50 protein-coding genes, 2 tRNA genes and 5 pseudogenes (1 of these 57 running past the window's edge) are annotated in these 57,671 nt (G+C 52.0%); 25 read left to right on the forward strand and 32 right to left on the reverse strand.

The window, feature by feature from the left end:
• Positions 1–94 precede the first annotated feature (94 nt).
• Positions 95–769 carry a hypothetical protein gene (locus EH228_RS00205; protein ID WP_420841437.1) on the forward strand — a complete coding sequence of 225 codons (675 nt, stop codon included), beginning with the start codon at positions 95–97 and terminating at the stop codon, positions 767–769.
• Positions 770–898: 129 nt separating this feature from the next.
• Here EH228_RS00205 and EH228_RS00210 read toward each other — a convergent pair whose 3' ends face one another.
• Positions 899–1,321, reverse strand: a complete 423-nt coding sequence (locus tag EH228_RS00210) for a transposase (RefSeq protein ID WP_152319697.1) — start codon at positions 1,319–1,321, stop codon at positions 899–901.
• 79 nt (positions 1,322–1,400) lie between these two features.
• Between EH228_RS00210 and EH228_RS20765 the strand changes: the two are divergent.
• Positions 1,401–1,637: pseudogene (locus EH228_RS20765) on the forward strand (conjugal transfer protein TraD); the annotation flags it as partial.
• A gap of 116 nt (positions 1,638–1,753) precedes the next feature.
• Here the strand turns inward: EH228_RS20765 and EH228_RS00220 are convergent.
• From EH228_RS00220 to EH228_RS00245, 5 genes and pseudogenes are all read right to left on the reverse strand, one after another.
• Positions 1,754–2,689 carry an HNH endonuclease gene (locus EH228_RS00220; RefSeq protein WP_152319698.1) on the reverse strand — a complete coding sequence of 312 codons (936 nt, stop codon included), beginning with the start codon at positions 2,687–2,689 and terminating at the stop codon, positions 1,754–1,756.
• Positions 2,690–2,842: 153 nt separating this feature from the next.
• A pseudogene (gene ltrA, locus EH228_RS00225) lies at positions 2,843–4,218 on the reverse strand (group II intron reverse transcriptase/maturase); the annotation flags it as partial.
• A gap of 672 nt (positions 4,219–4,890) precedes the next feature.
• Positions 4,891–5,571 (reverse strand): annotated as a pseudogene (locus EH228_RS00235) (transposase); the annotation flags it as partial.
• A gap of 242 nt (positions 5,572–5,813) precedes the next feature.
• Positions 5,814–5,887: transfer RNA gene (locus EH228_RS00240), tRNA-Gly, on the reverse strand.
• Position 5,888: 1 nt separating this feature from the next.
• A tRNA-Lys gene (locus EH228_RS00245) sits at positions 5,889–5,964 on the reverse strand.
• A gap of 371 nt (positions 5,965–6,335) precedes the next feature.
• On the opposite strand from EH228_RS00245, the gene EH228_RS00250 reads away from it, so the two are divergent.
• Positions 6,336–6,635, forward strand: a complete 300-nt coding sequence (locus EH228_RS00250) for a hypothetical protein (protein ID WP_152319699.1) — start codon at positions 6,336–6,338, stop codon at positions 6,633–6,635.
• A gap of 201 nt (positions 6,636–6,836) precedes the next feature.
• On the forward strand, positions 6,837–7,484 hold the full coding sequence (locus tag EH228_RS00255; RefSeq protein ID WP_152319700.1) for a metallophosphoesterase: 648 nt from the start codon (positions 6,837–6,839) through the stop codon (positions 7,482–7,484).
• Positions 7,485–7,490: 6 nt separating this feature from the next.
• Here the strand turns inward: EH228_RS00255 and rsmF are convergent, their stop codons facing one another.
• From rsmF to yebS, 3 genes are all read right to left on the reverse strand, one after another.
• Positions 7,491–8,924: a 16S rRNA (cytosine(1407)-C(5))-methyltransferase RsmF gene (gene rsmF, locus EH228_RS00260; RefSeq protein WP_152319701.1), complete on the reverse strand. Its 1,434-nt coding sequence runs from the start codon at positions 8,922–8,924 to the stop codon at positions 7,491–7,493.
• Between the two features lie 213 nt (positions 8,925–9,137).
• On the reverse strand, positions 9,138–11,774 hold the full coding sequence (locus EH228_RS00265) for a PqiB family protein (protein WP_152319702.1): 2,637 nt from the start codon (positions 11,772–11,774) through the stop codon (positions 9,138–9,140).
• The gene (gene yebS, locus EH228_RS00270; RefSeq protein WP_152319703.1) at positions 11,743–12,987 is read right to left on the reverse strand and encodes a membrane integrity lipid transport subunit YebS; all 1,245 of its coding nucleotides are present in this window, start codon (positions 12,985–12,987) and stop codon (positions 11,743–11,745) included. Before yebS ends, EH228_RS00265 begins: the two co-directional genes overlap by 32 nt.
• A 240-nt stretch (positions 12,988–13,227) precedes the next feature.
• On the opposite strand from yebS, the gene EH228_RS00275 reads away from it, so the two are divergent.
• From EH228_RS00275 to htpX, 4 genes are all read left to right on the forward strand, one after another.
• Positions 13,228–13,728 (forward strand): GAF domain-containing protein, encoded by a 501-nt coding sequence (locus tag EH228_RS00275; protein ID WP_152319704.1) that lies wholly within the window; start codon positions 13,228–13,230, stop codon positions 13,726–13,728.
• Positions 13,729–13,824: 96 nt separating this feature from the next.
• Positions 13,825–14,511, forward strand: coding sequence for an RNA chaperone ProQ (gene proQ, locus EH228_RS00280; RefSeq protein WP_152319705.1), 687 nt, complete (start codon positions 13,825–13,827; stop codon positions 14,509–14,511).
• 19 nt (positions 14,512–14,530) lie between these two features.
• Entirely contained in the window at positions 14,531–16,558 is a 2,028-nt protein-coding gene (prc, locus tag EH228_RS00285; RefSeq protein WP_152319706.1) for a carboxy terminal-processing peptidase, read from the forward strand.
• 247 nt (positions 16,559–16,805) lie between these two features.
• Positions 16,806–17,687 (forward strand): protease HtpX, encoded by an 882-nt coding sequence (gene htpX / locus EH228_RS00290; RefSeq protein ID WP_152319707.1) that lies wholly within the window; start codon positions 16,806–16,808, stop codon positions 17,685–17,687.
• 45 nt (positions 17,688–17,732) lie between these two features.
• On the opposite strand, the gene EH228_RS00295 is transcribed toward htpX, so the two are convergent.
• On the reverse strand, positions 17,733–19,115 hold the full coding sequence (locus EH228_RS00295) for an MFS transporter (protein WP_152319708.1): 1,383 nt from the start codon (positions 19,113–19,115) through the stop codon (positions 17,733–17,735).
• Positions 19,116–19,310: 195 nt separating this feature from the next.
• Here EH228_RS00295 and kdgR point away from each other — a divergent pair, with 195 nt between their 5' ends.
• Positions 19,311–20,102 (forward strand): DNA-binding transcriptional regulator KdgR, encoded by a 792-nt coding sequence (kdgR, locus tag EH228_RS00300; protein ID WP_152319709.1) that lies wholly within the window; start codon positions 19,311–19,313, stop codon positions 20,100–20,102.
• Positions 20,103–20,143: 41 nt separating this feature from the next.
• Here the strand turns inward: kdgR and EH228_RS00305 are convergent, their stop codons facing one another.
• Positions 20,144–20,380 (reverse strand): YobH family protein, encoded by a 237-nt coding sequence (locus EH228_RS00305; RefSeq protein ID WP_152319710.1) that lies wholly within the window; start codon positions 20,378–20,380, stop codon positions 20,144–20,146.
• A gap of 260 nt (positions 20,381–20,640) precedes the next feature.
• On the opposite strand from EH228_RS00305, the gene EH228_RS00310 reads away from it, so the two are divergent.
• The 5 genes from EH228_RS00310 to rlmA all read left to right on the forward strand — a co-directional run bounded on the left by EH228_RS00310 (position 20,641) and on the right by rlmA (position 23,952).
• Positions 20,641–20,913, forward strand: coding sequence for a YebO family protein (locus EH228_RS00310; protein WP_152319711.1), 273 nt, complete (start codon positions 20,641–20,643; stop codon positions 20,911–20,913).
• A gap of 29 nt (positions 20,914–20,942) precedes the next feature.
• Positions 20,943–21,947: an MBL fold metallo-hydrolase gene (locus EH228_RS00315; RefSeq protein ID WP_420841435.1), complete on the forward strand. Its 1,005-nt coding sequence runs from the start codon at positions 20,943–20,945 to the stop codon at positions 21,945–21,947.
• 637 nt (positions 21,948–22,584) lie between these two features.
• Positions 22,585–22,677 carry a DUF2627 domain-containing protein gene (locus tag EH228_RS20350; RefSeq protein ID WP_240116200.1) on the forward strand — a complete coding sequence of 31 codons (93 nt, stop codon included), beginning with the start codon at positions 22,585–22,587 and terminating at the stop codon, positions 22,675–22,677.
• Between the two features lie 61 nt (positions 22,678–22,738).
• Positions 22,739–22,948 (forward strand): transcription antiterminator/RNA stability regulator CspE, encoded by a 210-nt coding sequence (cspE, locus tag EH228_RS00325; protein ID WP_001062678.1) that lies wholly within the window; start codon positions 22,739–22,741, stop codon positions 22,946–22,948.
• A gap of 167 nt (positions 22,949–23,115) precedes the next feature.
• The gene (gene rlmA / locus EH228_RS00330; protein ID WP_152319713.1) at positions 23,116–23,952 is read left to right on the forward strand and encodes a 23S rRNA (guanine(745)-N(1))-methyltransferase; all 837 of its coding nucleotides are present in this window, start codon (positions 23,116–23,118) and stop codon (positions 23,950–23,952) included.
• On the opposite strand, the gene EH228_RS00335 is transcribed toward rlmA, so the two are convergent.
• The 4 genes from EH228_RS00335 to manX all read right to left on the reverse strand — a co-directional run bounded on the left by EH228_RS00335 (position 23,933) and on the right by manX (position 27,222).
• Complete coding sequence (locus EH228_RS00335) at positions 23,933–24,391, reverse strand: DUF986 family protein (RefSeq protein ID WP_152319714.1); 459 nt, start codon at positions 24,389–24,391, stop codon at positions 23,933–23,935. The genes rlmA and EH228_RS00335 overlap by 20 nt on opposite strands.
• A gap of 97 nt (positions 24,392–24,488) precedes the next feature.
• Positions 24,489–25,352 (reverse strand): PTS mannose transporter subunit IID, encoded by an 864-nt coding sequence (locus tag EH228_RS00340; RefSeq protein WP_152319715.1) that lies wholly within the window; start codon positions 25,350–25,352, stop codon positions 24,489–24,491.
• A 16-nt stretch (positions 25,353–25,368) separates the two neighbouring features.
• On the reverse strand, positions 25,369–26,169 hold the full coding sequence (locus EH228_RS00345; protein ID WP_152319716.1) for a PTS mannose/fructose/sorbose transporter subunit IIC: 801 nt from the start codon (positions 26,167–26,169) through the stop codon (positions 25,369–25,371).
• A 69-nt stretch (positions 26,170–26,238) separates the two neighbouring features.
• A complete protein-coding gene (gene manX, locus EH228_RS00350; protein WP_152319717.1) occupies positions 26,239–27,222 on the reverse strand; it encodes a PTS mannose transporter subunit IIAB in 984 nt (327 codons plus the stop codon).
• Positions 27,223–27,759: 537 nt separating this feature from the next.
• Between manX and EH228_RS00355 the strand changes: the two genes are divergently transcribed.
• The gene (locus EH228_RS00355; protein ID WP_152319718.1) at positions 27,760–29,322 is read left to right on the forward strand and encodes a TerC family protein; all 1,563 of its coding nucleotides are present in this window, start codon (positions 27,760–27,762) and stop codon (positions 29,320–29,322) included.
• Between the two features lie 79 nt (positions 29,323–29,401).
• Here the strand turns inward: EH228_RS00355 and EH228_RS00360 are convergent, their stop codons facing one another.
• The 3 genes from EH228_RS00360 to pabB all read right to left on the reverse strand — a co-directional run bounded on the left by EH228_RS00360 (position 29,402) and on the right by pabB (position 33,040).
• On the reverse strand, positions 29,402–30,766 hold the full coding sequence (locus EH228_RS00360; protein WP_152319719.1) for an L-serine ammonia-lyase: 1,365 nt from the start codon (positions 30,764–30,766) through the stop codon (positions 29,402–29,404).
• A 344-nt stretch (positions 30,767–31,110) separates the two neighbouring features.
• Entirely contained in the window at positions 31,111–31,683 is a 573-nt protein-coding gene (locus EH228_RS00365; RefSeq protein ID WP_152319720.1) for a CoA pyrophosphatase, read from the reverse strand.
• Positions 31,676–33,040 (reverse strand): aminodeoxychorismate synthase component 1, encoded by a 1,365-nt coding sequence (gene pabB, locus EH228_RS00370; protein ID WP_152319721.1) that lies wholly within the window; start codon positions 33,038–33,040, stop codon positions 31,676–31,678. Before pabB ends, EH228_RS00365 begins: the two co-directional genes overlap by 8 nt.
• Positions 33,041–33,151: 111 nt before the next feature.
• Here pabB and EH228_RS00375 point away from each other — a divergent pair, with 111 nt between their 5' ends.
• Together EH228_RS00375 and EH228_RS00380 are read left to right on the forward strand one after the other, a co-directional pair.
• A complete protein-coding gene (locus EH228_RS00375) occupies positions 33,152–33,340 on the forward strand; it encodes a YoaH family protein (protein WP_152319722.1) in 189 nt (62 codons plus the stop codon).
• 2 nt (positions 33,341–33,342) lie between these two features.
• A complete protein-coding gene (locus tag EH228_RS00380) occupies positions 33,343–34,365 on the forward strand; it encodes a hypothetical protein (RefSeq protein WP_152319723.1) in 1,023 nt (340 codons plus the stop codon).
• A gap of 14 nt (positions 34,366–34,379) precedes the next feature.
• Here EH228_RS00380 and EH228_RS00385 read toward each other — a convergent pair whose 3' ends face one another.
• Entirely contained in the window at positions 34,380–34,733 is a 354-nt protein-coding gene (locus EH228_RS00385; protein ID WP_152319724.1) for a RidA family protein, read from the reverse strand.
• A 279-nt stretch (positions 34,734–35,012) separates the two neighbouring features.
• On the opposite strand from EH228_RS00385, the gene EH228_RS00390 reads away from it, so the two are divergent.
• A complete protein-coding gene (locus EH228_RS00390) occupies positions 35,013–36,089 on the forward strand; it encodes a glycosyltransferase family 9 protein (protein WP_152319725.1) in 1,077 nt (358 codons plus the stop codon).
• 268 nt (positions 36,090–36,357) lie between these two features.
• On the opposite strand, the gene EH228_RS00395 is transcribed toward EH228_RS00390, so the two are convergent.
• Both EH228_RS00395 and EH228_RS00400 read right to left on the reverse strand, forming a co-directional pair.
• On the reverse strand, positions 36,358–37,308 hold the full coding sequence (locus tag EH228_RS00395) for a sulfonate ABC transporter substrate-binding protein (RefSeq protein WP_152319726.1): 951 nt from the start codon (positions 37,306–37,308) through the stop codon (positions 36,358–36,360).
• 94 nt (positions 37,309–37,402) lie between these two features.
• Positions 37,403–38,722: pseudogene (locus EH228_RS00400) on the reverse strand (sulfonate ABC transporter substrate-binding protein); the annotation flags it as partial.
• On the opposite strand from EH228_RS00400, the pseudogene EH228_RS00405 reads away from it, so the two are divergent.
• Both EH228_RS00405 and EH228_RS00410 read left to right on the forward strand, forming a co-directional pair.
• Positions 38,722–39,680 (forward strand): annotated as a pseudogene (locus EH228_RS00405) (LLM class flavin-dependent oxidoreductase); the annotation flags it as partial. The pseudogenes EH228_RS00400 and EH228_RS00405 sit on opposite strands and share 1 nt — an antisense overlap.
• Positions 39,681–39,923: 243 nt before the next feature.
• Complete coding sequence (locus EH228_RS00410) at positions 39,924–41,303, forward strand: M24 family metallopeptidase (RefSeq protein ID WP_152319727.1); 1,380 nt, start codon at positions 39,924–39,926, stop codon at positions 41,301–41,303.
• Positions 41,304–41,334: 31 nt separating this feature from the next.
• Here the strand turns inward: EH228_RS00410 and nth are convergent, their stop codons facing one another.
• The 9 genes from nth to ydgT form a co-directional block, all read right to left on the reverse strand.
• Positions 41,335–41,967 (reverse strand): endonuclease III, encoded by a 633-nt coding sequence (gene nth / locus EH228_RS00415; protein WP_152319728.1) that lies wholly within the window; start codon positions 41,965–41,967, stop codon positions 41,335–41,337.
• A complete protein-coding gene (locus EH228_RS00420) occupies positions 41,964–42,665 on the reverse strand; it encodes an electron transport complex subunit E (RefSeq protein ID WP_152319729.1) in 702 nt (233 codons plus the stop codon). The genes nth and EH228_RS00420 overlap by 4 nt, the downstream gene beginning before the upstream one ends.
• Positions 42,658–43,290, reverse strand: coding sequence for an electron transport complex subunit RsxG (rsxG, locus tag EH228_RS00425; RefSeq protein WP_152319730.1), 633 nt, complete (start codon positions 43,288–43,290; stop codon positions 42,658–42,660). Before rsxG ends, EH228_RS00420 begins: the two co-directional genes overlap by 8 nt.
• The gene (rsxD, locus tag EH228_RS00430; RefSeq protein WP_152319731.1) at positions 43,290–44,351 is read right to left on the reverse strand and encodes an electron transport complex subunit RsxD; all 1,062 of its coding nucleotides are present in this window, start codon (positions 44,349–44,351) and stop codon (positions 43,290–43,292) included. The genes rsxG and rsxD overlap by 1 nt, the downstream gene beginning before the upstream one ends.
• Positions 44,352–46,424 carry an electron transport complex subunit RsxC gene (gene rsxC, locus EH228_RS00435; RefSeq protein WP_152319732.1) on the reverse strand — a complete coding sequence of 691 codons (2,073 nt, stop codon included), beginning with the start codon at positions 46,422–46,424 and terminating at the stop codon, positions 44,352–44,354.
• Positions 46,417–46,992 carry an electron transport complex subunit RsxB gene (gene rsxB / locus EH228_RS00440; protein WP_152319733.1) on the reverse strand — a complete coding sequence of 192 codons (576 nt, stop codon included), beginning with the start codon at positions 46,990–46,992 and terminating at the stop codon, positions 46,417–46,419. Before rsxB ends, rsxC begins: the two co-directional genes overlap by 8 nt.
• Positions 46,992–47,573 (reverse strand): electron transport complex subunit RsxA, encoded by a 582-nt coding sequence (gene rsxA, locus EH228_RS00445; RefSeq protein ID WP_152319734.1) that lies wholly within the window; start codon positions 47,571–47,573, stop codon positions 46,992–46,994. The genes rsxB and rsxA overlap by 1 nt, the downstream gene beginning before the upstream one ends.
• A gap of 293 nt (positions 47,574–47,866) precedes the next feature.
• A complete protein-coding gene (locus tag EH228_RS00450) occupies positions 47,867–48,307 on the reverse strand; it encodes a DUF2569 domain-containing protein (RefSeq protein ID WP_152319735.1) in 441 nt (146 codons plus the stop codon).
• A 120-nt stretch (positions 48,308–48,427) separates the two neighbouring features.
• Positions 48,428–48,643: a transcription modulator YdgT gene (gene ydgT / locus EH228_RS00455; RefSeq protein ID WP_152319736.1), complete on the reverse strand. Its 216-nt coding sequence runs from the start codon at positions 48,641–48,643 to the stop codon at positions 48,428–48,430.
• A 471-nt stretch (positions 48,644–49,114) separates the two neighbouring features.
• On the opposite strand from ydgT, the gene ytfQ reads away from it, so the two are divergent.
• From ytfQ to yjfF, 4 genes are read left to right on the forward strand one after another with little or no spacing between them, the layout of a single operon-like run.
• Positions 49,115–50,071, forward strand: a complete 957-nt coding sequence (gene ytfQ / locus EH228_RS00460; RefSeq protein ID WP_152319737.1) for a galactofuranose ABC transporter, galactofuranose-binding protein YtfQ — start codon at positions 49,115–49,117, stop codon at positions 50,069–50,071.
• Positions 50,072–50,124: 53 nt separating this feature from the next.
• Complete coding sequence (locus tag EH228_RS00465; protein WP_152319738.1) at positions 50,125–51,651, forward strand: sugar ABC transporter ATP-binding protein; 1,527 nt, start codon at positions 50,125–50,127, stop codon at positions 51,649–51,651.
• Positions 51,644–52,663, forward strand: coding sequence for a galactofuranose ABC transporter, ATP-binding protein YtfT (gene ytfT / locus EH228_RS00470; protein ID WP_152319739.1), 1,020 nt, complete (start codon positions 51,644–51,646; stop codon positions 52,661–52,663). Before EH228_RS00465 ends, ytfT begins: the two co-directional genes overlap by 8 nt.
• A complete protein-coding gene (gene yjfF / locus EH228_RS00475) occupies positions 52,656–53,642 on the forward strand; it encodes a galactofuranose ABC transporter, permease protein YjfF (RefSeq protein ID WP_152319740.1) in 987 nt (328 codons plus the stop codon). Before ytfT ends, yjfF begins: the two co-directional genes overlap by 8 nt.
• Before the next feature lie 169 nt (positions 53,643–53,811).
• On the opposite strand, the gene araA is transcribed toward yjfF, so the two are convergent.
• Both araA and EH228_RS00485 read right to left on the reverse strand, forming a co-directional pair.
• Positions 53,812–55,317, reverse strand: coding sequence for an L-arabinose isomerase (gene araA, locus EH228_RS00480; protein ID WP_152319960.1), 1,506 nt, complete (start codon positions 55,315–55,317; stop codon positions 53,812–53,814).
• Between the two features lie 2 nt (positions 55,318–55,319).
• Positions 55,320–57,011, reverse strand: coding sequence for a ribulokinase (locus tag EH228_RS00485; RefSeq protein WP_152319741.1), 1,692 nt, complete (start codon positions 57,009–57,011; stop codon positions 55,320–55,322).
• Between the two features lie 366 nt (positions 57,012–57,377).
• Between EH228_RS00485 and EH228_RS00490 the strand changes: the two genes are divergently transcribed.
• A protein-coding gene (locus tag EH228_RS00490; RefSeq protein WP_152319742.1) for an arabinose ABC transporter substrate-binding protein crosses the window boundary here: on the forward strand, positions 57,378–57,671 show its 5' portion. The gene runs 690 nt beyond the window's last position; 294 of the gene's 984 nt are visible here — the first part of the coding sequence; it begins with the start codon at positions 57,378–57,380; its stop codon lies off the right edge, out of view.

Here is a 57,671-nt window from a genome sequence, read left to right on the forward strand (position 1 = left end):
AGACAATTTATGGAAGTCGCTTCACCTTTCCCTGGCAACAAACACGGGCTAACGAAAGTGAAGCGGTATTAAGCGCAGTTATTTACAATGCCAGATTGTTGTGCCGTGGAAAACTGGGCATCAGTACAAATTAGATGTTTCCAAAAATGGAAATCTGGTTACAGGGGTAGTGACCGATCTGATGGATGGTACAGCTACAACGGTTGGCGTTATCGAAATTCCAGATACATTCGGTAAGCTATACTCATCTTCCGGTTTTGTTGAAGAGTATTCCCAAGGGAATGGTCAGCTTTCTTCCTGTTATGTGATGGGTTCTCAAAGCTCAATCTTTCTGAACCCAATAGGCGATGACAAAACAAAGGCAAGGCAGAGTTCCTATACCTATGGAAATTGCAATGATCCTTATGTGGTAAAAGCGGCATGTAATGGTGATGCATGCATCAATACCATAAGCAATCTTCGTGCAATGGCCTCCCCAAACGCACCTATAGTATCGATTGTCAACGATAACGACTTGACCGCAGAGACCATATCTAACGCTTTGAACGAAGTCGACTTGGTAGCTATTCGCTCTCAGGATGGTAATTGGGCACCAAACATCTATTTCCCGGAGCCTAACAAGCTAAAATGGAAATCAATATTTGTGGACCATCGCGCAGGTTACAGTTCATCAGTTCATGTAAATGCTTCTATTACAAAGGTAAACAAGGGCCAGCATATAATGTATATGTCTGATGGTAGCAGCTGGAAAGTTATTGATCCTACCTAAAATTATTCCCCCTTAATACCACCAACACTTCTGTTTCAAACAGTAAGGTTGGTGGTATTATTCTCACTACATGCATAAAATATGTAAACCCTGTTACTAAAAAACTATCCAGTACCATTAAATCCAGATTTAATAATGAATCGTCTCCGCCAGCGCCTTCTCTTTACGGACCAGTTCACGCTTCAGTTGTTTAATCTGATTCTGCTTCAGCGTTGCCCGGTCATCCACTGATGGCACCTGCAGGAATGCCTGTTTCCACTGGATTATCTGTTCAGGGTAAAGGCCTTTTTTACGGCAGTATTCCGCGACTTCCGCTTCACTGAGTGTGCCGGTTTCGATTATCACGGCAAGGCGGGCTTCGGCTGGCCACTGTTCACTGCTTTTCTCTGCACCCGGCACCGGTTTTCCCTCATGTTTAGCCTGATTTCGCCAGTTGTAGAGGGTAACTTCGGATATTCCTTCCATCTGAGCAACCGCCGCGACAGTCATGTTGTAAGGCGGCAGCAGTTTTGCCAGAACAGAGGCTTTTCGTTCAGGGGAAATACGTTTCATTTGTCACTCCGTCGCCCTCAGGTTTTATTTTAAGAGAGGGGGGAAACTATCCTGACACTGAGGGCGACTCAGGAGAGATTTATACTTTTTAGAAGCCAAAAAGAAACAACAAACTAAAAAAGAGATAACTCGTCAAAAAATTATTTTCGGGGCAGAGGTTGCCAAAGTCTTAGGATGTGATATCGGTTATGTAGATAAGGAATTGGTCTTTGGGATTTCACTTAATATATCCAATCTTCATGGATGTGATGCTCATGTTTATAGAGAATAGAGGTAGATTTATATCGAAAGTATTTTAAATAATTCCAAAAAATAATTTTCCTTTATTTATTTCACGTCCGAATGGTGAACCTACCTAAAACTTAGTTTTAGGTAGGTGAGCTATTGAGCAAGCCCCAGAGGGTGCGGTAGTCGGTTCTTAGCCAGGCTAATTTAATTGTTTTTCCAACGAATGTTTAAGTATTCAAAAGATGGTCGTCTACCATCATTTCTTTTTCTCAGTAATTTGCCATTTAGGTTCCAATATTCAGTATCTTTCAGTGAGTTATCCAAATAAATTTTTAATATTCTAGGCGATATCTTTAATAGATTTCTGTCAAAAAGGATATGAATGTCTGCTCTCAGTAAGAGGGCATTTTCAGAGTCATTGACTCCACTATCTGCATGGCTGAGTATGTGTGCTGCTTCTAATACTTCAAGAGTAGAACATCCAGTAATACAACATACGGCATCATAAACCTCAAGAAGCCTCTGCTTAAGCTGAGTCTGCCCTTTCCGTGGATGTCTACGCTGATTTTGATATTCATCGATATTATCATTAGGAGCTTCTTTGGTTTCAATAAATTGACTATTGGTTGTTAAACCTAATAACTTGTGACCATTAAATACCGAAGTAATTAAATTTAGGAGCTTTGTTGTGAGTGAATCCCATGAGAAATTAGACAAAAAACGAAATCCATTCTTTGGTGTTTTTGTTCCTGAATGAATTATTTTTTTTAAATCCTTTACGTGGTTAATATATTTCTCTGGTAATTCTGTAATTTCACCCAGCTCTTTACTGATTACATTAAAATTTGTTTTGTTTGTTGGGGGTTTAAGATGCCAATCATAGAACTTATTATTATAGATGATCATGGATAGATCTAACTCAAATATGTATTTCCCTTTGGGGTTGAAAAGTATTATATAAAATGGCATTGCTCCATCGTTCCATTTTGTGAAACGAATAGAGCAACCGTTATCTAACTCTAATTTTTGATAACAACCTTTTTCATTTATATTATATAAAACAGAATTAACGAAGCTTTCATGCAGATACTGCATGATATCATAACCTATATTCTTATAAATCACGGTGGCTTTTTTCATTAACAATCCTTATTTAATTTTAATTATTAAACCGAAGGCTATTTTTATATAAAACAGTGGTAAGATATTTCTATTTTAACTGAAATGGAAGAAATATCTATATCTTAACCATTATTTTTCTTTTAATTAAATGGTACATGAAAATAAAAAAAGGTACAGGATTTCACCACTGGGTTTGCCATTATTGCTTTTGCCAAATAAAACCCATGTTTTACTCTGCCCGGGCTTTGGTGGCTTACACCAATGGCGCATCAGCGTTTTGATACCCACACGGTATTTACGGGCCAGCCAGTGAGCCAGCTTCCAAAACACCACACGATCGATATAACTGAACACTTTGGCCTTAAAATCAACGAACTGATAGAACGCAGCCCAGCCTTTCAGTTTCCGGTTGAGTTGTTCAACCATATCGATTTTGCTTTCACTGTAATTGCCTGATAACAGTGCCGTCAGCGATGCCGCGAAGTTTCTGGCTTTGTCCCTCAGGATCGTCGTGACCACGCGCATGTCACCGTAACGGCTACGTTGGCGAATGATCCGATGACCCAGAAAGATAAAGCCGTCATTAACATGGGTGATTTTAGTCTTATCCATGTTCAGCCTGAGTTTCAGACTGCCTTCGAGCACACCCCGACACTCCTCCCTGATGGCTCCTGCCTGTGCTTTGGTGCCTTTGACGATAAGCACGAAGTCATCGTCATACCGGCAGTACGCGACAGCAGGTTTCCATTGCCAGTTTTCTCTGACTGCGGTGCCTCGGCTTCGCTGGATACTGTTATTCCAGTACCAGCGATCCTTTCTGGCTTTCCCGCTCAGGTAGCGTTTATGCAGATACTGATCGAATTCATTCAGCATGATATTCGACAGCAACGGCGATATCACACCACCCTGCGGTACGCCTTCACTGGCCGCCCGAAAGAGTCCGACGTCAAGATGTCCCGCCTTGATGGTTTTCCACAGCAGAGTCATGAAACGTGCGTCGCTGATCCTGCGGCGCACGGCCTTCATCAGCAGCCGATGATGTACGGTGTCGAAGTAGCTGGACAAATCTCCTTCAATAACCCAGCGTCCCCGTGTTTCCCCACTGTCGGTGAGTTGTAATTTCACCGTGCGGATCGCATGGTGGACACTACGTTCAGGCCGGAAACCGTACGAGAGCGTATGAAAACTACTCTCCCAGATGGGCTCCATCGCCATCAGCATGGCCCGCTGAACAATACGATCCCATAACGCGGGGATACCCAGCGCTCGCAGTTTGCCGTTGCTTTTAGGGATGTAAACCCGTCTGGCTGGCAAGGGCTGGTATTGACCGGAGAGAAGTTCATCCCTGAGTTTTTGCATTTCTACAGCCAGTCTGGGCTGTAGCTTTACTTTGTTCACGCTATCAACACTGGGGGTATGCACCCCCTTTGATGAAAGCGTGATCCACGCCGCTTCAGCCAGCCATTCTGGTTGTGTTATCAGACGCAGCAGCCTTCAATCCTTCGGGGCGGATCGGCTGTTGCCCATGTGGTAAGCTTGCGTTGCATTTCGCTGATTATCAAAGGTCTTCACCTCGTCAGGTCAGTTAATTCACGTCGCAAACACATTTAAACTGCTTCCCTTCGCCATGTAATGGGGTTTCCCCATCGCGGACTACTACGGAAGCTCCGCCAGCCAGTGCGTCATCGGGGCCATGCCCCCTTAACATCCGTCACTGACCTTCCCCGGTTCACCTGCCTGGACTCAGACATACTGCGGAGGCTGCCCGTCACACTCTTTATCCTTGCTTGCCGCAAGTTGGCCGAAGTCAGCAACGCGGGCGTGACAGACGCTGCTGCCCCGGTGTTTCGCATACCTGTCAAAACACCTTCGACCGGCAGTGCTTACGTATCACTGCCTGTTCCTCCTGCACGGCCTGTCAGATCACGTAGGCCGTGATGACGTTTTCAACCCACAGAGGCGGATTAACGGGTTCATGTTCTTCAGCCTTTCAGTACTTAACCTTGATGATCATCCCGGCTTAGTGATCTCGCCTCAATCCCCGTTGTCAGCGGGTTACATCACCCTGCGGGCATGCCGCAGGTCACTGCCGCTCAGGTTCACCGCCGCCACACTCGGCGGGATTGTTGGGTTTCTCATCGTGAGTTACCGGTTAAATATTCCCGACAGGCTCGTGGTTCATTTGAGCATCCATGCTCGCCCTGAACTCCGGGCACACAGTAGGTGATGTCACCAGCCCATTTATGGTTCAGCCTGCTGGCAGTAAAGTCCTGTTTTAACAGATTTTCAGACACCGGCAGGCCATGTTCTCTGTAGCTGACCGGACTGAACTTCCGGCTGGCTTTTGCCCTCAGCCCCTGACGACGCAGGCTGGGGGCGATGGTTTTCACGTTGTATTCCGGAAGTTCGGCTGCAAGACGTGGCGCACCATACCGCTGTTTTGCCTCAGTGAATGCCTTACGGACAGCAGTATCGCAGTTAAGGCGGAACAGCTGACGCGATAACAGCGCAGACGCCAGGCATACCCGCCGCTGCGGGCGACACACAGACCCGGCACATGGCCTTAATGCTGAACTCAGCCTGATATTTTTCGATAAAGATACACTTCATTTCAGGCGCTTCGCGAAGTCTGTCGCGGCCTTTTGGAGAATGGCCAGCTCCTCATCCCGTTCAGCCAGCTGTCGCTTTAACCGGGCATTTTCTGCGGCCAGTTCGCTTTCACGTTCTGAAGAGGTCATTTGTTGCTGTTGCTTACTGCGCCAGGTATAGAGCTGCGATTCATAAAGGCTGAGCGGGCGGGCAGCGACAGCGACAGCGACGCCGATGCGCTCAGTTTCATCGCGAAACTCCGGCGCATGCTGCTTATGGGGCTTTTTTTGAATTGATGCTGGTTTTGTCATGAGTCACCTCTGGTTGAGAGTTTACTCACTTAGTCGCGTGTCCACTATTCGCGGGTAGGATCAATTTCCGATCATCACATTATCTGTCTGACGGAAAGACGCCCAGTGTCCATATAGTGATAGCCTCACATTGTTGTGCGAAGGATTGATTCCCATCGTGGGTTAAGAGTCGGTCAGAACGGGAAGAGGGAACCCGAAAACGCCCCTGATCGTGGGGAATGGGCTGAATATGCTGAAGAACATGGAGCGACCAGCGGGAATCGAACCCGCGTCATCAGCTTGGGAAGCTGAGGTAATGCCATTATACGATGGTCGCCTGGTGGGTCGTGCAGGGTTCGAACCTGCGACCAATTGATTAAGAGTCAACTGCTCTACCAACTGAGCTAACGACCCAAGGCGGAAAGGATAATAACACGAAGTTCAGGAGAAGTATTGAAATATATCAAGCAGGTACAAAAAAATGGAGACCAGAAACGGTAGGCACTCTTCTCAGTCGAGATCAGCGCTTCTTATGATTGTTGGGGCAGTCAGGCCCCGATAACCAGAAAGTGCAAGACAACACGGGCAAGGCGCGGGGAAGCCCCCAACCGCTATCAACTCATCGCCTTTACCTGTCGCTGGCAAGGTAATAAAGGTCAAATTTGGCTCCACATACTGTTTTATTATCGTTGGTACGCTTGTTTATCCTCCGGCAACACTCTACCCTCAATGGGCACCCATGTACGCAAATTTGCGCCTGTACCTTCTGGCCTGGAGCCTGTCTGATGAAAAGCGATAAAGAGATTTCGATTGACCAATTTACTGATAGTGAAAAAGAACTGATCGCGGAGAAGGTACAAACCCTGACGCTGAAGTTGGGGCATGTGGCGAGTAAGAAAGAGGAAAAGGAAATCCTGAAAGAAGCCAAACGGCTGGTGATGAGGGATCGGGTATTACAGGAGAGCACCAAAGCCGTGATCGCCAAAAAAATACGCAAACCATCTGCGGCGAAAGAGAGCGAGATTAAAGAATACAGCTGGACGGCCTCACGGAGTAAGAACCCGCGGGCACTGAAGGAGCGATAATGGCGGGTTAATCAGCCTACAATCACCAGATGGACTATCCTGGCCAGTCCTTCAATGACCAACGCGCTGCTGACGGCGATCAGTACTAACGTTAAATAAAACCGTTTTTGATTGCTCATTGGCTGTTAATTCCTTGTCCACTAAACTGACTATATATGAACAGATAGCAATATTTCAGGAAAAACATTCCAGAGTGTAATGATGATGTATCAATATCTTAATGGCGAAAACTGGCGACACATCTATATAGTGGGCGATTTACATGGTTGTCGACAACTACTGGATGAACAGCTGCTGGCGTGTCGCTTCGATATTGACCAGGATTTATTGGTTGCCGTGGGCGATCTGATTGATCGGGGAGCGGATAGTTTGGGTTGCCTGGCGCTGCTCAATGAACCCTGGTTCCGCAGCGTTCGCGGTAACCATGAAGAAATGGCGCTGAACGCGATTGGCGAGGGTATTCACCAGCAGTGGTTGATGAATGGCGGTGAGTGGTTTTATCAGTTAGATGGCTCACGGATGATTGCGGCGAAGCATGCACTTAATCGCTGTCGGGAGATGCCATTAATCCTGCATCTTCTGCTTGATGACAAAATTGTCGTGGTCGCCCATGCTGATTATCCTGCTACTCATTATGCATGGGGCGCCGAGGTTGACTCTTCGGCGGTGGTATGGAGCCGTTCCCGTATTGAATCACTGCAAAAAAAACAGGGGGCGCCAATCATTGGCGCAGATGCCTTTTATTTTGGTCATACGCCGCTCTCCACGCCGTTAATTGCTTACAATCAGCATTATATTGATACTGGTGCTGTATTTGGCAATCCACTGACGGTAGTACAGGTACAGTAATCTTTCTCAGGATGAAAACAGTTTCCCATCGCGAACCAGCTCACGTGGGTAGCTATTTTTGATACGATTACTGATCTTTTTAGCCAGTCCGACCGGCTGTTGCTGGCAGGTTACAATGATTTCATCCGCTGGCAGAATGCGTTCCGGATAGATGTCTCGCCCACGATACCACGCTTCAGCTTCAGTTAAAGTCAACTCAAAACGGTTTTTCGCCTGGGGTTGCGCCAGTGCAATCACCGCCTCATGTTGCCAGCGATACCCTTTCGGGAACATTTCCGCCAGTTTCAGCCCGATGCGAGAAAATCGTACCTGGCTTAGCAGAGGCTCGACGGCGCGCGGGAATAGCCAGAGTTCTTTATCACGTTGCCACAGACCATGAGTGTTTCTGTTCCAGGCCAGTCCTGATTTTTCTGCCGCATGGGTGATTTCCTGTTCCTCGCGCGGTCTGACCGGAGTGAAAGGGAATTTGCCGAGCTTATAGCCTGGCAGTGGCAGTGGAGACATATGTCGAGTTTTCCGCAGACGGGCCACAAAAAAGCCTTCGCTGTCGAAGATTTGGGGAAAAACGTGGAGAAAGCCTTCCCCGGTACTGGCTCGTTCTGCCCCTGGGAACAGGGTGTCAAGTGGTTCTATTTCTACGGTATCCGGATACGTAGCCATCAGCCAGGCGATAATTTGCTGGTTTTCCTGGCGATTAAGCGTACAGGTTGAGTAGATTAACGTACCGCCAGGGCGCAGGGCATGAAGGGCGCTTTCGATCAGAACACGCTGGGTTGCCGCGATTTCATCAATGCTCTCCGGTGTCCAGTTGCGCAGGGCATCCACATCTTTACGGATCACACCTTCGCCCGAACAGGGCGCATCCACCAGGATTGCATCAAACATTTCCGGCAGCGCGGCACCGAAAACTCCGCCATCGAAGTGAGTCATAGCGGTATTACTGACACCGCAGCGGCTGAGATTGGCATGCAATACTTTTACCCGGCTGGCAGAGTACTCATTGGCAACAATGGCGCCTTTATTATTCATCTTTGCCGCGATTTGGGTGGTTTTGGAGCCTGGCGCCGCCGCCATGTCCATCACCCGTTCGGGTTGCGGACACCCGGCAAACAGTGCGCTCACCGGCAACATTGAACTGGCTTCCTGAATATAGAACAGTCCTGACAGATGTTCAGCGGTGCTGCCCAGAGGCAATGTATCGGCATCATCGCGGGAAATCCAAAATCCTTCTTCACACCACGGGACCGGCGTCAGCGCCCACTGATAGGGCTCAACCAGTGCCAGAAAATCGGCGACGCTGATTTTCAGCGTATTAACCCGCAGACTACGGCGTAGTGGTTGTTGGCTGATCGCTAAAAATTTGTCGAATTCCACCGTATCAGGCAACAGTTCGCGCATCTGATTGAGGAACAGTTCGGGGAAGTACACGTGTGAGGACACTGAAAAATTCCGTCAGGAAAAAAGTAGGGCGAGTCTAGCACATCTGCGGCGGTGAAAAAAAACCGGTGGAGCAAAGGATTTTTGCCTGAGGCTGTTAGCGGGATCCCGCAATCATAAAGACGTGAAAATACAGGCAGGTCCACAGTATCCGTGGCACCAGACGCGTCATCATCCGCGTCTGGTGTGATTGCCTTCTGACCAATGGGGCCAGCGTTAGTTGCCTGGCAGTGCCGTGCCCCATTTACGCCAGTCTTTCGGTTCCTCATCTTCCAGCAGAAAGTGTTTACCCGACGTTGCCTGCGGTGCCAGCGGGACCGTCGGTGGCGTGGCAAAGGCGATGCCGCCCTGGATAAACTGCTGGAAGGTGCCGGTTTTCACCACCCCGCCAATCAAGCCGAACTTCAGGTTGTAGCCAGATGCCAGCCAGAACACCGAATTATTGCGCACCAGATGCTGATACTTCTTACTTATGCGCAGTGTGATTTGTACGCGGTCAGCCATAGTACCTAACGAGGTTCCGGTAACGGTACCGACTTCGATGCCGCGGAACAGCACGGGTGTGCCGACAGAGAGTGACCCCGCTTCCTGGGCATCCAGTACCACGTTTAGCCCGTCGAGATAACGCGCATCGGTAATCGTTGACTCCTGCAGTTCGAAGCTGCGCTGAGCGTGCCCTTTTCCTGGATCAACATTGATATAAGGTTGCAGCAGGGAATCCAGGTGGTTAACGCCGGTAGCAGAAATTTTCGGTGATACCACTGAAAAACGGCTACCGAGACGGGCGAAGTCCTGCACATATTCGGGATAAAGTACCGCTTTGGCGATGACCTGGTTTTTATTCGGGTTGAGTGCCAGCGATTCTAACTGACCGATGGTGATGCCCAGATAACGGATCGGCATACCGGCAGAGAGTTTGCTGGCGTCATAAGTATGCAGTTCAATCTGACTGCCGACCGCGCGGGCGGCGGTTTCTGAATTATACAAGACGCGCTTGTCTTTGTTGGTCAGTCCGATGTCAGCCCCCGTCAGGTTCTCAAAACTAATGGCGCCTTTCAGCGTACGGTTCAAAGGAGAGGCCTGCACGGTCAAACCATTGCCGTTCAGTTGCACACGGGCACCGCCTTCTGACCAGAACACGCTGTTCGGCGTCAGCAACTTGCGGTATTCGGGTTTGATATACACACGCACATCGAATTCGTTGGCTTTTGGTGTCACCTCGACGATTTCACCGACCTGGAATTTACGGTACAGCACCACTGAACCGGCCTGAATATCCGGCAGACTGTCGGCGGTCAGTGTCAGGGTAGTCGGCAACTGATTCGTGGTAATGCCTTCCGCGGCTTTTTCCGCATTGGCATAGAGAGGATAACGGTCTTTCACTGCGCCTTTGCTGCCAGGTTCGAGACGGATCCCTCCATCAACCCATTCACGGGCGCTGGCGCCCAAAACTTCCATCCCGTCTAACCCCAGCTTCACATCCAGGCGACTGTTGATGATGAATTTACTGTCACCATGCAGCAGATGGCGGTAGTCAGGAGCGATGGCGATGGCAAAGTTGACACCTTGTTCGGTCAGCGTACGGCTAACCACCTGGCCAATCTGCATCCCGTGCAGCATCACTGGCTGACCAGCATCAATGCCATAACTCTCCGGAGACGTCAGTTTAACCTCAAGTGTATTAGGTTGTTGTAGCAGGGATTGGTTACTTTGTAGCACGGTGTAGTGATCCTGCGGCTGTCCTTCGCCCGGGATCAACTCGAAGGTATTACCGGTCAGCAGGCTACTGAGGTTGGGGTCAGAAAGACTGATTTTTGGGCTACGCATTTCAATACGGGTGCCGGTGCGCATCAAACTGATCACTGACGGATCGATAGTCAGCTCACCCGTCACTTTACCGTCGGGTTGCAGATTGAGACGGGTCAATGTACCGACTTCCAGCCCCTGATACAGCAATGGTGTACTGTTGACTTTCAGGTTTTTGCCGTCTGGCAAGTCCAGCTTAATGCTGACGCCACGATGACTGTGCGCCAGATCGGAATAGAGATCGAAATTATCGTCATTTTTCGCCTGAGGAGCGTGTTCTGGTGAGTCGAAGGCAATGGCACCGTTGACCAACGCGGCCAGACTCTCCAGCTCGACTCTGGCTCCACTCAGGCTGACATTCGCTTTCATGCCGGAAACATTCCAGAAGCGACTGTCTTTTTTTACCAGATTGGTGAAGCGGCGTTCAATCAGTACATCAACGGTAACACCCTGATTACCGGGATTAATACTGTAATCGTAAACCCGACCCACCGGGATCTTGCGGAAATAGACCATCGACCCCGTATTTAGCGCGCCTAAATCCGGGGCGTGCAAATGGATCAACATTTCGCCGGTATTGACACGATATTTGGGCTGAGTATCCAGCGCGACGAAGTGGTTTTGTGGCTGGCCTTTACCTGGCATCATGCCAATATAGTTGCCACCGACCAGCGCATCCAACCCGGAAACCCCCGCCAGCGAGGCTTTGGGCGTTACCAGCCAAAACTGGGTGTTCTCGCGTAACGCGTCTTTCATATCATTTTTGATACTGGCTTTGATTTTTATGGTGCGCAGATCATCAGACATGCTGATGCTTTGTACCAGGCCGACTTCCACCCCTTGATAACGTACTGGTGTTCTTCCCGGCACAATGCCGTCCGCAGTATCGAAATCAATGGTGATCGTGGTCCCACGCTCCTGGTAGTTAGTCCAGAACAGCCAGCCAGCAATTAACAGTGCAATAAACGGTAGCAACCAGAACGGCGAAATTTTGCGCCGGCTTTTGATGCGTGCATTAGTCGGTGTAGTCGGCGTTTCCTGTTGCATGAGTATCCCAAAGTAAACGGCTATCCAGCCATTCGACGGCGAGGATAGTGAGTATGACCGATGAGCCAAAATAGAAGGCTGCCGGTCCCATGGTAAAAGCCAAAAGCTGATCACGGTTGACCAGCGACATAGTTAATGAAATCACAAACAGGTCAAGCATTGACCAGCGCCCCACCCATGTGACGATGCGCAGCAGGCGTACGCGGGTTTTTAGCCCCTGTTCACATTTAAAATGAATACTGAGCAACAGTGTGAGCAATACGATTATTTTAGTAAATGGAACCAGGATACTGGCAATAAATACGATGGCGGCGACGGGAATGTTGCCCGTCGCCAGCGACATAATGCCGGACAGGATAGTGTCCTGCTGTTTCGACCCATTAAGGTAGATAATTGAAATCGGCAGCATATTAGCCGGGATCAACAGCACTATTGAGGCAATTAACGCCGCCCAGGATTTTTGCAGACTGAAGCGACGACGCTGATAAAGCGGAGTATGGCAACGCGGACAACGACCACGTTTATCGGGTAGCCCGGTATGGCGACAGTTAAGGCAGACTTGCAGCCGTTCCGGCTCCGCCTGTTGCGCAGGCTGAGGATAAAAGTGCTGCCACAGCTGTTCGATATTGAGATAGATAAGTGTTATCAGACTGAGGATCGTCAGTGAAATAAAGGCCACCAGCCCCGGCCCGGGATCAATATCCGCGTAATCCTGCACTTTGATTGAGGCAACGGCGATACCGACAAGGTAGATATCCAGCATCACCCACTCTTTAAGTCTGTCGAGTATCAGTAATACCGGGCGCAGATTCATGCCAAGAAAAGGGCCGACATAGAGACAGGCGATAGCGACAATCAGTGCGGCGGGGGCGCCGAGGGTGCAAAATGCCACCATTGACGCGGTAATCACCTCTCCCTGCTGTGCCATCTGCATGATCCCTTCCATCAGATTGGCGCGGATGTTAATGCCCAGTAGATGGACAGTTAACAGGGATTCATTGAAGGCAAACGGCATCAGCAATAGCATGGCTACAGCCATGGCAGCCAGGTGGCTCATTGAGCAGTCGTTGCCATTCAGAATTTTGGCATTGCAGCGGGGACAATGCGCTGATTGACTGGGTTTAACATCTGGTAAGGAAAAAAGGGTATCGCATTGCGGACAACGCTGATAACGTGCCTGAGGCATAGCATGGCTGATAGCGTGTATTTTCATAATCCTGATGTTGATGCTTAGGTTCAGCCCGCGCAGGTCGCAGGTGGAGGGCTGGGTTAGGCTTTTTTTTCATCGCCATAGCGGTAAATTGACCTGTCCCGATCATGCTCAAATGCTCCAGATGGATAAGGGTATATTAACTAACGCAATGATTCACCTTGTCCGGTGGGATATTTAATGTTTATTTTATCAGTCGGGGTCATGATGGGCTCTGTAACACGTTTCCACAATGGTTAAAAAATGACAAAAGCAGAATTTTACTCGGACCTGAACCGTGATTTGCGCGCACTTATCGCAGGTGAGGACAGTTTTCTGGCGGCGATGAGCAATTGTAGCGCACTTTTATACGAACGCCTGGAGGGGGTTAACTGGGCTGGTTTTTATTTGTTGACTGAAGCGGATACGCTGGTTTTGGGGCCTTTTCAGGGCAAAATTGCCTGCGTACGCATTCCGGTCGGCAAAGGGGTTTGCGGCACAGCGGTCGCCGAAAACCGGATTCAGCGAGTAGACGATGTGCATGCATTCCCTGGTCATATTGCCTGTGATGCTGCCAGTAACGCTGAAATCGTACTGCCGCTGGTGGTGAATGGTCAGATAATCGGTGTACTGGATATCGATAGCGTGGAATATAACCGCTTTGATAGAGAAGACGAAGTGGGGCTGTCAGCCTTGGTTCACGGGCTGTGTGAGGTACTTGCCGGGTCTGATGTGGAAAAATTTATTCACATGAAACGCAGCTAAAGTGCTGGATCACGTAGCATTTGCCGATTGGGTCATTATAATGACGCCTGTTCATGCCCGTGCTGATTGGCAAACCCGTTGTAATCAGGAAATTTCATGGAAAATCAACCCAAGTTGAATAGCAGCAAAGAAGTCATCGCCTTTCTGGCCGAGCGTTTTCCCCAATGCTTTATTGCCGAAGGCGAAGCCCGACCGCTTAAGATCGGAATCTTTCAGGATTTAGTCGACCGTGTACAGGGCGAAATGAGCTTGAGTAAAACTCAACTCCGTTCCGCGCTGCGCCTCTATACTTCGAGCTGGCGTTATTTGTATGGCATTAAAGCTGGCGCTACCCGTGTTGATCTGGACGGCAATGCCTGCGGCGTTCTTGATGAGCAGCATGTTGAACATGCCCGTAAACAGCTCGAAGAAGCTAAAGCGCGTGTCCAGGCTCAGCGTGAGCAGCAACAGGCGAAAAAACGCGAAGCCGGTGAAGAAAAAACTTCCCGTCGCCCCCATAAGCCCGCTCGTAAGTCTTCAACTGAAGGGGACCAACCTTCTCGTCAGACTCGCGGTAAACCACAGCGTAGCCATGCTGAGCACCCGTCTGGTGCCGGGCGTCAGCCGGCGCGTGCGAAAGCCGTTACCGATACAACCACATTACAGGTGGGGCAGAATATTAAAGTTATTGCAGGCAAAAGTGCGATGGATGCGACCATTCTTGAGATAACCAAAGATGGCGTTCGGGTCCAGCTGGCTTCCGGTCTGGCAATGATAGTACGCGCAGAACATTTGCAGTTCTGATACGGAGGCCAATCAAGGCATGAACAATTTTTTCAGAACCACCGTAATGGCCGGATTGCTGTTGGCTGGTAACGTTTTCGCTGCGGAGACGATTACGCGCGAAGATCAACTTCCTCAGCTGCATCAGGAGCCGCAACATGCGACGGTTAGTGAGCGTGTTACCGCGCGTTTTACCCGTTCTCATTATCGCCAGTTCGATCTGGACCAGAATTTTTCAGCGAAAATTTTCACTCGCTATCTGAATCTACTTGACTATAACCACAACGTTCTGTTGGCATCGGATATCGACCAGTATGCCAGTAAAAAGACCACATTAGGTGATGAGCTGAAGAGTGGTAAGCTGGATGTCTTTTACGATTTGTACAATCTGGCGCAGAAGCGACGTTTTGAACGCTATCAATACGCGCTCTCGGTGTTGAACCGGCCAATGAATTTTAATGGCAACGATACTATTGATATCGATCGCAGCAAAGCTCCGTGGCCGAAAACCACCGCAGAGCTGAACCAACTGTGGGATGCCAAAGTCAAATATGATCAGTTGAGCCTGAAGCTGGCGGGCAAAAATGATAAAGAAATCCGCGATGTGCTGACTAAACGTTACCAGTTTGCCATTCGTCGTCTGGCCCAGAGCAACAGCGAGGATGTGTTCCAACTGGCAATGACCGCTTTTGCCCGCGAAATCGATCCGCATACCAGTTATCTGTCGCCGCGTAATACCGACCAGTTTAATACTGAAATGAGTCTCTCTCTGGAAGGTATCGGCGCGGTACTGCAGATGGATGATGACTACACGGTGATCAACTCCATGGTTGCTGGCGGTCCGGCGGCAAAAAGCAAAGCCATTACCGTTGGTGACCGCGTTATCGGTGTGGGGCAGCCAGGTAAGCCGATTGTGGATGTGGTTGGCTGGCGTCTTGATGATGTTGTCGCGCAGATCAAAGGTCCGAAAGGCAGTAAAGTTCGACTGGAAATACTGCCTGCAGGCAAGGGCAGTAAACCCCGGATTATTACGCTGACGCGTGAGAAGATCCGCCTTGAAGACCGTGCAGTGAAAATGAGTGTGCATAATGTCGGCAAAGAAAAAGTCGGCGTACTGGATATTCCGGGCTTTTATGTTGGTCTGACGGACGATGTGAAAGTACAACTGCAAAAACTGCAGAAGCAGAATGTTGACAGTATCGTTATCGACTTGCGTACCAATGGCGGCGGTGCGTTGACTGAAGCGGTTTCGCTTTCCGGCCTGTTTATCCCAAGCGGCCCGGTCGTTCAGGTTCGGGATAACACCGGTAATGTGCGCGAAGACAGTGATACTGATGGCATTGTGTATTACAAAGGTCCGCTGGTGGTATTGGTTGACCGCTTCAGTGCTTCTGCTTCGGAAATCTTTGCTGCGGCAATGCAGGACTATGGCCGTGCGCTGATTGTTGGCGAGCCGACTTTCGGCAAGGGAACCGTCCAGCAATATCGCTCGCTGAACCGTATTTATGATCAGATGCTGCGGCCTGAATGGCCGGCGCTGGGTTCGATTACCTATACCATCCAGAAGTTCTACCGTATCAATGGCGGCAGTACCCAGCTCAAAGGTGTGACGCCGAACATACTGATGCCTACAGGGGTGGAAGCCGTTGAAACCGGTGAAAAGTTTGAAGATAACGCGTTGCCGTGGGACAGCATTAAAGCGGCGAACTACACCAAAACGGGTGATCTGCAGCCGCTGTTGCCGCAACTGATTAAATTGCATCAGGAGCGTATTGCGAAAGATCCTGAGTTCCAGTACATCCTGAAAGATATTGCGCGTTTCAATGCCACTAAAGATAAGCGCAATATTGTCTCTCTGAACCTTGCCGCGCGTGAGAAAGAGAACCACGAAGAAGATGCGCTGCGTCTGGATCGGATCAACGCTCGTCTACAGCGTGAGGGCAAAAAGCCATTGTCGAAGCTTGAAGACCTGCCGAAAGACTATAAAGAGCCTGATCCGTATCTTGATGAAACGGTCAATATTGCCCACGACCTGGCGCAGCTTGAAAAATCGCAGTCAACTAAATAACCCCACAGGGCACAGCACAGTCTGTGCCCTTTATTTACCTGTCTTTTCTTTTATCCCTGTTCATCTTCACTTTTCCTGACAGCGGGCTGACAGGGAATGTCACCCGGTGTAAAGGGGTGATCGACAAAATGTAAAGTTATGTTTTTTTAGGGACTTAAAGCAGAAGAGTGCTTGAAATGTTTGGTCATGACCATAGGATAGTCATTCGCCAGGAGCGAAATTTGTTAACTGAGGAAGATGATATTTTATGATGCGTATTGCGCTTTTCCTGTTGACCAACCTGGGCGTTATGTTGGTCTTTGGGCTGATTCTTAGCCTGACAGGGATCCAGTCAGGCAGTGTACAGGGTCTGATGATTTTGGCGGGGCTGTTTGGCTTCGGCGGTGCGTTTGTCTCATTGCTGATGTCGAAATGGATGGCATTGCGTTCTGTTGGTGGTGAGGTTATTGAGCAACCACGCAATGAAACGGAACGCTGGCTGATGCAGACTATCGCGCATCAGTCACAGCTGGCGGGTATCGGCATGCCGCAGGTTGCCATCTATCATGCGCCGGATATTAATGCTTTTGCCACGGGAGCGCGTCGTGACGCGTCGCTGGTCGCTGTGTCCACCGGATTACTGCAAAACATGAATCGGGATGAAGCCGAAGCGGTACTGGCGCATGAAATCAGCCATATTGCTAATGGTGATATGGTCACCATGACCCTGATTCAGGGCGTCGTGAACACTTTCGTTATCTTTCTTTCGCGCATCATCGCGCAGATTGCTGCCGGTTTCCTTTCAGGAAATCGCGATGAAGGTGAAAGCAACAACGGTAATCCGCTGGTCTACTTTGCGGTATCGATGGTGCTGGAACTGGTGTTTGGTATCATCGCCAGCATCATCACTATGTGGTTTTCGCGCCACCGTGAGTTCTATGCTGATGCCGGTTCCGCGAAACTGGTTGGTCGTGAGAAGATGATTGCCGCGTTACAGCGCCTGAAAACCAGCTATGAGCCGCAGGAGGCCAGCAGTATGATGGCGTTATGTATCAACGGCAAATCGAAATCACTGGGTGAGCTGTTTATGTCGCATCCGCCACTGGACAAGCGTATTGACGCTCTACGCAGCGGGCGGTATTTGCAATAGGGAATATAGGGCGGTAAAAAGACCAGGCTTGAAAGCCTGGTTTTTTTATGCCCGGTCAGTGTCTAACGGCTGGGTAATGCGTAACGCACTGACCAGGGCGGCGAGAGTGGCGAAACTTCCAGCCAGCACCAACGAAGCGTGAGTCCCCCGGGTGTCGAAGAGGTTGAACATCAGCGCGACCAGCGCGGCTCCACTGGTCTGGCCCAACAGCCGGGCGGTACCGAGCATCCCGCTGGCGCCGCCACTGCGACGCGAAGGGGCGGAGGAGATAATAGTATGGTTGTTGGGGGATTGAAACAAACCAAAGCCAGCACCGCATAGCGCCATTCGCCAGATAATATTGAGATCTCCGGGCGCGCTCGGGAGCAGCGCCAACGAGAACAACCCAGTGGCAAACATCACCAACCCAATCGCGCCAAGTAGACCGGCGTGATAATACTCAATCAATCGGCCGGCAATGGGAGCCATCACCATCGTGGCCAGCGGCCAGGGGGTCAATAGCAGGCCGGTTGACACTTCCCCCCGTTGCAATACGGTTTGCAGAAAGAATGGCAGCGACACCATCGCTAACATTTGGGCGCAGAAGGAACAGACCGATGTGCCCATCGAGAGTGAAAAAATGGGGATTCGCAGCAAATCGACCGGCAACAGTGGGAAAGTGAGATGTAACTGGCGACGAATAAAGAAGAAACCGACAACCAGCAGCCCGACGACTTCCAGTAGCACCAGTCTGATATTCTGGCCTTGGGCGAAGCCGCTCAAGGCTGAAATCAATAGACCGAAGGTGAGGGCGTTCATCAGCGCGCTGGGCAGATCGAAACGCTGCTCTTTATTTTTCTGACTGTTATCCGGCAGGAAACGGAATGCGAGATATAACGCGGCTACTCCTACAGGCACGTTTATCAGAAACAGCCATCGCCATGAGGCTACTGATAATATGACGGCTGCCACCGTTGGTCCGGCGGCGGTTGATACGGCGACAATCAGAGAGTTGAGGCCCATTCCCCGGCCCAGATAGCGCTGTGGGTAGATAATCCTGATCAATGCGGTATTCACACTCATCAATGCTGCACCGCCAAAGCCCTGTAGTACTCGGGCAAAGGTCAGCGTTTCCAGCGAATGCGCCAGGGCGCAAAACAGCGAGGTACAAGTAAACAGCACCAGACCACACTGATAAACCCGCCGATAACCAACAATATCCCCGAGAAATGACAGCGAAAGCAGCGAAATAATGATCGCCAGTTGATAGGCATTAACGATCCAAATTGATTCCGCCGGACTGGCTTGTAATTCGCGGGCGATAGTCGGCAAGGCAACGTTAGCTATCGCGCCATCAAGTACGGCGACGGTAATACCCAGAGCAATGGTAAGAATAGCGCCGTAGCGTTGTGGGAAGGGGAGACCATCTTGTTGTGGTGTCTGCGACATATTTCGAAATTGTCAGGGGAGTGAATATCATTATGCTAATGATTTTTCACTGACTATAGCAACACGATAACGCGACAAAACTATCAACAGATGTGTCCGTTCTAATTTACGGTCAGGCGTTGCGTCAACCATGTCGCCATATATATAATGAAACCGCTGTTCCATTTTTTATAAAACAACTAACAAGGTCTGCTCATGGCGAAGGACGATATGGACAAACAACCGGATTCGGTCTCTTCAGTGTTGAAGGTTTTCGGTATTTTACAGGCGCTGGGTGAGGAAAGAGAGCACGGTATTACTGAACTCTCACAGCGTGTAATGATGTCCAAAAGCACCGTTTACCGCTTTTTACAGACGATGAAATCTCTCGGCTATGTCTCGCAGGAAGGGGAATCAGAGAAATACGCGCTGACCATGAAACTGTTCGAATTGGGGGCGAAGGCGTTACAGAACGTTGACTTGATCCGTAGTGCGGATATTCAGATGCGAGAACTTTCGCGACAGACTCGAGAGACGATTCATCTTGGCGCGCTGGAAGAAGACAGCATCGTTTATATTCATAAAATTGACTCGTTATATAATCTGAGAATGTACTCGCGCATTGGTCGTCGCAACCCGCTGTACAGCACGGCTATTGGGAAAGTGTTGCTGGCTTGGCGTGATCGCCATGAGGCTGAGGAAATTCTTTCGCATGTGGTTTTCACCCCCAGTACCGCACGTACTCTGACCAGTAAAGAAGCGTTATTATCAGCGCTGGACAAGGTACACTCTCAGGGGTTTGGTGAAGATAATGAAGAGCAGGAAGAGGGATTACGCTGTATTGCCGTGCCGGTATTTGACCGTTTTGGTGTAGTGATTGCCGGCCTCAGCCTCTCTTTCCCTACGATCCGCTTCTCTGAAGAAGGAAAAAGCGGTTATGTGAAGATGTTGCATGAGGCAGCAAGACGAATTTCTGAACAGATGGGTTACCACAGTTATCCGTTTTAGATAAAAGTGGGCCAGCATAATGCCGGCCCGCTCATCCATCATCAGTTATCGATGACTTCAGTGCTTTTTCTCAACAGTGGGCACTTCGTCACCCCGACTATCCCGCTGTCTGTATGCAAATACTGTGCGATGACCATGCCGCGAGCCGTGAGGTATTGACACTGTAGCCCCATTCCGGCGACGTTTTTGGTGCTTGCTGTTAGCACGCCATAGCCGGTGACAAGTAGGGCGAGCCAGATAATGACCAGCAGAGTGACAATGCGAACGATAAATCTCATGAATTCTCCTTATAAACCGTCATACTTCAAACAGCGAGTGTATGGGGGTGTTTAGATTTTACCTCACTGTCGGTGGTTAAATATCAATAAGTTGTGATGATACGCATAATTCGAATTGAGAATACACAATCCGTGACGTTTTGACTGCGCGAACGTTCTGAAATTGATGTTAGCTGGCTATCAATCCGTGTACGACCGGGTAGACTTTTGCCCGGTTGATGGTCGCCAGGACGCAAAGAAAATTGTAATTTGAGGCAATTATGAATGAAATAGCAAATGGCGCGGCAGGTGTCGCGTCGATAGGGTTTACGGTCGCGTTAGTGATTGTGGCGTTGATTGCCTGGTTTTTTATCAACCGGGTCAGTGTAAAAGCAACCCGGCAAGTGCGCTTACTCGAAGCGTTACTGGAAGAACAAAAGCAGCAGAATGTATTGTTACGACGCCTGGCTGATGCCATGGATGACAGTAATAAAGTGCCAGGAGGCACACAGGATGACAATAATGATTTTATTCGTTTGATTCCGGAACGTTAATTGTCCAACTTAAGGATGAAGCTTTTATAATGTGGTTAAATCCCTGGTATGATCCCCTCAAGGCGCATCACACGCCTGATGGTTTTTGCAATATCGATGAGGACCCGCAGCAGCGAAGCGATCTGAAACGTTGGCGCAAAGCGCGTAAAGCTGAAGGGTTGCCTTTTCCCCCGGCACAAGGCTATGCCCGTTTTACCGAACAATGGTGGCAGCCCGCGGATCTTTCCGGTGAGGATTCGGCGATTTGGTGGTTGGGGCATGCTTGTCTGATGCTGCGTTTAGCCGGGAAATATATTCTGATTGACCCGATATTGTCGAAGCGAGCTTCGCCGGTGAGCTTTTACGGGCCGTCGCGCAAGACGCCAGCCCCGTTAAAGATAGAGGACTTGCCATCACTGGATTACGTACTGATTTCACACAACCACTATGATCACCTTGACCGGCCCACGATAAAAAAAATACTTAAGTTCTTTCCTGATGTGCTGTTCGTGGTGCCGCTCGGGCTAAAGCCCTGGTTCATCCGGCTTGGCGCAACGCGTGTTGTGCAGCTTGACTGGTGGCAAAGTACCGAAATGGCAGACGGGACGGTCGTCCATGCTGTTCCAGCTCGCCACTGGAGCATGAGGACGCTGTGGGATCGCAATCGTTCATTATGGTGCGGCTGGGTACTGCGACATAAAGGACTGAATATGTGGTTTACCGGTGATAGTGGTTATGCGGAAACTCTATTAGAGATACCGTCCAGACTGGGGCCCTTCAATCTGGCGGCTTTACCGATAGGCGCTTACGCCCCAAAATGGTTCATGAAGGGGAAGCATATGGATCCGGAGCAGGCGGTATTGCTGCATCAGGCGTTGGGACAGCCACTGAGTATTCCTATCCATTGGGGCGTATTTGAACTGGCCGATGAATCACTTGATGATCCACCGAAAGTTTTATCTGCCGCGATGCAAGCCGCGGGTATGGATGAGGCTCGTTTCCAGGCATGGAGAATTGGGGCAAAAAGAACGTTGAATAATTTAAACCAGGAATAATCTCAGAACATTTAAATTAGTCTGTGACAGAAATGAGAACTGCATCTAATAATTAAAATATATTACCGACAGGGCCAGTAATTAATAGAAGCGTTTTTATGCATTTAAATGGGGCAATCTGAATGACACTTTCCTGTTTTTGGTGCAATTAAAATGGACATTTATCAAAGGGTTCTTTGTGTTTCGCCATAGTTGACCAATTTTTAACTTATGATCGTGGTGTTCAAATGATTTTTATGCGTAAGCAATGACATAATTGTGCAATAAACTCAGACTATGCTGACGGCAACGTGAAGTCGGGTGAACAGTCTTGGTGAGCGATGATAATCATCACATGGTGAGTAACGGTTGGGCCTGCGTACCCGACCTGAGTCCAGGTCGCAGATGCGTTGGCCCCGGTTCGCTTATCTGTGTGAATCGGGCCGATCTCGTTTACCGCCGTCTTGCGACCTGGATTATTTAGGCCATAGAATTCGGTTTTACCGTTACGTTATCAGTAATCCATACGTAATGTGTGATCCATGCCAAACCCGTTTCAATTGTGTGCGACATCTCTATCACTGTTTAAAAATGACTTGCCATTAATAAACGAATATGTAATAACGCTTTCTGGGTTAAACGAGGTACAGTTCTGTTTATGTATGGCATCTTCAGTAAAGAAGTTCTGAGTAAAGACGTTATGTTGAATACCGCTTCCTTGCCGAGCCTTAATTCGTGCCTCATGCAGTAGTGTCTCTGGTTTTTCTGTACGTAAGCCCTCGGGCGAATTAACACACTAAGGAATTTGCAAAATGGCAAAGATTAAAGGTCAGGTTAAGTGGTTCAACGAGTCTAAAGGTTTTGGTTTCATCACTCCTGCTGACGGTAGCAAAGATGTGTTTGTACACTTCTCTGCAATCCAGGGGAATGGTTTCAAAACGCTGGCTGAAGGCCAGAACGTTGAGTTCGAAATTCAGGATGGTCAGAAAGGTCCTGCAGCAGTGAACGTTACCGCTATCTAATTTTCGAACTGAGCCTGTTATTGCCCGCATGGCGTGTAATCAGGCAATACTCTGAATGTCAAAGCCCTGCCAGAAATGGCAGGGCTTTTCCTGTGGCGGCGAGAAAATCTGCCGCTGCTGACTGCTTTCCGGTAAACTGCCGTCTTCAATGTTGCCGGAGAAGTGTTATGTCGTATCAGTGCCCCCTTTGTCATCAGCCCTTACGCTTTGATACGGCCGCCTGGCGCTGTGAGAACCGGCACCAGTTTGACTGCGCTAAAGAGGGCTATGTCAATCTGTTGCCGGTACAGCATAAAAGATCCCGCCAGCCTGGTGACAGCACCGATATGCTACTGGCGCGGCGTGAATTTCTCGATGCCGGGCACTATCAGCCACTCCAACAGAAGGTATGCGAACTTTTTGAGCGTGTACTTTCAAACTCCGGGGTCAGTCTGCTGGATATTGGTTGTGGAGAAGGCTACTACACCCATGAGGTGGCTAAACGTCTGCAGGCGCGGGGTGAGGCGAAAATTTATGGCCTGGATGTTTCTAAGGTCGCGGTGCGATTTGGCGCTAAGCGTTATCATAATGTCGAATTTTGTGTTGCTTCCAGCCATCGCCTGCCATTTGCCGCCGCTCAGTTTGATGCTGTTCTGCGTATTTATGCTCCCTGCAAAGCGGAAGAGCTGGCCCGGGTTGTGAAAGATAATGGCTATGTCCTGACTGTGACGCCGGGGCCACGTCATTTGATCCAGTTCAAGGCGCTGATTTATCAGGATGTGAAGCTACATGATGAAACACCAGAACAGATGGACGGTTTTGAACGGGTGGAGCAGCACTCGCTGAACTATCCACTGTTACTGAACAGTGAAGAGTCAGCCGCGTTGCTGCAGATGACGCCGTTGGCATGGCGTGCGCGTCCGGAAGTTTGGGGCGTGTTGGTAACCGCCAGTGAGTTTGTCTGTGAAACCGACTTTACGCTACGCTTATGGCGGCGCAAGGCGCCTAGCGCTGCTCAACCATAAACTGGTAAATGTTTTCCAGGTCATCCAGTTTTCTGACATGGATCAGTAAGCGGCGTTTTTCCAGTTCAATGACCAGAATGCCATCTTCTGACAGGTTCATGCTTTTAATCCGGCGGTAAGCAATAAAGATATTGGCGTAATAAAATCCCCCGGCCTTGAACAGCAGTTTGGGGCTGCGGAACCAGAACAGATAAAGTGAGACAAATATCAGTACCAGTAACAGGGTGGTGGTTATCTGCGGGCCGTGATTATGCACATTTTGATACAGCAAAAGGGCAATCAGACCGACGAAAATCAGACTGTCCAGCTTATTTCTCCGCTGCAGCAACACCTTCAACCCCGTTTTGCCGTTCAGGCGATCGGTAATCAGCTCGTCGTAAATCGCGTACAGTAGCAACAAGGTGATAAATAGCACGATGACATAATCAGTCAGTGACATTTTTTTTCCTCTAAAAAAACAGCCGGGATCGTTTTGCTCAAAGCGATTCCGGCTGGTCTCTGATAAATGCCGGGGATTAACGCCCCGGCATCGGTTATTACACGCCTAACAGGCCTATCCAGTAACCGAAGATACCGATAGCAAAGAAGCCCATAATAATCCATAGCGCATTCACTTTATTGCGCAATAACCACATACAACCAAATGTCAGCAGCAATGGGATCAATCCCGGCATCAGTTGGTCCAGAATAGACTGCACGGTGGTGACGGTGGTTTTCCCTGTCTGATCAGTAATACGCGAGACGACCAGCGGTACGTTTACGTGTGTCCACTTGTTGACCAGGGCCCCCATGACAAAGAGGCCAAGAATAGACGCGCCTTCGGTCAGTTTTTGCAGGAAACCGCCACTCATGTCGCCGACAATGTCCACACCTTTACGATAGCCGTAAGCCACGCCGTAATAGCGAATCAGTAAACGGACCAGATTGAACAGGATGAAGAATAACAGCGGCCCCAACAGGCTACCGCTCATGGCGATACCCGCCCCCAGAGCCGCGAACACGGGACGAACGGTCCCCCAGAAGATAGGGTCCCCCACACCGGCCAGTGGGCCCATTAGCCCGACTTTAATGCCGTTGATGGCCGCATCGTCGATAGGGGCGCCATTGGCGCGTTGTTCTTCCATTGCCATCGTGACCCCCAGTACCGGGGCAGCCACATAAGGATGGGTGTTAAAGAATTCCAGATGGCGTTTAATTGCCTGGTGGCGATCATCATTATTCTCAGGATACAGGCGACGAATTACCGGGACCATTGAATAGCAAAAGCCCAGTGCCTGCATACGTTCGAAGTTCCATGACCCCTGAAACAGGTTAGAGCGGATGAACACGCCACGAATATCACCCGGAGTTAGTTTTTTCTGCGTGCCGACAGGCGTAGTAGTTGTTGTTGTATCAACCATTTTATTCACCCTTTCTTTAATCTAATTCGTTATCGAGGTCGTTAGTTACCGGGCCGGAAGCCTGTTCACCCGCCACGCGGTTATATTTTGGAGCCAGTTGGATATACAGTATCGCCATGACGACCCCAATGACACCCAGCGCCACCAGGTTAAAGTCAGTAAAGGCCGCAGTAACGAAGCCAAGGTAGAAGAAAGGCATCAGATAGCCGGCACGCATCATGTTAATAACCATGGCGTAACCCACCACGACAATCATACCGCCAGCGATGTTCAGGCCGTTGGTTACCACTTCCGGGATTGATTCGAGCATGCCCTGTACAATACTGGTACCGACAGAAACAGCAACAATCAGCGCAGGAATAGCAATACGCATTGCCTGCAGTAACAAGGCAGATACGTGAATCCAGGAGATGGCGCTAAGATTGCCTTTTTCAGCGGCTTTATCCGCTGCATGCTGGAAAGCCACGGTTATTGTCCGGACGATAATCGTCAGAACCTGACCGGCTGCCGCCAGCGGAATAGCTAACGCGATACCTGCTCCGACACTCTGTCCGCCAGCGATAACCAGGATGGTTGAAATAATTGAGGCGAGGGCAGCATCAGGCGCCACTGCGGCACCAATGTTCATCCAGCCCAATGCAATCATTTCCAGCGTACCACCGATAATGATACCGGTTTTCATGTCACCTAAAATTATGCCGATTAACGTACAAGCGACCAGTGGGCGGTGGAACTGAAACTCATCGAGAATGGATCCCATACCTGCAATACAAGCAACGATAAATATCAGTACAATTTGAAGAGTGGTAATCTCCATTGCACTTCTCCTATGATATTCGTGAACTGAGTTAAACCTGACGCGTCAGGCAATAAATGGATGGTTGTCTTAATTGGCTATTTTGCCAATCAGGTCCATCATTTTCAGACGCTGATCGCTGGAGACTTTACGCACCTCCAGTTCAATCCCACGCTCATGCAATTTTTTAAAGGCGTCGATATCTTTTTCATCAACGGATACCGCGTTATTAACTTGTGTCTTACCCTGGCGGAATGCCATACCGCCAATATTGACACTGGTAATTGTCACGCCGTTTTCTACCAGGCGTACGACGTCAGTAGGGTTAGTGAACAGCAGCATGACGCGATCATTCGCGTATTTCGGGTTGTTCCATACACGGATCATTTTATCAACATCCACTACGTGAGCCGTCACGCCGGGAGGCGCAACCTGAGTGAGCAGCGTTTTACGAACGTGGTCCGCCGCGACCTCATCGCTCACCACGATAATACGACTGACGTTGGTTTCTTTCGTCCAGCGCGTGGCGACCTGGCCGTGGATCAGGCGATCATCAATACGGGCCAGACCGATTTTCATATGGTCATTGGGGCCCAGTGGTTTTTGTGCGGCAGCAGGTGCGACACTGGCTGGAGCCGGGGCGGCGGTGCTTGTGACGGGGGCGACTGGTTCCGGTTCTTTAGCCTTCAGGGCTTTTACGCCTTCACGGCCCGTTTCAACCGCGAGAGCAACCAGTTCTGCGAAAGTGGGGTTATCATCGCGAGCCATTAAGGTTTCCACCAGCATCGGAATATTCACCCCAGCGATAACCTCATGATTTTCTTTATCAACCACAATACGGCTGGCGGCGTTAAACGGGCTGCCTCCCCAGGTATCGACCAGAAAAAGGACCCCCTGGCTGGTGTCTAAATCGGCCATCCTTGCCTGATATTTCTCAATCAGGGTTTCCGCATTTTCGCCGGGAACAAACTCAATCCATCCAACGTTTTGCTGTTCCCCAAGGAGCATTTCTGCGGTTTTCAGCAGTTGCTCTGCCGCCCAGCCATGCGTACCGATTATAATAGCAATAGTCACTTGCTACCTCCTTATACATTATTCTGCAGCCCGAAATGCTGGCGAGCCGCGCGAGTATTCAGCCAGATGCCATAGCATGCAGCATGAATCGAGACGGACATTTTTTTGAACGACGGTTAAATTCATTATTGCTGCTTAACCGCCATAACCCCAAATTTTGAGACGGGATTTATTTTAGTCTGCGAAAAAATAAATTATGTGACCGTGCTCAGCTATTTAGACGCTGATATCATCTTCTGGCGCCTTTGCTTAAAAGAGCAGCACTAAAAGGGCTGCCGCGGACATAGTAAAGAAAATATTTTGACGTCGTCGGAGCCGCTGTTTAGAGTAGACACCCTTTTTAACCGTGGAGTAACGGGCCGCTGGCCTCCTTATGGACTGTCACCGACGTCGCTTAATCATACTACCAGGCCATCCGGCTGGTTTTACCCCGCCACCTGACGACTTTCATGTTTCTGGCGTTTTTTCACGCTGTGCGCTCATCTATTATTATTATTCGCCTGCTGTGTTTCCTCGTTCCTTTTTTTGGAGTCTGTAATGGAATTTCTTTTGGACCCCGCAATTTGGGGCGGTCTCCTGACGCTGGTCGTGCTGGAGATCGTGCTGGGCATTGATAACCTGGTGTTCATCGCCATTCTTGCCGATAAGTTACCGCCAAAGCAGCGGGATCATGCACGACTGATTGGTCTCTCATTGGCATTGATCATGCGGTTGGGTCTGTTATCGCTGATTTCGTGGATGGTGACCCTGACTCGCCCGTTGTTCAGTGTAGGCGAATTTGGTTTCTCTGGCCGTGATTTGATCCTGCTGGTGGGGGGCGTGTTCTTGCTATTTAAAGCCACCATGGAACTGCATGAACGGTTGGAAAACCGCGATCACAGTGATAGCGGTCACAAAGGTTATGCCAGCTTCTGGGTCGTGGTGATTCAGATTGTGGTACTGGATGCCGTGTTCTCGCTTGATGCGGTGATCACTGCCATCGGGATGGTCAACAATCTGGCGATTATGATGACCGCCGTGGTGATAGCCATGGGGATGATGTTGCTGGCCTCAAAACCGCTGACCCAGTTCGTCAATGCGCATCCGACGGTCGTGGTGCTGTGCCTGAGTTTCCTGCTGATGATTGGCCTGAGTCTGGTTGCCGAAGGTTTTGGGTTCCATATTCCAAAAGGTTACCTCTACGCCGCCATTGGTTTCTCGATCCTTATCGAGTTGTTTAACCAGATTGCGCGGGTTAACTTCATGCGCAACCAGGCCCGCAGACCGATGCGTGAACGTACTGCTGAGGCGATTTTACGCATGATAGGGGGAAGCCGTAGCCGGGAAGCGAATAACAGTGAAGGGGCAGCAGCGGCAAAACATTTACCTCAGGAAGCGTTTAAAGACGAAGAACGTTACATGATCAGCGGTGTGTTGACCCTGGCTTCTCGCTCGGTGCGCAGTATCATGACACCGCGTGGCGATATCTCCTGGGTCGATGCCACGCGTTCACCTGATGAAATCCGTATGCAACTGCTGGATACCCCGCACAGTCTGTTTCCTGTCTGCCGGGGCGAGTTGGATGAAATCATCGGCGTGGTGCGGGCGAAGGAACTCCTGGTGGCGCTGGGGAATGACATTGATGTGGCGGCATTTGCGGCTGCGACCCCGCCCATTATCGTGCCAGAAACGCTGGATCCGATTAACTTGCTGGGTGTTCTGCGGCGGGCGAAAGGCAGTTTCGTCGTGGTGACCAGCGAGTTTGGCGTGGTACAGGGATTGATTACGCCGCTGGATGTGCTGGAAGCGATTGCGGGTGAGTTCCCGGACGAAGATGAAACCCCGGATATTATCGCTGATGACAAGGGCTGGTTGGTGAAGGGGGGCACCGATTTGCACTCGTTGCAGCAGGTGCTGGATACTCAGGTACTGGTTAATCCGGATGATGATCATGCCACGCTTGCGGGGCTATTGATTGCACAGAAAGGCCAGTTGCCGGTGGTGGGCGAAATTATTGAGCTGCCGTCGCTACGATTCGAGATAATGGAGGCGACGGACTACCGTATCGATCTGGTACGAGTGACCCGCATACGCCCGGTGGATGATGACCTGGATGAATAACTCAGGTTAGTCGGGGGCACAGACAGTATGCGTGCGCGATGGGATAATTTGATATTAACCTGATAGCTGGCGGCGTGAATCAGTCGCACTGCACCTTGATAGCCAGCCCCCCACGCGAAGTTTCGCGGTATTTGGCATTCATGTCTTTGCCTGTTTCATACATGGTTTCAATGACCTTATCCAGCGAAACGCGAGCTTCGCTGGTCCGCCGCATCGCCATTCTGGCTGAGTTGATAGCCTTAACCGCCGCGATAGCATTGCGCTCAATACAAGGTACCTGAACCTGGCCGGCAACCGGATCACAAGTCAGCCCGAGGTTATGTTCCATGCCTATCTCTGCCGCTACGCAGACTTGCTCCGGGCTTGCTCCCAGCAGTTCAGCCAGACCGGCCGCCGCCATTGAGCAGGCGACGCCCACTTCGCCCTGGCAGCCCACTTCGGCCCCCGAGATTGAGGCGTTCATTTTATACAGGATGCCCACAGCTCCCGCCGCAAGAAAGTAACGGATAAAAATATCCGGACTGACGGATTGAATAAAATGATCGTAATACGCCAGCACCGCCGGGACAATGCCACAGGCTCCGTTGGTCGGTGCGGTGACCACACGGCCACCGGCGGCATTCTCTTCATTGACGGCCAGGGCAAACATGTTGACCCAGTCGATAACGTTCATGGGATCGCTGGAAAGCTTGTCGGAAGAAACCAGCAGGCGGCGCAGAGCAGAGGCGCGACGAGGCACACGTAGCGGGCCGGGCAGTACGCCCTCAGTATTCAGACCGCGATCGATACAGTCGCGCATATTTTGCCAGACATCGGCAAAATAACGTTCAATATCGGCCCTGCTGTGCAGGGCGAGCTCGTTTTTCATTACCAGGCCGGAAAGCGACAGGCCCGTTTGATGGCAATGAGCCAGCAGCGCGTTGGCTGAGTTGAACGGATAGGGCACCGAGACTTCATTCAGCGTGGGCTGACCGAAGTGTTCTTCATCAACAATAAATCCGCCGCCGATGGAATAATAGGTATTGCTGTAGACTAACGCCTCATTGGAAAAGGCGCTGATGCGCATACCGTTTTCATGCAGTGACAGATTATCGCCGCGAAACACCATGCCGTCCTCACGACGGAAATCGACTTCATGACGACCATTAGCCAGCAGTAAACGCTGGCGCTGTTCAACGTCACGGATAAAGCCGGGGATATTGTCGATATCCACGCTTTCTGGTGAAGCGCCGGATAATCCCATAATAATGGCGATATCAGTATGGTGGCCTTTCCCGGTCAGCGATAACGAACCATAAATCTCTACGGTGATGCGCGTGACGCTTTCCAGAGCATCACGCTTTAGCAGATCGTCAACAAATTGTTTGCCCGCTTTCATTGGGCCCACGGTGTGAGAGCTGGATGGACCTATGCCTATCTTGAACATGTCGAAAACGCTAATCACACTTTGCTCCTTAACCGCGTAACTGGAGGCATCCGGAAACTGACACGGTAATAATAATCATCCGGCGAAAGATCATCGCATGAAATAAATTAATCCGCTAAGGGTCATAATATAATGGTAACAGACGAGGTGACTGACCGCTCTGTGTTGAGAAATGCCCTGTCTTAACTCAGGTAAAGCGCGAGAATGATGCGACACCGGACGCCCTGATAATTTGCGCGATAATATAAATTATTTTGCCTGATTGTGCAGTGGTTTATTGGGTTTTTTGGCCTTATTTTTGCTTAAAAATGGTGGGGGTCAGTACTGTTTCATTCAGCTCAAGTGAATCATTGGGTACGCGGTTATTTCGCCACCTGCAGGCTGAGTTGACGAATGATCCCGGCGGTCATTCCCCAGATGAAATAATCCTCAAACCATGAAATCCATACCCGATGGGGCAGACCATGACGCTGAATATCGAGCGGGGAGTAACGATGTAGATTCAGCGCTTCCTGCAGGGGGATTTCAAATACCGATGCGACTTCCCCTGTGCTGGCATGCCAGCGCACCGTTTCAGGCAAAATACCGACCACCGGCGTAACCTGAATACCGCTGCTGCTGATTACCGCAGGCAGCACGCCGACGATGCGCACACTGGCGCGGGGAATCGCCACTTCTTCCTCGGCTTCGCGCAGCGCGGTCACGATCAGTGAACTGTCTTCTTTGTCTACCATACCGCCCGGAAAGGCGACCTGCCCTGGATGTTTCCTCAACGTCGCTGCCCGCTGGGTGAGTAGTAGCGTGGGGTGTGGGCGATCGATAATCGGGACTAACACGGCGGCGCGCCGGGCGGCTAGTGATGCCGCCTGACGTGTGGGACGCTGAAGCGCAAAGCGGCTCATAAACTGAGCCAGAGTCAGAGAAGCGTCAGACATCGCACTGTTCCAGACAGGGGAGAATGCAATTCAGTTTATCGAAGGTTTCCTGATATTCCGCCTGCTCAAGGCTGTCGGCGACGATCCCACCGCCCGCGGTGCAGTACAGTTGTTCTCTTTCTGCGGTGATCGTCCGGATGGCGATACTGGTATCCATCCGGCCACAAACGCTGAGATAACCGATGCTGCCGCACCAGGCATTACGCCGGTGGGGTTCCAGCTCGTCAATGATTTCCATTGCCCGGATTTTCGGCGCGCCGGTGATAGAACCGCCAGGAAAACAGGCGCGTAGCAGATCGCAGGCATGCAGTTCAGGTTTCAGGGTGGCGGTAATGGTACTGACCAGGTGATGAACCGCAGGGAAAGGCTCCACCACAAACAATTCAGGAACCCGGACACTGCCAGGGCTTGCCACGCGACCTATATCGTTGCGTAGCAGATCAACAATCATCAGATTCTCCGCGCGGTCTTTGGGCGATTGCGCTAATTTCTCAGCCTGTCGCTGATCGGCTTGTGGATCGCTAAGACGGGGAAGTGTGCCTTTTATCGGTCGGGTTTCTACTTTGCCGTCGGCTATTTTCAGGAAACGTTCTGGTGACAGGCTTAAAATCGTACTTTCTGGTAGCCGAATAAACGCACTGAAAGGCGCCCGGTTTTGCTTATTCAACAACTGAAAGGCTTGCCATTCATCCCCGCGATAGCCAACCTGAAAGCGTTGAGCAAGATTGATTTGGTAACAGTCGCCGCTGCGTAATAACGCCTGTACCCGACGGAATTTTTCACCATATTGCTGACGAGTCATATTCGACTGCCACGCGCTGGTCAGGCAGAACGCGTCAACATGGCGTGGCGGCTGCAGAGCGTTCAGCCAGTTTAGCCGGGCCTGGGTGCCGCCATGATCGACCAGCGTCAATGTCTTAAGATGATGGTCGGCAATCAACGCCCAGTCATAAATACCGACAGCCATATCCGGTGTCTGAAGATCCTGTAACGCTTGCTGAGGAAGTTTTTCGAATCGGCGGCCTAAATCATAACCAAACAGACCCAACGCACCGCCCTGAAAAGGGACGTTGCTGCTTTCTTCAGCCTCCAGCCCGCAGGTTTTCAGTGTATTCTGTAACAGGGCCAGCGGATCTTCATGGCTTTCCACCACGCTTTGCGCATCCGCGATACGGGTGGTTTCGCCCACGGTAGTGAGGGTACGTAGCGGGTCAGCGACCATAATATCAAAGCGATTATCACTGTGAGCGGCAAAACCTGAATGCAGCAGCATCGCCCATGGTTGTCCGGAGATACATGCAAACAGATCCTCAAGCGCTTCCGGGGTATACTTCAGAGAATAATAAACAGGCGACATAAAATTTAAGCAGATCGATACCATAACAGGTGCTAAGCCTGACATATTTTTCTGTCGCTGGCATCTGTTTGTTTCGGGTGAAATAATCCGCGTATTTCAACAGGAGGAGTGATGATTACTGGCTTACCGGCGCTGTCGCATGAGCAGCAGCAACAGGCGGTTGAACGCATTCAGGAACTGATGTCTGAAGGAATGAGCAGCGGTCAGGCGATTCAAGTGGTGGCGGCGGAAATCCGCGAAACGCACACCGGAGAGATGATAGCCGTTCGTTTTGAAGATGATGAGGACGACGTGGAGTAACGGTGCGACAAGAGAGCCGCTTGCAGAAGAAAACAGAAGCTATTCTACGGGGAATTTGGGGCGGTTTACTGTGCTGTGGTTTGAGTTATTTTTCGCAGGCCATTGCGGCTGACTGGCCTGCAGGAGTAACAGAACAAACCTTCACTATCAGCGATGCCGCAGGCAATTTTCATTACTTTATCGCCAACCTGCCGGCCACAAAAAATACCACCACGGTATTGATTGTGATGCACGGTCATCCACGGGACATCGGTGCCACTCTGGATGCAGCCTTGCTGGCTGCGCACGATAATCCTGCCGCCCGTCAGGTGCCGATTATCGCCCCGTTTTTTCAGGTTTCCGCCGCTCAGTCCAGCCACTGTGATTCGCCAGGCCTGCCCGCGGCATTACCGGCTGATACGCTGTGGAACTGCCACAGCTGGCTTGAGGGTGGGCTGGATAGCAAGGGGAAATTAAGCGCATTTCAGGCTATAGACCAGTTGATTGCGCAGCTGAAGCAACACTGGCCGGCATTGCGGCAAGTCACCCTGGCGGGTTTCTCCGCTGGCGGGCAGTTTGTGCAACACTATGTGGCGTTTGCCAGACCGCCAGAGGGTGTGCACCTGCGTTATGTGATTGGCGATCCTGGCAGTTGGCTCTATTTTGACCGACGTCAGGACACCACTGACTGCCTGTCAATTAACGACTGGAAGTATGGACTGAACCGTGTACCGGGATGGCTAACCCAGCAAGTGGCCGGTGCGCGGGAGCGGTATCGGGCGGCAGACATCAGCTATCTTGAAGGCGGCGACGATCATGGCAAGGGGCGGGGCGTGTATTACCGGATTCTTGATAAGTCCTGCGCGGCTGATAGTCAGGGACGTTACCGGCTGGAGCGGGGTATCCGTTACGCGCAGTATGATCGTGAAGTATTAAAACCACTCAAACCGCATCGACTCAGGGTGGTGGACGGTTGTCGTCACGATGTTCGGTGTGTCTTTTCATCGCCAGCGGGCAGACAGGTGCTTTTCGCGCCGTCGCGCTAAAGCACCGGTGTTAACTACTTCGCCGCGACAATTTTGATTTCTACCCGATATTTCGGGTTCATCAGTCCGGCCTGCACGGTGCAGCGTACGGGCGCGTTGCCTGGCGAAACCCAGGCATCCCAGGCGCGATTCATGGCCGGAAAGTCTTCTTTATTTACCAGAAAGATGGTGGCGTCCAGGATACGGCTTTTATCCGAGCCGAGTTGGGTAAGGGTACGGTCAATGACCGCCAGGGCATTAGCCGTTTGCGCCTGTGCATCCTCATCCAGATTTTCCGGAACGCTGGTGTAATAAATCGTATCATTGTAGATGACCGCTTCAGACATGCGGTGCGCTACTGGCTCAACTCTTATTATTTCCTTCGACATATCAATACCTTAATTGTATTTTGTTGCGTTATTCAAATCAAAGTGGGGCAAATTTGGGACGTTCCAGGTAAAAATATCATCAATTTGCTTCGCGTGCAGAGACAAATGACCTGAAGAAAAGAGGGCATATGTTTTCACCGTTATCAGTGGGTTACCCCATCCGGCAGGCCACTGTCGCTCTGCTTCTCCACCGCCACACCCGGTTGAATTTCATGTCGGGATTGGTGCACCGGGTGTGTTGATGTAGAATTTGACTGTTATGACGTTTAGGATACGGAAATGTCTACTTTTGAACGTAAAATGAAAATATTGGGAGGGATCCTCAATCTCTTCAGAAGAAGTTCACGAATCAGCCCGGATCGTTTAGATTTTGCCCAAACAAAGAATATTGTAGTAATAAACAACAAACGGCTTGGGGATTTTTTATTTTGTACGCCAGCGATAAGGGCGCTTAAAGATGCCAATCCCGCGGTGAAAATAATGGCCGTCATAAGCCCAAAGAATAAAGGTCTTATCGCTGATTGTCCTTATATAGATAGCGTGATGTATATGGAGGAAAGTGTTTTTTCATCCATTAAGATCGGGTGTCTTCTTCGTAAATACCGTCCGGAACTGGGTATCATTTTTCATTCTAAAAATCCATATGGTTTTATTGTATTAACCTGTGCGGGTGTTTATTGCCTGCTGAAACATTACTTTGGTAATGAAAAAAAAGTGTTGCTCAGTGTTTGTGATGCGTCTGTTATTGGAGGGCGCTTCCCTCCCGTTAAAAATAATTTAGAACTTGTCGGAACGTTAGGGGTAAGGATTACCGGGAAAGATATGTTCTATCCCTCGCCCGTTGGGCCGAAGTCCGGTAGTGGAAAAAGTGTGGGTATACAGTTAGGTGCATCAGGGGTGGGGCGTTATTTCCCTACCGAGACCGCAGCGATTGTTGTTGAAGAAATCGCGAGAAAAAATCCAGAATATACTTTTCATTTGTTCGGGAACCCGGCTGAGAGACATCTATCGACAGATTTTTTTCGCCACCTGGATGAAGAGTTTAAAAGCAATGTGGTAGACCACATTGGTAAAACATCACTGCAAGAGTTGGCTGAACGCATAAATAATGTTGCTGTGCTAATTACGCCTGATACAGGATGTCTGCATATTGCCACCGCGTTGCGCACAAAAACAGTCGGCCTTTTTCTGGCTAAACAACCCAATGCGAGTATTCCTCAACAGGATGCTGAACTTCACCAGGTTCTTTATGCTGCTGACTATTCCGGTGGAACACTGGAGACGGCGAGTAAAAGCAAATTATCAACGATACCCGCTGAAGATATAGTAAAAATGGTGGCTCGGGCTTTATCCTGAACAGGATGACGAGGAGCTTGCCGGATAAGCTTGAATAGATAAAAAACCCGCCAGTTACCCGTTGCGCGGGCTGGCGGGAAGGAAGTAAATTTTGCATACTCGTGATGGGTCGCATCACCGGGTATTGATACTATCCCCTGTAACATCAACAAATCATAAACTGTATCTATTCTGCGATGATTAATAACGTCATTATTGCGGCCCGCGTACCGGACTATTGGCACTGGAGGTCTGTCACCACAGAGTAAAATGCTGCGCTGATCCGATGTTATTGCTTATCCAGCGACCATCTCGCGCTGTTAACGTCAATTTTCACCGGTAGCAGGCCAGTCTGGCTGAATTTATCCGCCAGCTGTTGTTGCTCTTTAAAGACCTCCGGGGTCATGCGTTCGGCACCAAACGGCATTCTGCTGATGGAGCGTTGCCAGATGGGTTGCGGCAGACCTGTGGAGGTAGCGAGAATTTTTGCCGTTTGTTGTGGATTTTTATTCGCCCAGTCGCTCAGCGAGCTCAGCTCATCAACCACCTGTTTCGCCGTCTGCGGATAAGTTTCGGCAAATTTACGGCTGGCAAGATAGAACGTGTAGTGCGGTACCAGGCCTTCCGCATTCTTCACCAGGCGAGCCTTCGCATTGGTTTCCACTTCGGCATAATATGGATCCCAGATAACCCAGGCATCAATCGCACCACGCTGAAATGCCGCACGGGCATCGGCAGGCGGCAGATAAACCGGGGTGATATCCTGGTAGCTCAGCCCGGCATTTTCCAGCGCGCTGACCAGCAGATAATTGACATCTGATCCCTTGTTCAGCGCCACCCGCTTACCTTTGAGGTCAGCAACGGTTTTGATAGCTGAGTTTTCCGGCACCACGATAGCCTCTGTTTTCGGGTTAGCCGGGGAGTGAGCCAGATAGACCAGGTCAGCTTTAGCGGCCTGGGCGAAAGCCGGGGGCGCATCACCGGTGGCGGCCAGATCGATGCTGCCGACATTCAGCCCTTCCAGCATCTGTGGTCCGGCCGGAAATTCCACCCAGTGCACGGCAATCCCCTGTTTTTTGAAGTCTGTGTCAAGTGTCCCCCGGTATTTTAGCAGCGCGAAGATATTGGCCTTCTGATAGCCAATATTCACTGTTTTGGGGACGGTTTCCGCCTGTGATGACTGGATGGTACTGGTCAATAATGCTGCGGTAATCAGGCCGCTAAGCAGATATTTTTTCATCATATTTCCCTGAAAACGAGTTGGTGTCAGCGCAACATAGCAAACGGTGATAAATCCGTTTAATGAGTAAAAATCATATCGTTAGCAGAAAAACTCATTCTTGCCAGACTGCGTCCCTGACCTTGATAGCCCGTGGCAGCAGACCCAGTGCGTAAAAGCGATCAGCAATGATCTGCTGCTGACGAATGATATGCAGATCCATACGCAGGGTCTGATGGCTTCGCCGTGACAGGGCGCGGATTAACGCAGGTGTGGTCAGTCCTAACTCGGCAGAGAGCAGCGTGGCTGCGTCTGTCCGGTTGGCATCGATATAACGCCCGGTCTGTTCCAGTGCGAAGAGCAGCGCATGCAATAAATCGGCTGAATGGGCGGCAAAATTGCGATGGGCGAGATAAAACTGGTGGTTGTTGACTCGCTCAACGCCGTTGGCCAGTGCCCGGAGTTGACCACTCTCTTCGGCATCGCTGAGCAGCGGATCTCACATCATCCAGGCATCCACCGCGTGGTGGTCGCTGGGGGTCAGCGGGTATTTCGGCGGGGCATAAACCACACGAATGTCTTCCAGTGTCATGCCGGCTTCCTCAAGGATTTGCAGCAGCAGGTAGTGCACGTTCGAGCCTTTATTCACGGCAATTCGCTTACCGCGCAGATCAGCCAGGGTGTGGATGGGACTGTCTCTGGCGACCATCAGGGCCACGCTTTGCGGCGCTGCTGGCTCCCAGGCGACGTACAGCAATGGCTGATTGCTGGCCTGAGCAAACAGCGGCGGCACTTCACCCGTGGTGCCAAAATCGATTTCACCGTTATTCAGCGCATGCAGCAACTGTGGCCCGGCGGGAAACTCACTCCACAAGACGCTGACCCCAAGGCTGGCGAACTGAGTTTCCAGCGATTGACGGGCTTTGAGGATCCCCAGGTTGCCGAATTTCTGATACCCCACCCGCAGTTCGCGTTCGTTATCCGTTCCGGCGGGACTGACCCGTTGAGAACTCCCCGCCAGGCGTCGGCGCGGCTTGATCAGGCCGAGGTGGGCAAGATGGGTGCGCAGGGTGTTGCGGCTGATGCCCAGCAGCGAGGCGGTTTGCAACTGATTGCTGTTACTCATTTCAAAAGCGTTACGTACCAGCGCGGACGTCACACGTTGCCAGACCGGGCTGCGGGTATCCTGTAACTGCTGACGCATAAAGTTATCAAGCGAGTCTTCCCGTGCATGGACTGCTACAGGGCCATTGACCGGGCTGAGCCGCAGTTGCGCCGGGGTAATCAACGGTTCTCTGCTCAGCAGCACCGCGTTATGTAGCGTATTCTCCAATTCGCGGATATTCCCCGGCCACGGGTAGTCCATCAACGTCGCCAGCGCGTCTTCACTGAGCTTAAGTTGCGGCCGACCCAGACGGCGGGCATAAATCCGCAGGATTCGGCCTGACGGTCAATCTCAGCTATGAAGCGCCTTATCCGTTTGCGCACCGTTTTTCCACCCTCGATCACCTGACGGGTGGGCGGGTGGGCTGGAACATTGTGACCGGCTATCTGGACAGTGCGGCGCGGGCCATGGGCCAGCGCCAACTGCTGGACTATGATCGGCGTTACGATCAGGCGGATGAGTTTCTCGATGTCAGTTACCAACTGTGGGAAGGCAGTTGGGAAGAGGATGCGGTGCTGGCGGATCGCCATTGTTGTTCCAGGCGGGGAGCTCAGCGCGTGGCCTACGCTTCGCTGCCCGTCATGCGGAATGTTCCTTTGTCAACGGCAGTACCCCGCAGGCGATGCGTAGTCAGGTGGATAAACTGCGGCAGGCCGTACGTGACGCCGGACGTCAGCCGGAGGATTTGAAGGTCTTTATGGGCATCTCGGTGATCGTCGCGCCAACGGAGAAGGAAGCCCGGGAGAAACACCGCGAGTACCTGTGCTATGCCAGTCCGGAAGCCGGTATTGCCCACTTTTCCAGTTCAACCGGCATCGATCTGGCGCAGTTTGACCTGGATGAACCGATTCAGACCGGGGCCACCCGGGCGATTGAATCGGTCAGTAAAGCCTACAGTGGCTGGACCCGCCGACAACTGTTGGCGCAGCATGCGCTGGGGAGCCGTTATGCGCTGATTGTCGGCAGCCCGTCTCAGGTTGCCGATCAACTGATTAACTGGCTGGACGCCGCCGATATCGATGGTTTCAACCTGACGCGCATCGTCAATCCACAAAGTTACATTGACTTTATTACCCTGGTGGTACCGGAGTTACAGCAACGTGGACGCTACAAAACCGCTTATCAACCCGGAACGTTCAGAAAAAAATTGTTCGGTTATGACCGGTTGTCGTCATGCCATCCGGCTGCCCGCTGGCGCCGTGACGGGCACCTTTTAGCGAGAACATAGTGGTGCTGGTGGCGCGGATTACTCTGTTGTAACTGGGCGGCGATCACCTTTCACGGCGGTTTCATCAAACTTCGTGTCTGATGCAGACACCGCCTGGGGACGGGGCGGTCAACGTTCTGATGGTTCAGCCGCTTTTTCGCCTCGGTGGCCTGTTTTTTTAACCCAGATCTATATTGCCGGACGTCAGGTGGGATAAGGTGCGTTATCTCTTTCGCCAGTCGTATTGACCCAGGAGAACCGCCCATGACCCGCTATGCCCTGAAACCTGTTCCCGAACCCGCGACTTTTAGCCAACTGCCCACGCCCGTCATTCCCGGTAACGTCATGCATCAGCGCCTTGAAAAAGTGTTGGCGGCGATGGTGCGGGATTCACTGGATTATCTGGTGGTGTATGCAGACAAAGAACATGGCGCAAACTTTGAGTATCTCGCTGGTTTTATCCCGCGCTTTGAAGAGGCGTTGCTGGTGGTCAACGCGAAGGGGAGCCTGACTTACATCATGGGCAATGAAAACCTGAAGCTGGTGCCTTTTGCCCGTAATCCGGGAGCCTGCTTGCATGCGCCGGTGTTCTCACTGCCTAATCAACCGATGGATAATGATAAACCGCTGGCTGAGCTGTTGGCGGAATGTGGGCTGACAGGGCAAAGCAGGACGGGAGTGGTGGGCTGGAAACTGTTTACCGGGCGGGACGGAGCGCAGCCATTTGATGTGCCTGCTTTTATCCTTGATGCTGTCAGTGTTGCATCAGGTGGCAGGCGGAATGTGAGCAATGTGACCAGCCTGTTTATCTCACCCGCATACGGTGTGCGTTGCCGAAATAGCGCCAGTGAGGTGGCGTTTTACGAATACGGCGCGAATCTGGCCTCGACCAATGTCCTGAACGCGTTGAATGCTATTGAGATCGGCAAAACTGAAAAGGAGATTGGGCACCTGCTCGCGTCCTCAGGACAGCCCAATAATGTGATAATGATTGCCGCGACGGGGGAGCGGTTTGCGCATGCCAGTCTCTATCCCGGTGATAAAACCATCCACCGTGGCGACAAGTTCTCACTGACCGTCGGCTTTAAGGGCGGTCTGACCAGCCGGGCGGCGTATGTAGTGGCTACGGCAGAGGAACTGCCGGAAAATGTGGCGGATTATCTCTCGCGAGTGGCCACGCCTTATTATCATGCCGTCGTCACCTGGCTGGAAACCCTGCGCACCGGCATCACTGGCGGTGAGCTGTACCAGGCGGTGGAACGCGTACTGCCAAAGAAAACAGCGGGATGGCATCTCAATCCCGGGCATCTGGTGGCCGATGAAGAGTGGTTATGTTCACCGGTGTGGGAAAATTCAACCATCAGGCTGGAAAGCGGCATGCTGTTTCAGATAGACATTATTCCTGCGGTGAAAGGCTATGGCGGCAGCAGCATTGAAGATACCGTTGGACTGGCCGATGCCGCACTGCGCCAGGAACTGGCGGAGCGTTATCCGCAGGTATGGCAAAGAATGCAGGCAAGGAAGCGCTATGTCACGGAGGTGTTGAAGATCCGTCTGGCGGAAGAGGTGGTGCTGCTTTCCAATACGGTTGGCTACATGCGGCCTTTCCTGCTGGATAAAACCCGGGCGTTGGTCAAAGCATAAAGTCGTCGGATTAAGCCATGTGGCGAGCGGCTTAATCCACTTTATCGGTAAATTCGCACAGATCTTCAATAATGCAGGAACCGCAACGTGGTTTGCGGGCCACGCAGGTATAGCGACCATGCAGGATCAGCCAGTGGTGACAGTCAACTTTGAATTCATTCGGCACCACCTTTAACAGTTTATCTTCCACCTGCTCGACATTCTTGCCAGGCGCAAAATTGGTCCGGTTGCTGACACGGAAAATATGTGTATCCACCGCGATAGTCGGCCAGCCAAAGGCCGTATTCAGTACTACGTTAGCCGTTTTACGGCCCACGCCAGGCAGAGCTTCCAGTGCGGCGCGATCTTCCGGCACTTCACCCTGATGTTTTTCCAGCAGGATGCGGCAGGTTTTAATGATGTTTTCCGCTTTGCTGTTATACAGGCCGATGGTCTTGATGTACTTTTTGACCCCGTCCACCCCCAGTTCCAGCATGGCGGCAGGGGTGTTAGCCACCGGGTAGAGTTTAGCGGTGGCTTTGTTGACACTGACATCCGTGGCCTGGGCGGAAAGCAGCACCGAAATCAACAGTTCAAACGGGGTGGTGAACACCAGTTCGGTGGTGGGATGCGGGTTGTTATCCCGCAATCGACGCAAAATTTGCAGGCGTTTATCCTTATTCACAACGCACTCGCTTTTCCTTCCAGTGTCTGTTGGGTTTGTTGTTCCGCTTTACGGGCAGCACGCTGTTTCATTTTGTTATCAATCAGGTATTTCGCGGCCAGCAGCATCCCCAAACCAATAAAAGCGCCCGGCGGCAGCATCGCCAGCAGCATGGGTGAATCAAAATGGACCACCTGGATACGCAGCGCTTTCGCCCACGGGCCAAGTAACTGATCGGCGCCATTGAAGATGGTGCCGTTACCAATGATTTCGCGGATTGACCCCAACACCACCATCACACTGGTGGCACCCAGACCAATGGCCATGCCATCCAGCGCCGCCAGCGGCACACTGCTGCGTGAGGCGACAGCTTCAGCACGTCCTACCACGATACAGTTGGTGACGATCAGCGGGATGAAGATCCCTAACGATTGATACAGACCATAAGCGTAAGCATTGATCAGCATCTGTACGCAGCTCACCACCGCGGCGATGATCATCACGTAGATCGGGATACGAATATCTGCCGGCACCCAGCGGCGTGAAGCGGAAATCGCGCTATTGGTGCAGGTGAGTACCATGGTGGTCGCCAGCCCCAGCCCCAGCGCATTGGTAGCGGTGGAGGTGACTGCCAGCAGCGGACACAGCCCCAGCAGTTGTACCAGCGCCGAGTTATTTTTCCACAATCCGCCGATCAGCAGTGTTTTTGCTTCACTCATTGGAATCTCCACAGGTTGGTAACGAAGCCAGCTTCTCCGGTAACGTTTCAATGAACAGCGTCGTGCGTTTTGCCGCATTGACCACGGCGCGCGGGGTAATCGTCGCCCCGGTAAATTGATCGAAATCACCGCCGTCTTTTTTCACCGCAAAACGCTTGTCATCTTTACCGCTCAACTGTACACCATTAAAGCTGTTGATCCAGTTGGAAATGCGTAGCTCGATTTTATCGCCAAGACCCGGTGTTTCATGATGTTCGATAACCCTTACGCCCAGTACTTTACCCGTAAAGTTGGCGCCGACAATCATCTGAATAGCGCCAGAATAACCGTCTGGCGCGGTGGTCTCAACGGCTACCGCCACTGGCTGGCCATCTTTCCGCGCCAGATAAAGATGATGCGGGCTGCCGTTGCCCAGCGCCGGATCGGTGACAAGGTAACATTCCTGTTGCATCGCGTTGTTGTACATTTCCGGCGGAACCACCTGATCCAGCAGTGTTTTCTGCTGTAACACGGTTTGGTGGTCAATGGTTGATTTGGTCACAGTATTGATAACCGCGGTCAGTCCGGTGGTCACCGCAGCAAAAATCGCCAGCGTCACGCCGTTTTTACGAATGGCATCCAGCATCACTTCTCCTTACGGTGGCCGTAAACACGCGGCTGCGTGTAGTAATCGATCAGCGGTACCGTGATGTTCGCCAGCAGCACGGCGAAGGCTACGCCGTCGGGGTAGCCGCCAAAGCTGCGGATCAACCAGACCAGCAGACCCGTCAGTACGCCATAAACCAGCCGCCCTTTATTGGTGGTGGAGGCGGTCACTGGATCGGTGGCGATAAAGAACGCGCCCAGCATGGTCGCGCCGGAGAACAAGTGTACGACGGGGGAGACCAGACTCTGTGGCGATAACAGCCAGCCCAGGGTGGCGCACAGCGTCAGCGACAACAGGAAGCTGAGCGGGATATGCCAGCGAATACTGTTAGTGAACAACAGGAACAGGCCGCCCAGCAGATAGCCCATATTGACCCACTGCCAGCCGACACCGGCAATGACCCCGCTGTAAATCGGCTGAGCCAGCAGTTGTTCAGCGCTGTGTCCGGCGCGTAAACCGGTTTTAAAGTTATCCAGCGGGGTTGCCTGGCTGATGCCATCAACACCCATTTGTAACTGCTGCATGGTATGACCGTCCAGGGTATGACCATGGAAAATCATACTCAGTGAATCGATAAAACCAGGGGTTATTGATTGCAGTGTTTCCGGCGGCAGCCAGCTGGTCATCTGCACAGGGAAGGAGATCAGCAACACCACATAGCCAACCATTGCCGGGTTAAACGGATTCTGGCCCAGCCCGCCGTACAATTGCTTGGCTATCACCACGGCGAAAACGGTACCGATAACAATCAGCCACCATGGCGCCAGTGGGGGAATACTGACGCCGAGCAACAAGGCGGTGAGCAGGGCTGAATTATCCCCCAGCGTTTTCGCCAGCGGCAACTTGCGCAGTTTGAGTACCAGTGCTTCTGCCGCAATACCGGCCACGGCCGCAATCAGCACCTGAATAATGTTGCCCCAGCCGAAAAAATACCACTGGGCGGCAATACCCGGTATCGCGGCAAGCAGCACCAGTAACATAATGGTGTTAGTACTGCGGTGGTTGTGCGTGTAGGGCGAACTAGCGATACGAAAAGCCATTTAATCCTCTTGCGTGGAATGCTGCTGCGCTTTGCGCGCTTTTACACGGGCAATGGCGGCGGCTACCGCCGCTTTGCGTGGATCGTCGGATGGCGCCGCCACCGTCTCATTTTGTCGTTCGGATTGACCGGTGGTTTCAGCCGGTGGTGTTTTCTGCGCCGCAGACTGAGTGGTTTCTTGCGCATCCTGCGCGGCTTTTTTCGCTTTAGCGCGAGCGATAGCGGCTGCCACCGCCGCTTTGCGTGGGTCGTCAGCGGGTGGTGCCGCCGTCTCATTGTTTAGTCCGGATGGATTGCTGGTTTCAGCCGGTGGCGTTTCCTGCGCCGCAGACTGAGTGGTTTCTTGCGCATCCTGCGCGGCTTTTTTCGCTTTAGCGCGAGCGATAGCGGCTGCCACCGCTGCTTTGCGTGGGTCGTCAGCCTGACGGGTGGCGGGTTCGGTCTCGGCCTGCGTTTCGGCATGGTGCGCCAGGGCCTGAGCATGGCGTGCTTCACGCTGGGCCAGCGCAGCGGCACTTTCTGGCTGGCTGGCCTGGCTTATCGCCCCGGCGTCTTCTGCCTGTTTTTTCGCCTTGACACGTTCAAGCGCGGCACTGATTGCGGCTGGATTACTCTGGCTCACACTATGTTTCGCCTGCTGGTGGCGAGCCTCGCGCGCCAGTTTCTCACGCTCCAGCCGTACCTGACGCGCTTCAAAGCGCGCTTTCGCCTGGGCGGTACGTTCAGCGTCAAGATCGATAGCACGGATTTCCGCCTTCTCCTGGCGATAGTATTGCACCAGCGGGATATTACTCGGGCAGACATAAGCACAGGCGCCGCATTCAATGCAGTCGGCAATATGGTGTTCACGCGCTTTGTCATGGTCGCCGCCGCGGCTGTACCAGTAAAGTTGCTGTGGCAATAACCCGGCTGGACAGGCATCGGCACAGGCGCTACAGCGGATGCAGGATTTCTCTGGTTGCTGCGCGCCGGTCTCGTTCAGCGAAGGCGCCAGAATACAGTTAGTAATTTTGACTACCGGCACATCAAGCGTCGGCAGGGTAAAGCCCATCAGCGGACCGCCCATGACCACGATCTGATCCGCCACTGGAGTGAAATCAGCCTGGTGCAGCAGGTGACTGACTGGCGTCCCCAACCGTCCCCAGACGTTACCTGGCCGGCGCACTGATTCTCCGGTCAGCGTGACCACCCGTTCAGTCAGGGGCTCGCCATCAATGATGGCGCGCTTGACCGCATAGGCGGTCCCGACATTCTGCATCAGCACGCCGATATCCGTTGAACGCCCACCGTGCGGTACTTCCAGACCGGTCAGAATTTTGGTCAATTGTTTGGCACCGCCGGAGGGATATTTGGTCGGGATGACCCGAATGTGCAGATCTTTCGCGCTGCCCAGCGCCTGTTTCAGCGCCGTGATAGCTTCAGGCTTGTTATCCTCAATGCCGATCAGCACCCGATCGGCTTGTAATACCCAGGCAAGGATACGGCTGCCTTCCAGCACTTCCGCGGCGCAGTCCTGCATCAAACGATCATCGGCAGTGATATAGGGTTCGCACTCCGCGGCGTTAATAATCAGGGTGTTCACGCCATGCAGGCCACCCTTTAATTTGGTTGCCGTCGGGAAACCCGCGCCGCCCAGGCCGGCCACGCCTGCCTGATGGATACGTTCAATAATCTCACGGCGATCAATCTGTTGATAATCAGTCAGCGGTTGACGCTCACCCCAGCGATCTTCACCATCTGGAGTGATAAAAATGCACAGTTCGGCCAGCGCGGAAGGGTGCGCGGTAATATGCGGAGCGATAGTGTCGACTGTACCTGACGTGGGGGCGTGGACAGGCAGCATGCGGCCACGACCAAAGGTCAATGGCTGGCCGCGTAGCACTTTATCGCCGGGCTTAACCCGCAGTTCACCTTCATGGCCGATATGCTGCTTGATGGGAATAATGAACTGCGCAGGCAGTGGCAAATGGCGCAGAGGCGTGCCGTTAGACTGCGTTTTCATTTCCGGCGGATGAATACCGCCGGCGAAATCCCATAATGGATCTTTTTTGAACCGCTTGAACAAATTACGCATGGTGTTCCACAGGAATAACCCTGACCGGGATAGTGTGCAGATTCCACTTCCAGTTATCGGTGGTCGTGGCGACGGGACGCATCTCTATACAGTCAGTTGGACAGGGCGCAACGCACAGGTCGCAGCCGGTGCAGACATCGCTGAGTACGGTGTGCATCGCGCGGGTGGCGCCGACAATGGCGTCAACCGGGCAGGCCTGAATGCATTTGGTACAGCCGATACAGTTCTCTTCATCAATCCAGGCGACTTTGCGCTCTGGCTGGCGGGCAGCTTCATCGCCTAATGGTTGAGGATCGACGTTGAGCAACGCAGCCAGTTTAAGCATCGTCTGCTCGCCGCCGGGGGCGCATTTATTGATCATCTCGCCGTTATTGCCTACCGCATCAGCATACGGGCGGCAACCGGGATAGCCGCACTGGCCGCACTGGCTTTGTGGCAGGATCGCATCAATCTGCTCGACAATTGGGTCATCTTCAACGTTAAACCGGCGCGAAGCGTAGCCCAGCAAGCCACCGAACAACAGGCCCAGCGCACTGAGTACCGCAATAGCAATCCAAACCGCAGTCATCAGAATTTCACCAGTCCACTGAAGCCCATAAAGGCCAGTGCCATCAGACCGGCGGTCACCAGCGCAATGGATGAACCTTTAAAAGGTGCGGGAACATCGGCCAGCACCAGCCGTTCGCGGATACCGGCAAACAGTACCATCACCAGCGAGAAACCAATTGATGCGCTGAAACCATATAACGCGGCTTGCAGGAAGGTGTGATTCAGGTTAACGCTCAGCAACGGTACGCCCAGCACCGCACAGTTGGTGGTGATAAGCGGCAGGAATATTCCCAATAAACGATAGAGTTCCGGGCTGGTTTTGCGTACCACCATTTCGGTGAACTGTACAACGACGGCGATCACCAGAATGTAAGCCATGGTGCGCAGATAGACGAGGTCCAGCGGCAACAGAATAAGGTGGTTCACCAGCCACGCACAGATCGAGGCCAGCGTAATCACGAAAGTTGTGGCGAGTCCCATGCCAATCGCCGTTTCCAGTTTTTTGGAAACGCCCATAAAGGGACAGAGGCCGAGAAACTTCACCAGAACGAAGTTGTTCACCAGCACTGTGCCAATAAAAAGAAGCAGGTAATCGGTCATTATTTCGCCTGATAAAGATGAAAGCTGCCTATTATCGGGCATCAATGGGCTGACGACAACCGCAGAGCGCTAAGGATCATCCTGATTGCGCACAGAGGATTAAATTTGCGCTGTTTTTTTCACCGCTCAACCGTGGGAAAGCGTGACGTTTTCACTTTACACATGAGCGATGCTGAAGTCGCGGTTGTGTTACCCCATATCACTGTGGCCTGATCTGCAACGGCTGGTGGCGAGAAACTTTTTAGCCGCAGCGTATTAACTGCAACATTCCCGCGGCCTGGGTTGGTGAGCCGTCAGGGTTCAATAAAGGTGTCTTTAACGCGTTGCGAGCGCGTAAAGTAGGGCGCCAGCACGGCGGCGGCCAGCAGGGCTATCAGCAATGTTCTGATCGCGGCGGCATCGCTGATGGGCGAGAAGGCAAAGGTTTTAATGGCCAGCAGCACCGTCACCAGCAGCCAGACGATATAGTGTTTAGGCAGACGGCGCGACCGCTTGCAGAAAATCCATGTCACCCACAGACTGTAACACCAGGCAACCAGCGAGGTCAGCAGTGAAATGCACCACTGCAGGGTGAAATCCGAGGTGTTATTGAACAGGACATTGCGCAGTTCAGGCGTCATTAACGCGCTTAAATACATGGCGACAATCAAGGCGCTGGTCAGCATGGTCATGAGTAGCCAGGCGAGCGGAACCAGCAGCAGTCCGGTGATACGCGGTTTTACATCTACAGCCACGATAAATCCTTCTGAATGGATGAAGCTGGTTGTTTGTACGCCAAACAAGTCAGATATTCAATGAACAGAGGATTATACGGGAAAATCAGCGAGGGCATTAGGGCATTAACGACAAAAAAGTTATACCACATAACGCCAGATTGATTTGGGCACACAACCTAAATCAAACAAACGCCCACCCGCCGCTAATTCCGCGCGGCGGTGATCGGCAGCACGGTACATGTTAACAATCTCATTATTATCGGTCAGCGAATAATTGAGATGGTCAAACAATTTCTCCAGACTTTCCAGTGAGCTAACTTTACGAAATTTTAATAAATAATCTTGCACAGTCATAGTGGATGCGGCAGTCAGAATTAAGTGAATGCAAGTATATGGCGCGTTGCTGGTGTGTCTATAGCGGGAAATACGAAATTACCGTACTTTAGGAATGAAGAGCAATATTTCCTTTTATGGTGGTTGACGGTATGCATCAGCCGGTGTTGTGGCACAGTTCACAAATTCGAGAATGAACGTCGCGGCTATTTTTTCGGTTCATGATGACAGAACCTGACGAGGTGTTGTAATCGTTTCCATTGACCGCCGAGAATAAGTCTTTATCTTCACTACATTTAGTTAACATACCTTTTTTTATTTCACAGGCGTTTTATCCATATCTCATTGCGATATGACGCGGCTAATGTGTGGTGTAACGTCCTTTAATGAATGAGATTTGTGAGCATTGTCGAAAATGTTTTTTCGCCATTAGTCCAGGCTTGAGTGGTGTTTAACCCTACACTACAAAATCCCATCAGAGGAAAATAACTCATGTGGAAGCGTTTACTCTTAACCACACTCATTAGCGGCAGTTTATCTGCTACGGCGCTGGCGGAATCGTTGACGGTGGGTTTTTCGCAGGTTGGCGCTGAGTCAGGCTGGCGAGCAGCGGAAACCAGTGTCGCTAAAAGCGAGGCTCAGAAACGCGGCATTACGCTAAAAATTGCGGATGGTCAGCAGAAACAGGAGAATCAGATCAAGGCGGTACGCTCATTTATCGCCCAGGGCGTCGATGCCATTTTTATCGCTCCGGTGGTACAGACTGGCTGGGAACCGGTGCTGGAAGAAGCGAAGGATGCCCACATCCCGGTATTCCTGCTGGATCGCGCCATCGTGGTGAAAGACAAATCGTTGTATATGGCGGTGGTCACCGCTGATAACGTTTATGAAGGCCAACTGATCGGCGACTGGCTGGTTAAAGAGCGGGCCGGTCAGCCATGTAACGTGGTGGAATTGCAGGGAACAGTAGGGGCCAGCGTCGCCATAGACCGTAAAAAAGGATTTGCTGAAGCGATTGCCAATACGCCAGGTATCAAAATTATCCGTTCTCAGTCTGGTGACTTTACCCGCAGTAAAGGTAAAGAAGTGATGGAAAGTTTTATTAAGGCGGAAAATAACGGTAAAAATATCTGTATGCTCTTCGCCCATAATGACGATATGGCGATCGGCGCCATCCAGGCAATTAAAGAAGCAGGCCTGAAACCGGGTAAAGATATTCTCACCGGGTCTATCGACGGCGTACCGGACATTTATAAAGCGATGCTGGCCGGTGAAGCCAATGCCAATGTCGAGTTGACACCCAATATGGCCGGGCCAGCGTTTGACGCATTAGAAAAATTCAAGAAAGACGGTACGCTACCGCCAAAAATTATTAAAACCGAATCAAAACTTTTCCTACCCGCTGACGCACAATCTCAGTTAGACAAGAAAAAAGGTATGGGTTACTGACACCGGCGCCGCCTGCGCGCCAGGTGGCTTTTTCATGTGCGAGGCAAAGTCGTATGACCACCCGGATGACATCCTCTGCGCCGTTGTTGAGTATTCGCGGCGTCAGCAAAACCTTTCCCGGCGTTAAAGCGTTGGATAATGTTTCATTTGATATCCATCGTGGCGAAATAATGGCGCTGCTCGGTGAAAACGGGGCGGGAAAATCCACGCTGATTAAAGTCCTGACAGGCGTTTATAAACGCGATACCGGAACCATTACCCTGGCCGGCCGTGTGATTAATCCGCATAACACGGCGGCAGCCCAGGCGGCGGGAATGGGGACGGTTTATCAGGAGGTCAATCTGCTGCCGAATATGTCGGTGGCGGATAATCTTTTTATTGGGCGGGAGCCGCGGCGGTTGGGGTTAATTGACCGTAAGACGTTGGTGAAAAAAGCCCGAGAACTGCTGCAACGCTATGGTTTTGAACTGGATGTAACCCGGTCGCTCGGGCAGTATTCCGTCGCCATGCAGCAGATAATCGCTATCTGTCGTGCCGTGGATCTTTCGGCTCAGGTATTAATCCTTGATGAACCCACCGCCAGTCTGGATGCCAGTGAAGTGGCAATGCTGTTCACACTGATGAACCAGTTGAAAGCGAAGGGCATGGGGTTGATTTTTGTCAGTCACTTTCTCGACCAGGTTTACAACGTCAGCGACCGCATCACCGTATTACGCAACGGTCAGTTTATCGCGACCCATGAAACCAGCGCGTTGCCGCAGATCGAACTGATCAAATTGATGCTTGGACGTGAGTTGTCAGAGAGCGCGTTGCACCGTGCCGGGAGCACGCTGAAGCGCAATCAGCCGGTGGTGGAATTTAAAGATTACGGCAAGAAAGGGGTAATCGAACCCTTCAACCTGAGCGTGCGTCCTGGTGAGGCGGTGGGGCTGGCTGGTCTGTTGGGATCCGGGCGGACAGAAACCGCGGAATTACTGTTCGCTATCAGGCGAGCCGACAGTGGCAGTGCCTTCATCAGGGGGAAAAAATACACGATCAGAACACCCGCGCAGGCGGCAAAGTTGGGGATGGGCTTTTGCCCGGAAGATCGAAAAACCGAAGGTATTGTCGGGGCGGCTTCGGTACAGGAAAACATTATTCTGGCCCTGCAGGTGCAGCGGGGCTGGTTGCGCCCGATTAAGCGGCGGGAGCAACAGGAGATAGCCGGGCGTTTTATCCGTAGTCTGGGGATCCGCACGCCGCACGCCGACCAGCCGGTGGAGCTGCTTTCCGGGGGCAATCAGCAGAAGGTGTTGCTTTCTCGCTGGCTGGTGACTAAACCGCAGTTCCTGATCCTTGATGAACCCACGCGTGGCATCGATGTTGGCGCGCATGCCGACATTATCCGCCTGATTGAATCACTTTGCGCCGACGGTCTGGCGTTGCTGGTGATTTCGTCGGAGCTGGAGGAACTGGTGGGGTATGCGGATCGGGTGCTTATCTTACGTGACCGTCGGCAGGTGGCTGAGATCCCGCTGGAGCAGCTTTCCGTCGCGGCCATTGTCAAGGCAATTGCGGCGGGAGGGGAACCACATGCTTGAGTCACATCGGTTGCCGGGGAAATTGCCGATGCTAAAACGCAAACGCCCTGTCGGGTTGCCGCAGATAGCGGCGCTGGTGTTGGTGCTGATTGCCGACAGCCTGGTGGCGCACCATTTTTTTGCCATCCATTTACAGGAAGGGCGATTGTTTGGCAGCCCGATTGACATTCTTAATCGGGCTGCGCCAGTCGCCCTGTTATCCATTGGTATGACGCTGGTAATCGCTACTGGTGGCATCGATCTTTCGGTTGGCGCGGTAATGGCGATTGCTGGCGCGACGGCGGCAACGCTGACCGTTTCGGGCCACAGCCTGCCAGTGATTATTCTGACCACGCTGGCAACTGGCGTACTGTGCGGTTTATGGAATGGTGTACTGGTGGCGCTGCTGAAGATCCAACCGTTTGTGGCCACGTTAATCCTGATGGTGGCGGGACGTGGGATCGCGCAACTGATCACGCAGGGGCAAATCATTACCTTTGACAAGGAATCGCTGGCGTGGCTGGGCAGCGGTTCATGGTGGACCTTGCCGGTTCCGCTGTGGATAACCCTGGTGGTGGCGATTCTGGTGGCGTTGCTGACACGCAAAACGGCCCTGGGGATGTTTATCGAAGCCGTGGGGATCAATCTGCGCGCCGCCCGTAATGCTGGGGTGAATAGCTGGCTGGTAGTGATGAGTACCTATATTGTCAGTGGATTGTGTGCGGGGGTTGCCGGGTTGATCGTGGCGGCGGATATTCGTGGCGCGGATGCCAATAACGCCGGATTGTGGCTGGAGATGGATGCGATCCTCGCGGTAGTGATTGGCGGCGCTTCGCTGATGGGCGGCCGCTTTAATATGCTGTTGTCGCTGATTGGCGCACTGATTATCCAGGCGATGAATACGGGCATTCTGCTGTCCGGCTTTCCGCCGGAATTGAACCAGGTGGTGAAGGCCATCGTGGTGATGGTGGTATTGCTTATCCAGTCACCGCGCTTTATTCAACTGTTTAACAGGGGGCGAAAAGGTGGTTAAACGACATCTGCCGTTAATGATAACGCTGCTGGTGTTTGTCGCAGGTTATCTGTTTTGCCTGGGTCAGTTTCCGGGTTTTGCTTCCACGCGGGTGATTGCCAATATTCTGACGGATAATGCTTTCCTCGGCATTATCGCTGTGGGCATGACTTTCGTTATCCTTTCTGGGGGGATCGATCTGTCGGTCGGCGCCGTCATCGCCTTTACGGGGGTGTTTCTGGCACGGATGATCGGCGATTACCATCTCGATCCCTGGCTGGCGTTTGCGCTGGTGATGGTGATGGGGGCGGCCTTTGGGGCGATGATGGGCTGGCTGATTGATGCGCTGCAAATCCCCGCTTTTATTATCACCCTGGCCGGGATGTTTTTTCTGCGCGGCAGTAGTTATCTGGTGGCCGAGAGTTCGATACCGATCAACCATCCATTGTATGTCACGTTGTCGGGATTGGCATGGAAGATCCCCGGCGGAGGGCGGTTGAGCCTGTTAGCGGTGATCATGCTGTTTGTGGTGGTGGTGGGGATAATCCTGGCGCACCGCAGCCGCTTTGGTAATCAGGTGTATGCCATTGGCGGCAATGCGACCTCCGCGCAACTGATGGGGATTTCGACACGCAGTACGACGGTGAGAATTTATATGTTGTCATCGGCGCTGGCGACACTGGCCGGGATCGTCTTTTCCCTCTATACCTCTGCGGGTTATGCGCTGGCGGGAATGGGCGTTGAGCTGGATGCGATTGCCTCGGTAGTGATTGGCGGCACATTGTTGTCCGGTGGGGTGGGAACCGTGCTGGGCACCCTGTTTGGGGTGTTGATTCAGGGGTTGATCCAGACATGGATTAATTTTGATGGCACACTGAGTTCATGGTGGACGAAAATCGCGATTGGTATTTTGTTGTTTGCTTTTATTACGTTGCAAAGATTACTGACGGTAATGTGGCAACGGCAGCAGAATGCGCCGGTGAAGCGACTGGCGCCATAGCAGATCAGTTCAGGGGCCGCAGGGACACGGCAAACAGGGGCGGAGGGGCGAATGTACCTCCCTCCGGCCTGCACCGATGCTCGATGCTAACCAGCCCCTCACCTTCATACCTCATGCGGGTCAACGTGTGACGGTGGCTCAGCAAACCGCTCAGACTCCTGCGCAAACCTTAGCGCTGATTGAGCCGGTAATAAGCCTCGTTCCAGCGTAATGCGTCCCTGAAGTTGTGCAGGGTGGTGGTTTCATCAATCACCATCACTTCAATCCCGTGCATTTCGCCGTACTGGCGCATATCGTCCACTGTCAGCGCCTGACTAAAGACGGTATGGTGTGCGCCGCCGCCGAGGATCCAGGCTTCCGCCGCGGTCGCCAGTGATGGTTGCGCCTGCCATAGCGCGCGGGCGACCGGGAGTTTGGGCAGGGGGTGCGGTTGCTCAATGGCATCCACTACATTGACCAACAGGCGGAACCGGTCGCCGATATCGATAACGCTGGCGTTTACCGCCTGACCGGCAGGGGTGGAAAAAATCAGCCGCGCGGGATCGGCTTTACCGCCAATCCCCAGATACTGTACGTCGAGTAGCGGACGGGATTCGCGGGCGACAGAAGGACACACTTCCAGCATATGCGAACCGAGTACCAGTTCGTTACCGGGTGAAAAGTGATAGGTGTAATCTTCCATAAATGAAGTACCGCCAGGCAGACCGCTGGCCATTACTTTGAAAATGTACAGCAACGCGGCGGTTTTCCAGTCGCCTTCACCCGCAAAACCGTATCCCTGCGCCATCAGACGCTGAACCGCCAGACCTGGCAGTTGCGTCATGCCGTGCAGGGTCTGGAAGTTGGTGGTGAAGGCCATGCAGCCTTCCGCCTGCAGGAAACGTTTGAGCCCCAGTTCGATCCTTGCCGCATCCAGTACGTTCTGGCGTTTTTCGCCATGGGCGGCAGCCACGGGAGTAAAGTCATACAGGCTTTCGTATTCATCGACCAGCGTGTTGACATCACTATCGCTGACGTCGTTGATCACCGTCACCAGATCGCCAATCCCCCAGCCGTTCACCGCATAACCAAACTGGATCTGTGCGGCCACTTTGTCGCCTTCCGTTACCGCCACTTCCCGCATGTTATCGCCAAAACGCGCCACCTTCAGATTTTGGCTGGCCTGCTTCGCGGCGGCGGCCCGCATCCATTTTCCGATGCGTTGCTGCGCAGTGTTATCCTGCCAGTGTCCGGTGACGACGCTGTGCGGCAGACGCATCCGCGCGCCGATGAAACCGAACTCCCGGCCGCCATGCGCAGTCTGGTTCAGGTTCATAAAATCCATATCCATACTGTCCCACGGGATCTCGGCGTTGAACTGGGTATGGAACTGCAGCAGTGGTTTGTTGAGGATCGACAGACCGCCAATCCACATTTTGGCCGGTGAAAAGGTATGCAGCCAGGTGATAATGCCCAGACAATCCTCTGCATAATTAGCCTGTCGGCAGAGCGCCAGGGCTTCGTCCGGACTTTTCACCAACGGTTTCAGGATCAGGGGAAACGGCAGATTACCCTGGCGATTCAGTCCATCCGCCACCTGTTGGGCATGATGTTCAACCTGACGTAAGGTCTCCGTGCCATAAAGATGCTGAGTACCAATCACCAACCAGACATTAAGCGCGTTGTGCTGAGTCATCATTATTCTCCTGATATTTTTGACGGATGCGCGGCGAAGAGTGGCTCGGCCGTTTCACACCATTGAAGGTAACGTTGATACAGTTGCTGATAGCGAGCAATACGGGTCGCATCAGGCTGCAACGTTGTGGCGACTGGGCTGGCCATTTTTCGTTGCGCTGTGGGGATATCGGCATATATGCCCGCGGCAACGGCGGCAAAAATCGCCGCGCCCAGCGCGCAGCATTCATCCGATGCAACGATATCCAGTGGACGGTTCATCACGTCGCAGCACACCTGCATAATGGCTGGCGATTTACGGGCAATGCCGCCCAACGTCATCAGGCTGGCGACGGGAATATCCTGCTGCTCAAAACACTCCATAATCGCCCGTGCGCCAAACGCGGTGGCGGCAATAAAGCCACCAAACAAGGTTGGCGCGTCAGTCCCCAGATTCAGATCGGTGATGACGCCTTTCAGCCGCTGATTAGCAAACGGCGTACGGCGACCATTAAACCAGTCGAGCACCACGGGCAGATGATCCAGTTGCGGATCGGCGACCCAGGCGTTGGTCAGCTCGTTGAGCAGATTTTTCTGTATGCCAGCCAGTTCCGCCTGCAGGTGAGGGTGTTGTTCTGTCGCCTGAACCAGCGGCCAGCTCAGCAGATGGCTGAACCAGGCGTACATATCGCCAAAGGCGGATTGTCCGGCTTCCAGTCCAATCATGCCGGGGAGCACGCTGCCATTGACCTGGCCGCAGATGCCCTTTATCGCGCGATTGCCGACGCGTTGCTCATCGGCAATCAGGATGTCGCACGTGGAGGTACCGATAACCTTAACCAGGGTGTAAGGCCCGGCTCCCGCGCCGACCGCCCCCATATGGCAGTCGAAAGCCCCGCCGGAAATAGTCACGTTCTCCGTTAGCCCAAGACGAGCCGCCCACTCCGGCGTGAGCGTCCCGACCGGCAGATCAGCGGTCCAGGTCTCGGTAAACAGCGGCAGGTCGAGATGTTGGTTCAGTATGGGGTCCAGCGCCTGTAAAAACGCGGTTGTTGGCAACCCCTGCCAGTCCGGATGCCACAGCGATTTGTGACCGGCCGCGCAGCGGCCGCGGCGGATGGCATGGGGAGCAGTGGTGCCGCTGAGCAGGGCCGGAACCCAGTCGCACAGTTCAATCCACGATACTGCCGCGGCATGTACCGCGGCGTCTTCACGGCTGATGTGCAGGATTTTGGCCCAGAACCATTCCGAAGAATAAATACCGCCAATAAAGCGGGAGTAATCCGCAAACTTTCCGCTGTGACACAGGGCGGTAATCTCCTCGGCTTCTTTGATAGCGGTGTGATCTTTCCACAAGACGAACATCGCATTGGGGTTTTCCGCGAACTCCGGACGTAGCGCCAGCACCTTGCCATCGGCATCGATCGGGGCAGGGGTGGACCCGGTTGAATCTACGCCGATACCGACAACGTTTTGTCGCTGTTCAGGTGATAATTTTGTGACAACGTCACTAATGGCTTGTTCAAAAGCGTCAATATAGTCTTGTGGATGGTGACGAAACTGGTTGATACGGCTCTGACAGAACTTCCCGGCTTGCCAGCGTGGATACGCCACGACCTGCCGGTATAGCTCTTTGCCGCTGGCGCAATCCACCGCCAGCGCGCGTACCGAATCGCTGCCAAAGTCCAGTCCTATCGTAATGGCGTCCACCTGCATTCTTTCTTCTCCTGGTGGTCATGAGTAGGGTCTCTTTACCCTAAGAAGCGGTGATGGCGATAGTGAGGAAATGGCCGCTACATATATGCATTTTCCTGCCATCTGCGGCGCTTTTGTGATGGCGATCAAATGTTATGAAAAGGTTAATATTGCTAAATATATGCATAATTTTGCTGTTATCTCAGGGTGTGATAGCGCTCTCTCTTTCGCGGCAATATTACCGTTACAACTAGCGCTTACCGGCCGCGTCATTCGTTGATGAACCGGGCCGAAAGAACCATGAATACAGCTCGTTAAGTTTTCAGCATTCCGATTGTTACCGATTACATCACACCGCGAAAAGCGGGTATTGCGCCGGAGAGCCTCATGCACAAAATTATCCATGCGTTGGCCGCTATTGGCCTCGCCGCCGTTATGTCACATTCAGCTATAGCCGATACGATGAAGTTGGGTTTCCTGGTCAAACAGCCAGAGGAACCCTGGTTCCAGACAGAATGGAGATTTGCCGATAAAGCGGGCAAGGATATGGGCTTTGAAGTGATCAAAATTGCCGTTCCCGATGGCGAAAAAACCCTTAATGCAATTGACAGCCTGGCCGCCAGCGGCGCCAAAGGGTTCGTTATCTGTACGCCGGATCCGAAACTGGGGGCCGCTATTGTG

Source organism: Erwinia endophytica (genome assembly GCF_009295515.1).
Classification (GTDB): Bacteria; Pseudomonadota; Gammaproteobacteria; order Enterobacterales; family Enterobacteriaceae; genus Erwinia; species Erwinia endophytica.

Excerpts from the sequence above, each read along its gene's own strand:
- EH228_RS00255 (WP_152319700.1), top strand. The coding sequence starts at position 6,837 with ATGATGTATCAATATCTTAATGGCGAAAACTGGCGACACATCTATATA.
- rsxC (WP_152319732.1), bottom strand. The coding sequence starts at position 46,424 with ATGCGTAATTTGTTCAAGCGGTTCAAAAAAGATCCATTATGGGATTTC.
- EH228_RS00335 (WP_152319714.1), bottom strand. The coding sequence starts at position 24,391 with ATGTCACTGACTGATTATGTCATCGTGCTATTTATCACCTTGTTGCTA.
- EH228_RS00265 (WP_152319702.1), bottom strand. The coding sequence starts at position 11,774 with ATGCAACAGGAAACGCCGACTACACCGACTAATGCACGCATCAAAAGC.
- EH228_RS00305 (WP_152319710.1), bottom strand. The coding sequence starts at position 20,380 with ATGAGATTTATCGTTCGCATTGTCACTCTGCTGGTCATTATCTGGCTC.
- araA (WP_152319960.1), bottom strand. The coding sequence starts at position 55,317 with ATGACTCAGCACAACGCGCTTAATGTCTGGTTGGTGATTGGTACTCAG.
- rsxA (WP_152319734.1), bottom strand. The coding sequence starts at position 47,573 with ATGACCGATTACCTGCTTCTTTTTATTGGCACAGTGCTGGTGAACAAC.
- EH228_RS00390 (WP_152319725.1), top strand. The coding sequence starts at position 35,013 with ATGTCTACTTTTGAACGTAAAATGAAAATATTGGGAGGGATCCTCAAT.
- rsxB (WP_152319733.1), bottom strand. The coding sequence starts at position 46,992 with ATGACTGCGGTTTGGATTGCTATTGCGGTACTCAGTGCGCTGGGCCTG.
- EH228_RS00385 (WP_152319724.1), bottom strand. The coding sequence starts at position 34,733 with ATGTCGAAGGAAATAATAAGAGTTGAGCCAGTAGCGCACCGCATGTCT.
- htpX (WP_152319707.1), top strand. The coding sequence starts at position 16,806 with ATGATGCGTATTGCGCTTTTCCTGTTGACCAACCTGGGCGTTATGTTG.
- EH228_RS00275 (WP_152319704.1), top strand. The coding sequence starts at position 13,228 with ATGACAAAAGCAGAATTTTACTCGGACCTGAACCGTGATTTGCGCGCA.
- EH228_RS00465 (WP_152319738.1), top strand. The coding sequence starts at position 50,125 with ATGACCACCCGGATGACATCCTCTGCGCCGTTGTTGAGTATTCGCGGC.
- EH228_RS00410 (WP_152319727.1), top strand. The coding sequence starts at position 39,924 with ATGACCCGCTATGCCCTGAAACCTGTTCCCGAACCCGCGACTTTTAGC.
- EH228_RS00365 (WP_152319720.1), bottom strand. The coding sequence starts at position 31,683 with ATGTCTGACGCTTCTCTGACTCTGGCTCAGTTTATGAGCCGCTTTGCG.
- rsxD (WP_152319731.1), bottom strand. The coding sequence starts at position 44,351 with ATGGCTTTTCGTATCGCTAGTTCGCCCTACACGCACAACCACCGCAGT.
- EH228_RS20350 (WP_240116200.1), top strand. The coding sequence starts at position 22,585 with ATGTATGGCATCTTCAGTAAAGAAGTTCTGAGTAAAGACGTTATGTTG.
- EH228_RS00295 (WP_152319708.1), bottom strand. The coding sequence starts at position 19,115 with ATGTCGCAGACACCACAACAAGATGGTCTCCCCTTCCCACAACGCTAC.
- yebS (WP_152319703.1), bottom strand. The coding sequence starts at position 12,987 with ATGAAAATACACGCTATCAGCCATGCTATGCCTCAGGCACGTTATCAG.
- ytfT (WP_152319739.1), top strand. The coding sequence starts at position 51,644 with ATGCTTGAGTCACATCGGTTGCCGGGGAAATTGCCGATGCTAAAACGC.
- EH228_RS00315 (WP_420841435.1), top strand. The coding sequence starts at position 20,943 with ATGTGGTTAAATCCCTGGTATGATCCCCTCAAGGCGCATCACACGCCT.
- EH228_RS00250 (WP_152319699.1), top strand. The coding sequence starts at position 6,336 with ATGAAAAGCGATAAAGAGATTTCGATTGACCAATTTACTGATAGTGAA.
- EH228_RS00210 (WP_152319697.1), bottom strand. The coding sequence starts at position 1,321 with ATGAAACGTATTTCCCCTGAACGAAAAGCCTCTGTTCTGGCAAAACTG.
- rsxG (WP_152319730.1), bottom strand. The coding sequence starts at position 43,290 with ATGCTGGATGCCATTCGTAAAAACGGCGTGACGCTGGCGATTTTTGCT.
- EH228_RS00220 (WP_152319698.1), bottom strand. The coding sequence starts at position 2,689 with ATGAAAAAAGCCACCGTGATTTATAAGAATATAGGTTATGATATCATG.
- EH228_RS00485 (WP_152319741.1), bottom strand. The coding sequence starts at position 57,011 with ATGCAGGTGGACGCCATTACGATAGGACTGGACTTTGGCAGCGATTCG.
- EH228_RS00375 (WP_152319722.1), top strand. The coding sequence starts at position 33,152 with ATGATTACTGGCTTACCGGCGCTGTCGCATGAGCAGCAGCAACAGGCG.
- ydgT (WP_152319736.1), bottom strand. The coding sequence starts at position 48,643 with ATGACTGTGCAAGATTATTTATTAAAATTTCGTAAAGTTAGCTCACTG.
- rlmA (WP_152319713.1), top strand. The coding sequence starts at position 23,116 with ATGTCGTATCAGTGCCCCCTTTGTCATCAGCCCTTACGCTTTGATACG.
- ytfQ (WP_152319737.1), top strand. The coding sequence starts at position 49,115 with ATGTGGAAGCGTTTACTCTTAACCACACTCATTAGCGGCAGTTTATCT.
- pabB (WP_152319721.1), bottom strand. The coding sequence starts at position 33,040 with ATGTCGCCTGTTTATTATTCTCTGAAGTATACCCCGGAAGCGCTTGAG.
- EH228_RS00395 (WP_152319726.1), bottom strand. The coding sequence starts at position 37,308 with ATGAAAAAATATCTGCTTAGCGGCCTGATTACCGCAGCATTATTGACC.
- prc (WP_152319706.1), top strand. The coding sequence starts at position 14,531 with ATGAACAATTTTTTCAGAACCACCGTAATGGCCGGATTGCTGTTGGCT.
- proQ (WP_152319705.1), top strand. The coding sequence starts at position 13,825 with ATGGAAAATCAACCCAAGTTGAATAGCAGCAAAGAAGTCATCGCCTTT.
- EH228_RS00420 (WP_152319729.1), bottom strand. The coding sequence starts at position 42,665 with ATGAGTGAAGCAAAAACACTGCTGATCGGCGGATTGTGGAAAAATAAC.
- kdgR (WP_152319709.1), top strand. The coding sequence starts at position 19,311 with ATGGCGAAGGACGATATGGACAAACAACCGGATTCGGTCTCTTCAGTG.
- EH228_RS00345 (WP_152319716.1), bottom strand. The coding sequence starts at position 26,169 with ATGGAGATTACCACTCTTCAAATTGTACTGATATTTATCGTTGCTTGT.
- EH228_RS00310 (WP_152319711.1), top strand. The coding sequence starts at position 20,641 with ATGAATGAAATAGCAAATGGCGCGGCAGGTGTCGCGTCGATAGGGTTT.
- EH228_RS00355 (WP_152319718.1), top strand. The coding sequence starts at position 27,760 with ATGGAATTTCTTTTGGACCCCGCAATTTGGGGCGGTCTCCTGACGCTG.
- EH228_RS00340 (WP_152319715.1), bottom strand. The coding sequence starts at position 25,352 with ATGGTTGATACAACAACAACTACTACGCCTGTCGGCACGCAGAAAAAA.
- cspE (WP_001062678.1), top strand. The coding sequence starts at position 22,739 with ATGGCAAAGATTAAAGGTCAGGTTAAGTGGTTCAACGAGTCTAAAGGT.